General features: G+C 69.8%; 53 protein-coding genes (2 of these 53 only partly in view). 23 read left to right on the forward strand and 30 right to left on the reverse strand.

The window, feature by feature from the left end; translation table 11 throughout:
* A protein-coding gene (locus ACGFNK_RS01800; protein ID WP_393410923.1) for a glycine--tRNA ligase crosses the window boundary here: on the reverse strand, positions 1-1,327 show its 5' portion. 56 nt of this gene lie to the left of the window's left edge; the window shows 1,327 of its 1,383 coding nt (coding positions 1-1,327); its start codon is at positions 1,325-1,327; its stop codon lies off the left edge, out of view.
* 305 nt (positions 1,328-1,632) lie between these two features.
* On the opposite strand from ACGFNK_RS01800, the gene ACGFNK_RS01805 reads away from it, so the two are divergent.
* The 4 genes from ACGFNK_RS01805 to ACGFNK_RS01820 are packed head-to-tail and all read left to right on the forward strand — an operon-like array spanning position 1,633 to position 4,842.
* A complete protein-coding gene (locus ACGFNK_RS01805; RefSeq protein WP_393410925.1) occupies positions 1,633-2,619 on the forward strand; it encodes a metal ABC transporter solute-binding protein, Zn/Mn family in 987 nt (328 codons plus the stop codon).
* A gap of 48 nt (positions 2,620-2,667) precedes the next feature.
* Positions 2,668-3,450: a metal ABC transporter ATP-binding protein gene (locus ACGFNK_RS01810; protein WP_393410927.1), complete on the forward strand. Its 783-nt coding sequence runs from the start codon at positions 2,668-2,670 to the stop codon at positions 3,448-3,450.
* Between the two features lie 19 nt (positions 3,451-3,469).
* The gene (locus ACGFNK_RS01815; RefSeq protein WP_393410929.1) at positions 3,470-4,366 is read left to right on the forward strand and encodes a metal ABC transporter permease; all 897 of its coding nucleotides are present in this window, start codon (positions 3,470-3,472) and stop codon (positions 4,364-4,366) included.
* A gap of 59 nt (positions 4,367-4,425) precedes the next feature.
* On the forward strand, positions 4,426-4,842 hold the full coding sequence (locus ACGFNK_RS01820; protein ID WP_393410931.1) for a Fur family transcriptional regulator: 417 nt from the start codon (positions 4,426-4,428) through the stop codon (positions 4,840-4,842).
* 28 nt (positions 4,843-4,870) lie between these two features.
* Here ACGFNK_RS01820 and ACGFNK_RS01825 read toward each other — a convergent pair whose 3' ends face one another.
* Together ACGFNK_RS01825 and ACGFNK_RS01830 are read right to left on the reverse strand one after the other, a co-directional pair.
* A complete protein-coding gene (locus ACGFNK_RS01825; protein WP_393410933.1) occupies positions 4,871-5,068 on the reverse strand; it encodes a DUF397 domain-containing protein in 198 nt (65 codons plus the stop codon).
* Positions 5,050-5,880, reverse strand: a complete 831-nt coding sequence (locus ACGFNK_RS01830) for a helix-turn-helix transcriptional regulator (protein ID WP_393410935.1) — start codon at positions 5,878-5,880, stop codon at positions 5,050-5,052. The genes ACGFNK_RS01825 and ACGFNK_RS01830 overlap by 19 nt, the downstream gene beginning before the upstream one ends.
* Before the next feature lie 118 nt (positions 5,881-5,998).
* Here ACGFNK_RS01830 and ACGFNK_RS01835 point away from each other — a divergent pair, with 118 nt between their 5' ends.
* The 4 genes from ACGFNK_RS01835 to ACGFNK_RS01850 all read left to right on the forward strand — a co-directional run bounded on the left by ACGFNK_RS01835 (position 5,999) and on the right by ACGFNK_RS01850 (position 8,978).
* On the forward strand, positions 5,999-6,223 hold the full coding sequence (locus tag ACGFNK_RS01835; RefSeq protein ID WP_393410937.1) for a hypothetical protein: 225 nt from the start codon (positions 5,999-6,001) through the stop codon (positions 6,221-6,223).
* A gap of 265 nt (positions 6,224-6,488) precedes the next feature.
* Positions 6,489-7,115, forward strand: a complete 627-nt coding sequence (locus tag ACGFNK_RS01840) for a DUF1266 domain-containing protein (protein ID WP_393410939.1) — start codon at positions 6,489-6,491, stop codon at positions 7,113-7,115.
* 219 nt (positions 7,116-7,334) lie between these two features.
* Positions 7,335-8,111, forward strand: coding sequence for a DNA repair protein RecO (recO, locus tag ACGFNK_RS01845; RefSeq protein WP_393410941.1), 777 nt, complete (start codon positions 7,335-7,337; stop codon positions 8,109-8,111).
* Between the two features lie 15 nt (positions 8,112-8,126).
* On the forward strand, positions 8,127-8,978 hold the full coding sequence (locus tag ACGFNK_RS01850; protein ID WP_386353400.1) for an isoprenyl transferase: 852 nt from the start codon (positions 8,127-8,129) through the stop codon (positions 8,976-8,978).
* 180 nt (positions 8,979-9,158) lie between these two features.
* Here ACGFNK_RS01850 and ACGFNK_RS01855 read toward each other — a convergent pair whose 3' ends face one another.
* Complete coding sequence (locus tag ACGFNK_RS01855) at positions 9,159-9,482, reverse strand: helix-turn-helix domain-containing protein (RefSeq protein ID WP_393410943.1); 324 nt, start codon at positions 9,480-9,482, stop codon at positions 9,159-9,161.
* 232 nt (positions 9,483-9,714) lie between these two features.
* On the reverse strand, positions 9,715-10,470 hold the full coding sequence (locus ACGFNK_RS01860) for a helix-turn-helix domain-containing protein (protein WP_033320858.1): 756 nt from the start codon (positions 10,468-10,470) through the stop codon (positions 9,715-9,717).
* Positions 10,471-10,525: 55 nt separating this feature from the next.
* On the opposite strand from ACGFNK_RS01860, the gene ACGFNK_RS01865 reads away from it, so the two are divergent.
* Entirely contained in the window at positions 10,526-11,098 is a 573-nt protein-coding gene (locus ACGFNK_RS01865; protein WP_393410945.1) for a class I SAM-dependent methyltransferase, read from the forward strand.
* A 15-nt stretch (positions 11,099-11,113) separates the two neighbouring features.
* Here the strand turns inward: ACGFNK_RS01865 and ACGFNK_RS01870 are convergent, their stop codons facing one another.
* The gene (locus ACGFNK_RS01870) at positions 11,114-12,262 is read right to left on the reverse strand and encodes an abortive phage infection protein (protein ID WP_393412124.1); all 1,149 of its coding nucleotides are present in this window, start codon (positions 12,260-12,262) and stop codon (positions 11,114-11,116) included.
* A 286-nt stretch (positions 12,263-12,548) separates the two neighbouring features.
* On the opposite strand from ACGFNK_RS01870, the gene ACGFNK_RS01875 reads away from it, so the two are divergent.
* The 3 genes from ACGFNK_RS01875 (at position 12,549) to ACGFNK_RS01885 (ending at position 14,182) form a co-directional block, all read left to right on the forward strand.
* Positions 12,549-13,001 (forward strand): SRPBCC domain-containing protein, encoded by a 453-nt coding sequence (locus ACGFNK_RS01875; RefSeq protein ID WP_393410947.1) that lies wholly within the window; start codon positions 12,549-12,551, stop codon positions 12,999-13,001.
* Positions 13,002-13,266: 265 nt separating this feature from the next.
* The gene (locus ACGFNK_RS01880; RefSeq protein ID WP_393412126.1) at positions 13,267-13,662 is read left to right on the forward strand and encodes an NUDIX hydrolase; all 396 of its coding nucleotides are present in this window, start codon (positions 13,267-13,269) and stop codon (positions 13,660-13,662) included.
* Between the two features lie 73 nt (positions 13,663-13,735).
* The gene (locus tag ACGFNK_RS01885) at positions 13,736-14,182 is read left to right on the forward strand and encodes a GNAT family N-acetyltransferase (protein WP_393410949.1); all 447 of its coding nucleotides are present in this window, start codon (positions 13,736-13,738) and stop codon (positions 14,180-14,182) included.
* Here the strand turns inward: ACGFNK_RS01885 and ACGFNK_RS01890 are convergent.
* Both ACGFNK_RS01890 and ACGFNK_RS01895 read right to left on the reverse strand, forming a co-directional pair.
* Positions 14,163-14,651, reverse strand: coding sequence for a protein phosphatase (locus ACGFNK_RS01890; RefSeq protein WP_393410951.1), 489 nt, complete (start codon positions 14,649-14,651; stop codon positions 14,163-14,165). The genes ACGFNK_RS01885 and ACGFNK_RS01890 overlap by 20 nt on opposite strands.
* Entirely contained in the window at positions 14,648-15,316 is a 669-nt protein-coding gene (locus ACGFNK_RS01895) for a FadR/GntR family transcriptional regulator (protein WP_393412128.1), read from the reverse strand. The genes ACGFNK_RS01890 and ACGFNK_RS01895 overlap by 4 nt, the downstream gene beginning before the upstream one ends.
* Positions 15,317-15,691: 375 nt before the next feature.
* Between ACGFNK_RS01895 and ACGFNK_RS01900 the strand changes: the two genes are divergently transcribed.
* The 5 genes from ACGFNK_RS01900 to ACGFNK_RS01920 are packed head-to-tail and all read left to right on the forward strand — an operon-like array spanning position 15,692 to position 22,387.
* Entirely contained in the window at positions 15,692-17,320 is a 1,629-nt protein-coding gene (locus tag ACGFNK_RS01900) for an ABC transporter substrate-binding protein (RefSeq protein WP_393410953.1), read from the forward strand.
* Positions 17,321-17,344: 24 nt separating this feature from the next.
* Positions 17,345-18,307, forward strand: coding sequence for an ABC transporter permease (locus tag ACGFNK_RS01905; protein WP_386353372.1), 963 nt, complete (start codon positions 17,345-17,347; stop codon positions 18,305-18,307).
* 20 nt (positions 18,308-18,327) lie between these two features.
* Positions 18,328-20,328 carry a dipeptide/oligopeptide/nickel ABC transporter permease/ATP-binding protein gene (locus ACGFNK_RS01910; RefSeq protein WP_393410955.1) on the forward strand — a complete coding sequence of 667 codons (2,001 nt, stop codon included), beginning with the start codon at positions 18,328-18,330 and terminating at the stop codon, positions 20,326-20,328.
* Positions 20,329-20,384: 56 nt separating this feature from the next.
* A complete protein-coding gene (locus ACGFNK_RS01915; RefSeq protein WP_393412130.1) occupies positions 20,385-21,428 on the forward strand; it encodes an oligopeptide/dipeptide ABC transporter ATP-binding protein in 1,044 nt (347 codons plus the stop codon).
* Between the two features lie 23 nt (positions 21,429-21,451).
* Positions 21,452-22,387 (forward strand): dihydrodipicolinate synthase family protein, encoded by a 936-nt coding sequence (locus tag ACGFNK_RS01920; RefSeq protein WP_393410957.1) that lies wholly within the window; start codon positions 21,452-21,454, stop codon positions 22,385-22,387.
* 191 nt (positions 22,388-22,578) lie between these two features.
* Here the strand turns inward: ACGFNK_RS01920 and ACGFNK_RS01925 are convergent, their stop codons facing one another.
* From ACGFNK_RS01925 to leuA, 6 genes are all read right to left on the reverse strand, one after another.
* Positions 22,579-23,778 carry an exo-alpha-sialidase gene (locus tag ACGFNK_RS01925; RefSeq protein WP_393410959.1) on the reverse strand — a complete coding sequence of 400 codons (1,200 nt, stop codon included), beginning with the start codon at positions 23,776-23,778 and terminating at the stop codon, positions 22,579-22,581.
* A 127-nt stretch (positions 23,779-23,905) separates the two neighbouring features.
* Positions 23,906-24,577: a response regulator gene (locus ACGFNK_RS01930; protein WP_393410961.1), complete on the reverse strand. Its 672-nt coding sequence runs from the start codon at positions 24,575-24,577 to the stop codon at positions 23,906-23,908.
* Positions 24,574-25,845: a sensor histidine kinase gene (locus ACGFNK_RS01935; protein ID WP_393410963.1), complete on the reverse strand. Its 1,272-nt coding sequence runs from the start codon at positions 25,843-25,845 to the stop codon at positions 24,574-24,576. Before ACGFNK_RS01935 ends, ACGFNK_RS01930 begins: the two co-directional genes overlap by 4 nt.
* A gap of 58 nt (positions 25,846-25,903) precedes the next feature.
* Positions 25,904-28,000, reverse strand: coding sequence for an MMPL family transporter (locus tag ACGFNK_RS01940; RefSeq protein WP_393410965.1), 2,097 nt, complete (start codon positions 27,998-28,000; stop codon positions 25,904-25,906).
* Between the two features lie 205 nt (positions 28,001-28,205).
* The gene (locus ACGFNK_RS01945) at positions 28,206-28,916 is read right to left on the reverse strand and encodes a TerB family tellurite resistance protein (protein WP_393410967.1); all 711 of its coding nucleotides are present in this window, start codon (positions 28,914-28,916) and stop codon (positions 28,206-28,208) included.
* A 173-nt stretch (positions 28,917-29,089) separates the two neighbouring features.
* The gene (gene leuA / locus ACGFNK_RS01950; protein ID WP_393410969.1) at positions 29,090-30,829 is read right to left on the reverse strand and encodes a 2-isopropylmalate synthase; all 1,740 of its coding nucleotides are present in this window, start codon (positions 30,827-30,829) and stop codon (positions 29,090-29,092) included.
* Positions 30,830-31,248: 419 nt separating this feature from the next.
* On the opposite strand from leuA, the gene ACGFNK_RS01955 reads away from it, so the two are divergent.
* The 4 genes from ACGFNK_RS01955 to ACGFNK_RS01970 all read left to right on the forward strand — a co-directional run bounded on the left by ACGFNK_RS01955 (position 31,249) and on the right by ACGFNK_RS01970 (position 34,890).
* Positions 31,249-32,316 (forward strand): M4 family metallopeptidase, encoded by a 1,068-nt coding sequence (locus tag ACGFNK_RS01955; RefSeq protein WP_393410971.1) that lies wholly within the window; start codon positions 31,249-31,251, stop codon positions 32,314-32,316.
* 64 nt (positions 32,317-32,380) lie between these two features.
* Positions 32,381-32,647 (forward strand): protealysin inhibitor emfourin, encoded by a 267-nt coding sequence (locus ACGFNK_RS01960; RefSeq protein WP_388671865.1) that lies wholly within the window; start codon positions 32,381-32,383, stop codon positions 32,645-32,647.
* A gap of 191 nt (positions 32,648-32,838) precedes the next feature.
* Positions 32,839-34,185 carry a GH1 family beta-glucosidase gene (locus tag ACGFNK_RS01965; protein WP_393410974.1) on the forward strand — a complete coding sequence of 449 codons (1,347 nt, stop codon included), beginning with the start codon at positions 32,839-32,841 and terminating at the stop codon, positions 34,183-34,185.
* Positions 34,186-34,413: 228 nt separating this feature from the next.
* Entirely contained in the window at positions 34,414-34,890 is a 477-nt protein-coding gene (locus ACGFNK_RS01970; RefSeq protein WP_393410976.1) for a hypothetical protein, read from the forward strand.
* 143 nt (positions 34,891-35,033) lie between these two features.
* Here the strand turns inward: ACGFNK_RS01970 and ACGFNK_RS01975 are convergent, their stop codons facing one another.
* Positions 35,034-35,372 (reverse strand): P-II family nitrogen regulator, encoded by a 339-nt coding sequence (locus tag ACGFNK_RS01975; RefSeq protein ID WP_393410978.1) that lies wholly within the window; start codon positions 35,370-35,372, stop codon positions 35,034-35,036.
* A 116-nt stretch (positions 35,373-35,488) separates the two neighbouring features.
* On the opposite strand from ACGFNK_RS01975, the gene era reads away from it, so the two are divergent.
* Positions 35,489-36,457, forward strand: coding sequence for a GTPase Era (gene era / locus ACGFNK_RS01980; protein WP_386353346.1), 969 nt, complete (start codon positions 35,489-35,491; stop codon positions 36,455-36,457).
* An 81-nt stretch (positions 36,458-36,538) separates the two neighbouring features.
* Here era and ACGFNK_RS01985 read toward each other — a convergent pair whose 3' ends face one another.
* The 11 genes from ACGFNK_RS01985 to ACGFNK_RS02035 form a co-directional block, all read right to left on the reverse strand.
* On the reverse strand, positions 36,539-36,886 hold the full coding sequence (locus tag ACGFNK_RS01985) for a cytidine deaminase (protein ID WP_393410980.1): 348 nt from the start codon (positions 36,884-36,886) through the stop codon (positions 36,539-36,541).
* A gap of 33 nt (positions 36,887-36,919) precedes the next feature.
* Entirely contained in the window at positions 36,920-41,365 is a 4,446-nt protein-coding gene (locus ACGFNK_RS01990; protein ID WP_393410982.1) for an HAD-IC family P-type ATPase, read from the reverse strand.
* 173 nt (positions 41,366-41,538) lie between these two features.
* Positions 41,539-41,898 (reverse strand): MmcQ/YjbR family DNA-binding protein, encoded by a 360-nt coding sequence (locus ACGFNK_RS01995; RefSeq protein WP_393410984.1) that lies wholly within the window; start codon positions 41,896-41,898, stop codon positions 41,539-41,541.
* Positions 41,895-43,202: a hemolysin family protein gene (locus ACGFNK_RS02000; RefSeq protein ID WP_393410986.1), complete on the reverse strand. Its 1,308-nt coding sequence runs from the start codon at positions 43,200-43,202 to the stop codon at positions 41,895-41,897. The genes ACGFNK_RS01995 and ACGFNK_RS02000 overlap by 4 nt, the downstream gene beginning before the upstream one ends.
* A complete protein-coding gene (ybeY, locus tag ACGFNK_RS02005) occupies positions 43,199-43,696 on the reverse strand; it encodes an rRNA maturation RNase YbeY (RefSeq protein WP_393410988.1) in 498 nt (165 codons plus the stop codon). The genes ACGFNK_RS02000 and ybeY overlap by 4 nt, the downstream gene beginning before the upstream one ends.
* Before the next feature lie 13 nt (positions 43,697-43,709).
* Entirely contained in the window at positions 43,710-44,762 is a 1,053-nt protein-coding gene (locus ACGFNK_RS02010; RefSeq protein ID WP_393410990.1) for a PhoH family protein, read from the reverse strand.
* A 168-nt stretch (positions 44,763-44,930) separates the two neighbouring features.
* Entirely contained in the window at positions 44,931-46,043 is a 1,113-nt protein-coding gene (locus ACGFNK_RS02015; protein WP_393410992.1) for a carbohydrate kinase family protein, read from the reverse strand.
* A gap of 152 nt (positions 46,044-46,195) precedes the next feature.
* Complete coding sequence (locus ACGFNK_RS02020; protein WP_393410994.1) at positions 46,196-47,101, reverse strand: ribonuclease Z; 906 nt, start codon at positions 47,099-47,101, stop codon at positions 46,196-46,198.
* 6 nt (positions 47,102-47,107) lie between these two features.
* Positions 47,108-47,461, reverse strand: coding sequence for an HIT domain-containing protein (locus ACGFNK_RS02025; RefSeq protein ID WP_393410996.1), 354 nt, complete (start codon positions 47,459-47,461; stop codon positions 47,108-47,110).
* 290 nt (positions 47,462-47,751) lie between these two features.
* Positions 47,752-50,910: a S41 family peptidase gene (locus ACGFNK_RS02030; RefSeq protein WP_393410998.1), complete on the reverse strand. Its 3,159-nt coding sequence runs from the start codon at positions 50,908-50,910 to the stop codon at positions 47,752-47,754.
* A 135-nt stretch (positions 50,911-51,045) separates the two neighbouring features.
* On the reverse strand, positions 51,046-51,654 hold the full coding sequence (locus ACGFNK_RS02035; protein ID WP_393411000.1) for a hypothetical protein: 609 nt from the start codon (positions 51,652-51,654) through the stop codon (positions 51,046-51,048).
* 219 nt (positions 51,655-51,873) lie between these two features.
* On the opposite strand from ACGFNK_RS02035, the gene ACGFNK_RS02040 reads away from it, so the two are divergent.
* Positions 51,874-53,505, forward strand: coding sequence for an IS200/IS605 family accessory protein TnpB-related protein (locus tag ACGFNK_RS02040; RefSeq protein ID WP_393412132.1), 1,632 nt, complete (start codon positions 51,874-51,876; stop codon positions 53,503-53,505).
* A 63-nt stretch (positions 53,506-53,568) separates the two neighbouring features.
* Here ACGFNK_RS02040 and ACGFNK_RS02045 read toward each other — a convergent pair whose 3' ends face one another.
* The 4 genes from ACGFNK_RS02045 to ACGFNK_RS02060 all read right to left on the reverse strand — a co-directional run.
* Positions 53,569-54,480, reverse strand: coding sequence for a GlxA family transcriptional regulator (locus ACGFNK_RS02045; protein ID WP_393411002.1), 912 nt, complete (start codon positions 54,478-54,480; stop codon positions 53,569-53,571).
* A 10-nt stretch (positions 54,481-54,490) separates the two neighbouring features.
* Complete coding sequence (locus tag ACGFNK_RS02050; RefSeq protein ID WP_393411004.1) at positions 54,491-55,090, reverse strand: cysteine hydrolase family protein; 600 nt, start codon at positions 55,088-55,090, stop codon at positions 54,491-54,493.
* A gap of 518 nt (positions 55,091-55,608) precedes the next feature.
* Positions 55,609-56,271: an alpha-ketoglutarate-dependent dioxygenase AlkB family protein gene (locus ACGFNK_RS02055; RefSeq protein WP_393411006.1), complete on the reverse strand. Its 663-nt coding sequence runs from the start codon at positions 56,269-56,271 to the stop codon at positions 55,609-55,611.
* On the reverse strand, positions 56,268-56,399 hold the 3' end of the coding sequence (locus tag ACGFNK_RS02060; protein WP_393411008.1) for a hypothetical protein. 432 nt of this gene lie beyond the right edge of the window; only the last 132 of its 564 coding nucleotides appear in the window; its start codon lies off the right edge, out of view; it ends in the stop codon at positions 56,268-56,270. Before ACGFNK_RS02060 ends, ACGFNK_RS02055 begins: the two co-directional genes overlap by 4 nt.

Below are 56,399 nucleotides of genomic sequence, written 5' to 3' on the forward strand. Positions count from 1 at the left end.
GTTCCTGCTTCATCGAGTCCCGCTCACGCACGGTGACCGCATCATCGTCGAGCGTGTCGAAGTCGACGGTCACACAGAACGGCGTACCGATCTCGTCCTGCCGCCGATAACGCCGCCCAATGGCCCCCGCGTCGTCGAACTCGATGTTCCAGTGCTGCCGCAGCGCAGAAGCCAGCCCCTTGGCCTTGGGGGAAAGCTCCGGGTTCCGCGAAAGCGGCAGCACCGCAACCTTGACCGGCGCAAGCCGAGGGTCAAGCCGCAGCACGGTCCGCTTCTCCATCTTCCCCTTGGCGTTGGGCGCCTCGTCCTCGACATACGCGTCCAGGAGGAACGCGAGCATCGCCCGCCCGACACCGGCCGCGGGCTCGATGACGTACGGAGTCCAGCGCTCGCCCGCCTCCTGGTCGAAGTAGGAGAGGTCCTGGCCGGAGGCCTTCGAGTGGGCACCGAGGTCGTAGTCGGTGCGGTTCGCGACGCCCTCCAGCTCACCCCACTCGTTGCCGCCGAACTGGAAGCGGTACTCGATGTCGGCCGTGCGCTTCGAGTAGTGGGAGAGCTTCTCCTGCGGGTGCTCGTACCACCGCATGTTCTCCTCGCGCAGGCCCAGGCCCGTGTACCAGTTCCAGCGCTGCTCCATCCAGTACTCCTGCCACTTCTCGTCCTCGCCCGGCTTGACGAAGAACTCCATCTCCATCTGCTCGAACTCGCGCGTACGGAAGATGAAGTTGCCCGGAGTGATCTCGTTCCGGAAGGACTTGCCCATCTGCGCGATGCCGAACGGCGGCTTGCGGCGCGAGGTCTGCTGGACCTGGGCGAAGTTGGTGAAGATGCCCTGCGCGGTCTCGGGCCGCAGGTAGGCGACGGAGCCGCTGTCCTGGGTGGGGCCGAGGTGCGTGGAGAGCAGGCCGGAGAACTGCTTGGGCTCGGTGAACTGGCCCTTGTTGCCGCAGTGCGGGCAGTTGACGTCAGCGAGGCCGTTCTCGGGCGGACGGCCGTGCTTGGCCTCGTACGCCTCCTCCAGGTGGTCCGCGCGGAACCGCTTGTGACAGGAGGTGCACTCGGTGAGCGGGTCGGTGAAGGTGGCGACGTGACCGGAGGCCACCCAGACCTCGGTCGCCAGGATCACCGAGGAGTCGATACCGACGACGTCCTCGCGCGACGTCACCATGTAGCGCCACCACTGGCGCTTGAGGTTCTCCTTGAGCTCGACACCCAGCGGCCCGTAGTCCCAGGCGGCGCGCTGGCCGCCGTAGATCTCACTGCACGGGTAGACGAAGCCACGGCGCTTGCTCAGGCTGACGATGGTGTCGATCTTGTCGGCGGCCACGGTGCTCTCTTCATTACGACGACGGCGAAAATTTGACTGGTGCGGTGCGATGGGGGTGCCCCCAGGCGTTTAGCTCTGGGGGAGCCTCGGTGAGGGGTGGTGGTCGGGTGACGGGCGGGCGGTTGCTGCAGGAGCGATCGCTTCAGGTGCGAATGCTTCAGATTACCGGCGGGCCCGCCCCCCGGATCAAATCGGTTCGGGGTCGCGGACCGACGGAGGGCCCAAGCGGGACTTACCCGGGCTTACCCGCCTCTTACTGGGACGCTTGTTGACAATCGTTTCCAGTTTTGTTGAAAATGGGTGTCATGAACGTACGACGACGCCTCGCTGCCTCTCGAATAAACACCGCCGGGACCGCGGCACTGGCGGCCACCGCCCTCGCGATCGGCACTCTCTCCGCCTGCTCCTCCGACTCCAACGCCGCGGAGGGCGAGGGTGGCGGGAAGCTCGACGTCGTGGCGTCGTTCTATCCGATGCAGTTCCTCGCGGAGCAGATCGGTGGGGACCACGTCAGCGTGACCTCCCTGACGGAGCCCGGCCAGGAGCCGCACGACCTGGAGATCAGCGCCCAGCAGACCGCGAAGCTCCAGGAAGCGGACGCGATTCTCTATCTGAAGGGCCTGCAGCCCTCCGTCGACGAGGCGGTGGGGCAGTCCGAGGTCAAGACGAAGGTCGACGCGGCCACGCTGACCAAGCTCGAGGACCTCGGCACCGAGGACGGCCACGAGCACGGCGAGGGGGAAGAGGAGCCCGCCGGCGAGGAGGAGTCGGCCCTCGATCCGCACGTCTGGCTGGACCCGGTGAAGTACGCCGAGATCGCCGAGGGCGTGGGCAAGGCCCTCGAGAAGCAGGACCCGGACAACGCGGCGGACTACAAGAAGAACACCGCGGATCTCGTGAAGAAGCTGGACGACCTCGACACGGCGTACGAGGACGGCCTCAAGAACACCAAGACGAAGGTCTTCTTCACCAACCACGCGGCCTTCGGCTATCTCGCCCAGCGCTACGGCCTGACCATGGAGGCCATCGCGGGCCTGGAGCCGGACAGCGAGCCGAGCGCGGCGCGGGTCAAGGAGCTCCAGGAGGAGGCGAAGGCGGACGGCGTCACCACCGTCTTCTACGAGACACTGGTCTCCGACCAGACCGCCAAGACCCTGGCCGCGGACGCCGGTCTCAAGACTGATGTACTCGACCCACTCGAGGGCATCACCGACAAGTCCAAGGGCGACGACTACTTCCAGGTCATGCAGGCGAATCTGACGGCTCTGGAGAAGGCTCTCGGCACGAAGTGACCGCGTTCAGTACACGCGAGACGAAGCAGCGAACGGAAGGCGCGAGCCATGAAGGCTGACCAGCCCGGGGATCCTGTCATCGCCCTGCGCGGTGTGACGGCCGAACTCGGCTCACGCCCCGTCCTGCGCGGCATCGACCTCACCGTGCACCAAGGTGAGGTCGTCGCGCTGCTCGGCGCGAACGGCTCCGGCAAGTCCACGGCCGTCCGCACGGTCATCGGTCAAGTCCCGGTCACCCGCGGCGAGATCGAGCTGTTCGGCACACCGCGGCGCCGTTTCCGCGACTGGGCGCGCGTGGGGTACGTACCGCAGCGCACGACGGCCGCGGGCGGGGTGCCCGCGACGGTGACCGAGGTGGTGTCGTCGGGGCGGCTGTCCCGGGCCCGCTTCGGAATCCTGCGCAAGGCGGACCGCGAGGCCGTCCACCAGGCCCTCGAACTGGTCGGCATGGCGGACCACGCCAAGCACTCCGTCAACGCGCTGTCGGGCGGCCAGCATCAGCGCGTGCTCATCGCCCGTGCCCTCGCCGCCCAGCCGGACCTGCTGATCATGGACGAGCCGATGGCGGGCGTCGATCTGGCCAGCCAGGAGGTGCTCGCCGAGACCCTGCGTGAGCAGGTCGGCCAGGGGGCGTCCGTGCTCCTGGTGCTGCACGAGATGGGCCCGCTGGAGCCGTTGATCAACCGCGCGGTCGTCCTGCGTGACGGCTGCGTGGCCCACGACGGCCCGCCTCCGCCCGCAGTCGGCCAGCATGCGCTGCCCGGCCACGACCACGTACACCCGCACGCGTCGCACCACGCCGAACCGGTCCGCACGGGCCTGCTGAGCTGAGGAAACTGAAGGACCGGCCATGGACATCCTCGATTACGCCTTCATGCAGCGGGCCCTGCTCGCCGCCGTGCTCGTCGGCATCACCGCACCCGCCGTCGGCATCTACCTCGTGCAGCGCCGCCAGGCCCTGATGGGCGACGGAATCGGCCATGTCGCGATGACAGGCGTGGGCCTCGGCTTCCTGCTGTCCTGGTCCCCGGTCTGGATGGCGACGCTCGTGTCGGTGGTGGGCGCGGTACTGATGGAGCTGATCCGCTGGTACGGCAGGACACGCGGCGACATCGCCCTCGCCATGCTCTTCTACGGCGGTATGGCAGGCGGCGTGATGTTCATCAACCTCGCGCCGGGCGGCTCCAACGCCAACCTCACCTCGTATCTCTTCGGCTCGCTGTCGACGGTGAGCGAGAGCGACGTGACGGCGATCTGCCTGCTGGCGGCTTTCGTGGTACTCGTCACTCTGGGCCTGCGCCGGCAGCTGTTCGCGGTGAGCCAGGACGAGGAGTTCGCACGGGTGACCGGGCTCCCGGTCCGCGCCCTGAACCTCCTGACGGCGGTCACGGCGGCCGTCACGGTGACGGTCGCGATGCGGGTCGTCGGCCTGCTCCTGGTCTCCGCCCTGATGGTGGTGCCGGTCGCGGCCGCGCAGCAGCTGAGCCGCAGTTTCGCGGCCACCTTCGCGATCGCCGTGGCCATCGGTGTGAGCGTGACGATCGGGGGCACGGTCACCTCGTACTACCAGGACGTGCCGCCCGGCGCGACCATCGTCCTGCTGACCATCGGGGCGTTCATCGCCCTGACCGCACTGGCCACGCCGCTGAACCGGCGCCGGGCGCGGGCCATGGCGCAGGCCGCCGGGGACCCGGCGGAGTGCGCGATTCCGGCCACCCGTGACGCCTCGGGGAAGGTCGGCGTCTGACTGCCCTCAGATCGGGCTGGCACAATGGCCCGGCGAGCCGCAGACAGAAGGAGGCAACGGTGACGACCGCTGGACCGCCCGTACGGGGCCGTTCGACCCGGCAGCGCGCTGCCGTGGCCGCGGCGCTGGACGAGGTCGACGAGTTCCGGAGCGCGCAGGAACTCCACGACATGCTCAAGCACAAGGGCGACTCCGTAGGCCTCACCACGGTGTACCGCACGCTCCAGTCCCTGGCCGACGCGGGCGAGGTCGACGTCCTGCGCACGTCCGACGGCGAGTCGGTGTACCGCCGCTGCTCGACGGGGGAACACCATCACCACCTGGTCTGCCGCGTATGCGGCAAGGCGGTGGAGGTCGAGGGCCCCGCAGTCGAGAAGTGGGCGGAAGCGATCGCCACGGAGCACGGCTATGTGAACGTGGCCCACACGGTAGAGATCTTCGGTACTTGCGCGGAGTGCGCGGCGGCGCGGGGGTAGTGGGCGGTTCCGTGAGCGCCCTTCACGGTTACTCCGCTACGGCGGCGATGAACTCCGTCCAGGCCGCCGCACCGATCACCAGGACGGGCCCGTCCATGACCTTGCTGTCCCGGACGGGGACGATGCCGGGGACTCCGTCGGCCACCTCGACGCACGACTCGCCGTCCTCGCCGCCGCTATAGCTGCTCTTGCGCCAGCGGGCGTTGCTCAGGTCGTACTCGCGCATCGTCTGTAGTCCTCCGCCACCGATTCGATCAGGGCCAGGGACGCCTCCGGCGACAGAGCAGCGCCCCTGAGGAGATCGTAATACCCCTGGATGCGCTTCACGACAGCTGGATCGTCCAGCAGGTTCCCCGAAAGCACGCCCTCTGTATAGGCAGTCGGCGGGGCGTCCTCGAACTCCATGAGCGTCATCATCTTGCCCATGGTCGGGTGCGCTCCGGCCGAGAACGGCAGCACCTGTACCAGCACCATGCGCTCGCGGATCATCGCCGCGATGTGCTCCAACTGGGCAGCCATGACGGCAGGCCCGCCGACCGGGACGCGGAGTGCAGTTTCGTGTAGGACCGCCCAATACACGGGGCGTGTAGCGTCCTGGAGGATCGGAGCCCGGTCCATCCGGGCCCTGACCATCTCCTCGATGTACGCCTCCGAGGCGAGCGGCTTGCTGGCCAGGTAGAGCGCGCGGGCGTACTCAGGGGTTTGCAGGAGTCCTGGGACCACCGTAGGCGCAAAGTCACAGATGCTCGTTGCCAGCCGCTCCAACTCCACCACGTGTGCGAAGTACGTATACGGCTGCTCCTTGATGAGCTTTCGCCAAAGCCTCTCGAAAAAACCCTCGGTTTGTAGGACGCCGTCGATCCGCTGCGCCACATCCAACTGCGGCTTCCGAATAGCCTGTTCGAATTGCCCAATGTAGCCGCCCGACACAAAAACGCGAGAACCCAAGTCGGACTGAGTGAATCCGGCTTCCTCCCGCCGCCGTTTCAGCTCCGTGCCGAAGAACTCCCAGGCCGCCTGACGCGAACCATTGGCCATGGCCAACCCCCTTGTACTGCACCATCGTTGCTGAGCGTAGAGGTCTTCCAAAGTCTAAGCGGCCGGCGTCACCGTGGAGATGAAAAGCGTGAAACCCAAAAGCTAGGGGACCACCACGATGGCTGACTATGAAGGTCGCGGCGTACGGCACTCGACGCGATGCGTCGAGGAGGCGGAGGAAACGGTGAAAGAGTTGCGCGAAGCACTCGCGAACGCAGGAATTAAGTTGCCGACGCTCCGGATCGACCCGGCAAGTTTGGCGCGGGAGACGCCTTGCCCGCTCATCGAATTGGGGCGGTGTTCCGTCGAGACGGCGGCACGGCTCGCGGCGGTGATCCGGTGACGCTGCCGATCGGGGCGTATGCCTTCGATACGAAGACGGGGAAGGTGGGCGTGGTGATGGGGCACGAGGGACCGTACGTACAGCTCAGACCGATCGGCGGCGGCCGCGAGTGGGACTGCGAACCGGGCTCGGTCCGCACAGCCACCCAAGCGGAACGCCTCCGCGCGGCTACGGCGTACGCGAACGCACGCAGCCGCGGGGAGGTCCCTTGAAGCGTGACAGGTGGTAGCCGTGGGGAGATCGGTGTGACATAGGGTGCGGGCGCATGGCGATATGGAACCCGATACGGAACCTTCGCAGGCCGAGAACGGCTCGCAAGTACCCCGTTCCGCTCACCATGCACCAGTTGTGGATGGTGTCGCTGAGCGCTCCCGTGCACCGCGACCGGGACGCCTCGCGGACGACGCTGTACCCCTTCACCCGCATCGACGACGAGAAGGCCCGGCGGTGGCTGGCCGACCAGTGGGAGATCACTTCGCGTGAGGCGCTGGCCGGCCGGCTCGACGGTCTCGCGCGGAGCGGCTACCGCGCGCGGGCGCGGCTGCGGCTCGGCGTCGAACCGCTGGCGTGGGACGCCGGGCTGTACGTGGACATCTCCCGGCGCGGCTTCGCCTGCGGGATGCTGAGCGAGGCCGAGGCGTGGACCGCGCTCAAGAACATCGTGCCGGCGGTGGTGCGCTCGTACGGCTCCTGGAAGGAGTACGCCGAGCACTATCTGCTGGGGCGGATGGTGTGGCTCGAGGGCCTCCAGGGCACCCCGGACACGGACTCCCCGGCCCCGCAGGAAGTGTCCGACGCCCACCTCCAAGCCCTGCTGGACCCGATGAACAAGGCCAGCCCCTGGAACATGGCGCCCTGGGAAGCGATCAGCCACCCCGACCACGCACGCTGACTCCATACGCGAGAATGGATCCATGGGTATGGGCTGCGGAGGCACGCGATGAGTCTCTTCCGGGACGACTGTGTACCCACGGGGGTGCGCGATGAGTCTTTTTCGGGATGACGGCGTCGTCCTGCGGACGCAGAAGCTCGGCGAGGCGGACCGCATCATGCTGCTGTCTCGCGGCGGGCGACCCCCGCACCCCCAGCAGGAAACCCGCAGGGGTGCGCGATGAGTCTCTTCCGGGACGACGGGGTCGTGCTGCGGACGCAGAAGCTCGGCGAAGCCGACCGCATCATCACGTTGCTCACTCGTGGGCATGGGCGCGTGCGGGCCGTGGCCCGTGGAGTGCGGCGTACGAAGTCGAAGTTCGGGGCGCGGCTCGAACCGTTCTCGCATGTGGACGTGCAGTTCTTCGCGCGCGGGAGCGAGCTGGTGGGGCGTGGGCTGCCGCTGTGCACGCAGAGCGAGACGATCGCTCCGTACGGTGGCGGGATCGTCGCCGACTACGCCCGCTACACCGCCGGGACGGCCATGCTGGAGACAGCCGAGCGGTTCACGGACCACGAGGGCGAGCCGGCCGTGCAGCAGTATCTGCTACTCGTCGGCGGGCTGCGGACGCTGGCCCGCGGGGAGCACGAACCGCATCTCGTTCTCGATGCCTTTCTGCTGCGCTCCCTTGCCGTGAACGGGTACGCGCCCAGTTTCAGCGCCTGCGCGAAGTGCGGGATGGCGGGACCGAACCGGTTCTTCTCGGTCTCCGCAGGAGGTTCCGTCTGCGTGGACTGCCGGGTGCCCGGCAGCGTCGTACCCTCGGCGAAGGCCCTCGAACTGCTCGGTGCGCTGCTGACGGGGGACTGGGCCACGGCCGACGCGTGCGAGTCGCGGTACGTCCGGGAGGGCAGCGGGCTGGTGTCGGCCTATCTGCACTGGCATCTGGAGCGCGGGTTGCGCTCACTGCGCTACGTAGAGAAACAGCCGTACAAAACAGCGGCAACAGAGACCTAGGGAGACGAGAAGCACATGGTGGTACGCGGGATCCTGGGGCGCCAGCGCCGCGAGTACAAGACGCCGGAGCCGCATCCGTCCGGCGCCCGCGCGCCGAAGCTTCCCGGTGAGCTGATCCCGAACCATGTGGCGGTCGTCATGGACGGGAACGGGCGGTGGGCCAAGGAGCGGGGGCTGCCGCGGACCGAGGGGCACCGGGTCGGTGAGGGCGTCGTTCTGGACGTGCTCAAGGGCTGTATCGAGATGGGGGTCAAGAACCTCTCCCTGTACGCCTTCTCGACGGAGAACTGGAAGCGGTCGCCCGATGAGGTTCGCTTCCTGATGAACTTCAACCGGGATGTCATCCGGCGTCGGCGTGACGAGATGGACGAGCTGGGAATCCGGATCCGCTGGGTCGGCCGTATGCCCAAGCTGTGGAAGTCCGTCGTGCAGGAGCTTCAGGTCGCGCAGGAGCAGACGAAGCAGAACGATGCGATGACGTTGTACTTCTGCGTCAACTATGGCGGGCGGGCGGAACTCGCTGACGCGGCCAAGGCGTTGGCCGCGGACGTTGCCTCCGGCAAGCTTGATCCGGAGAAGGTCACCGAGAAGACCGTTCAGAAGTATCTGTACTACCCGGACATGCCGGATGTAGATCTCTTCCTTCGGCCCAGTGGTGAGCAGCGTACGTCCAACTACCTGATCTGGCAGTCGAGTTACGCCGAGATGGTCTTTCAGGATGTGTTGTGGCCGGACTTCGATCGTCGTGATCTGTGGCGGGCTTGTGTGGAGTATGCCCAGCGGGATCGGCGCTTCGGTGGGGCGGTTCCGAACGAGGAGCTGCTGGCGATGGAGGCCGCGATGAAGGGGCGCCCCGAGGGCGGTTGATCGCCCCCCGCCGCCCCTACCCTCCCGCCACTCTCGGCTTCGCTCGAGCGGGGGGGAACCATCGCTCCACCCTTGACTCGGTCCGCTCCAGCATGTGTGAGAAGCGGACGGCCCATATGCCCACGTCACAAAACTCCGACCCACGCCCCACCGAGCCGCGAGTGCCTCCCCCACCCCCGGTCAACCAACCTTGCGCAACTCCCCGTCACCGAAGACCGCGACCATAACCAGACTGCCGCCGAGTGCCTCGACGTACCGGGCCACGACATCCGTACCGGAGACCTGACCGCTCTCGATCTGCGAGATCCGCCCTTTGCTCACGCCCATGCGCTCGGCCACCTGCGCCTGGGTGAACCCGCGTTCCTGACGCATGTCGACCAGCCGCCAGGCCCGGGCCTCGGTGAGCATGCGCTGGGCGCCCTCTAGAAACGCAATACGGTCACCCGCCAACTCCTCGGCCCGCTCACGGTGCCCACTGGCCGACCACCTGACGTATCCGCTCACTTCCCGGACTCCTTCATCCGATCAGCCACGTACTCCGCGTACCGAAGCTCGGCCAACGGGATCGCCTGGTCGTACCAGGCTGTCCAGTTCCCCCTTCGCGGGTTTAGCAGTTACTAAACCCACTGGCAGATGGGACCGCCACCCCGAACCCGGAGCTTTCACTCGGCGATCCCTCCACATGACGGCGCAGTGGCTCAGAGTCCGGCTCCGGCTCCGGCGCACAAGAGATCCCTCAGTCGCGCACCGGGAAGTACTGGCGAGGCGTGACGCCCACCACCCGCCGAAACGCCGCGACGAACGAGCTGGCGGAGCCGTAACCGACCCTCCGGGCCACCGCCTCCACCGTCATGCCTTCGGCTAGCAACGGCATCGCGGACTGCATACGCAGCTGCTCGCGCCACTGGCCGAAGGCCAGCCCGGTTTCGGCGACGAACAGCCGGGCCAACGTCCGTGCGCTGGCGCCGACTTCCGTACCCCAAGCCTCCAACGGCCGTCCGTCCGCAGGGTCTTGGACGAGCGCGCGCGCCACCGTCCGCGCCCGCGGATCGCGTGGCTCGGTCACCGACACGCTCGTCACCGGCACGGGGTGCAGCACATCGAGGAGTACGGCCTCCGCACGCGACCGTGCGTCCGGTGCGAGGCCGGTCCGTCCCAGGTGGTCGATGAGCGCCTGGAGCAGCGGGCCCGCGGCGACCACCGTCGGCTCGGGCCACCGGATCTCCGGGGACGCGGCGGGGTCGACGTACGCGCTGCGCATGACCGTGTCGCCCGCGGACTCGGTCGTATGGGGCACCCAGGCCGGGATCCACAGGGCCAGCGAGGGCGGCAGCAGCCAGGCCCCGCGTTCGCTGCTCACGCGCAGCAACCCCTTTGCGGCCCAGGCGAGTTGATGGAAGGAGTGCCAGTGCCGGCCGTACGTCGTCCCCCTCGGCATGGTGAAGTGGCCGATGAAGATCGCGGTGGCGGCCGGGTGTCCGTCTGGCGACATGGGACGGCAGCTTAGCCCGTGTCGGACACGGCGGCTCCGCTCATACCGTCGCCGTATGCCGATGAATCTCATGCACCGCAGACTGTGCAGCTCCGAAAAGTGGGCTCAGACCACCAAGGACCACATCCTCCCGTGGACCCTCGACGGCGTGGACCTGGGAGACGACGTACTGGAGATCGGTCCGGGTTACGGCGCCAATCTCCGCGTACTCATCGAACAGGCGCCCCGTGTCACGGCCGCGGAGATCGACGAGTCCACCGCGGCCCTGCTGGAGCAGAAGTGGGGAGACAGGGCACGCATCCTGCACGCGGACGGAGCGGCGGTCCCCGTGCCGGACGAGAGCTTCTCCTCGGTTGTCTGCTTCGTCATGCTGCACCATGTGCCGACGGCCGCCCACCAGGACCGGATCTTCGCGGAGGCGTACCGCGTGCTGCGTCCCGGCGGTGTCTTCGCCGGCTGCGACAGCCAGCCGAGTTTCCGGTTCCGGCTGCTCCACTTCCGCGACACGATGAACACGCTGGAGCCGACCGGCCTCCCGGACCGCCTGACGAAGGCCGGCTTCACCGACGTATCGGTGCAGCGGCACCCGGAGTCGGGCGCCCTCCGCTTCCGGGCCCGGCGTCCCTGAACTGGGCGTTTGCTTTCAGCAGCGTGCCCGGCCGTAGTGGCGGGCGACGGCGTGGAAGGCCTGCTTGGGTTCCCAGTGCCAGTCGGAGGCGGGGTCGTCGGGGCGGTCCTTGATCGGCTTGACGATGGCGTAGGACGCCATGTCGAGGTCGTAGCGCGGTTTGTCGGGGCGGTGTGGGGCGTCGGCGGTGACGAACTCGAAGGTCATCGCCGCGTGCAGGTTCATCGACTCGAAGACGTCGAGCAGATCGGTGAGATACGCGGCCTGGGTGCGTTCGCTGCGGACGTGGTTGCCTTTGATCTCCGGCGGGTTCTTGGTGTAGTCGACGATGTTCCAGCCCATGCCGCCCGACTGAGGGGCACCTTTGAAGGTGCAGGTGCCGAACTCGGTGATGGCCAGGGGCTTGCCCCAGCGCAGGAACGTACGCAACTCCCGTACATAGTCGGCTCGTTGGCGGAAGTACGAGTAGTAGTCGATGCCTACGATGTCGAACAGCCCCCAGTCGACGTTCTCGAACGTCTCGTCCTGCATGGCGGCGTAGCTGAGTTTGCCGCGGAAGACGGACCGGCCCACGGCCGCCGCCTTCGCGGTGAACCTGGCCAGCCGGTTCTGCACCTTCGCGAGATCGAAGTTCCCCTTCTCCAGGTTGTCGATCCGCTCGAAGACGTCGGCACCCGGCACGATGCCCGGCACGAACAGCCAGAACTCACACCCGACGGCGAGCGTGACCTGCGCGCCCTGCCGCCGCAGCCGCTCCCCGTGCCGCCCGCTCTCGGCGAGGTGATCGAGGATCTCCTTCTCCGGAACGTCGCCCAGCGTCGGCTGCAACCACACGTGCAGTCCGCGCTCGGCCACCTCACTCGCCGTGGCGTTGAGCCTCTCGACGCCGTCCCCGGTGACCTCGACGGAGTCGGCATGCAGTTCGTCCGCGATCACGCCGACGTCCTCGCGCATCCTTCGCTCACTCCAGGCGGTACCGGGCGTCTCCCCTTTCCCCACGGTGTAGACGACGCCCCTGTGCGTCAGCCCGCGCCGAGCTTCCACTGCCGTTGACGCTGCCGCCACTGCCGTTGCCCCTGACGCAGCCGCTCGGGTCGACGCCGACGCGGGGGCCGCGAGCCCCCCGGCCGCCACCGCACCCCCGACAACAGCCGCTCCCGCCATGAAGTGCGCGCGACTGATCCCCGCGTTCTCCGTGTTCCCTTTGCTGCCCGAGTTCCCCTGGTTCCCCTGATTCCCCTGATTCCGCTTGGCCTTCTCCATGCAGTAAGTCTCTTGGCCCAAAGGGAAGTTGGCTGTCCGCCGATGGTCGATGAGAGGGCAACCAAGGTATGAACTCCGGACTCGCAGACGCAGATCGAGGAAGCCCCCGACGGGCCGATGAGTTTCCGCGCCCTCGGGCGTCTACTTCTGCGACAGCCCGACCAAGGGCGAGACAAGGAGACGAAACATGAGCACCGAGCAGACGTCTGCAGCCAACAGCTTCTCCTACACGCTGACCCGAACGCTGGACGCCCCGGCGGCGACGGTGTGGCAGGCATGGACCACCGCCGATCAGTACGCCCAGTGGGCCTACGCCGCTGCCGGCTCCGTCGAGATGGACGTACGGCCCGGCGGAGCGTGGAAGGCCACGATGCTCACCCCCGACGGCGGGCAGTTCCCGCTGACCGGCAGCTATGTCGAGGTCGCCGAAAACCGCCGTCTGGTGATCGGCATGGACGTCCCCGGCAAGCCCGAGCCCACAGTCATGTCCCTGGAACTCGACGGGCAGGACGACCACCACACCCGGATCGTGCTCAGCCAGACTTGCGACACCGCCGAGGAACGCGACATGTCCGAGCAGGGCAGCACCATGCTTCTCGACAGCCTGAGCGCTTTCCTGGCCGAAAAGGCGAAGGGCTGAGCCCTCTCAGAACGCACCAGCGGGCCGTGGAACACAGGGCGGCCGGGCAGCACGCATCAGCCTGCCGCCCGGCCGCCGTCGGTGCCGGGCATCACCGAGTGCGGCGCGAACACGCGTCGCCGACGGGGTACCGTCCGTAGGGGCGAACGCCTCGCCCGACCGCCACCCGTTCGCGGGGAGCGACAACCCCGTACCCCCTCGGAGGCCCCGTGAGGCGACTCCTTCCCGCCTTTGGCGCGCCCTGCGCCCGGTGCAAAGCCGTGTGATGTGGTGCCTGAACGCGAAGTTCGTGGTCGGCGTGACCGGTGTCGTGCGCGACGACGAAGGCCGGGTGCTGCTGTTACGGCACCGGATGTGGCCGCCAGGACGCCAGTGGGGCCTGCCGAGTGGCTTCGCGCACAAGGGCGAGGACTTCCGGCGGACCGTGGTCCGCGAGATCAAGGAGGAGACCAACCTCGATGTGGAGGCGGGCCGCCTCGTCCTGCTGAACAGCGGCTTCCGCACCCGTCTCGAAGTGGCCTATGAAGCGCGACTGCTGGGCGGCGAACTGCGCATCGACCCCTTCGAGATCCTGGAGGCCCGCTGGTGCCGCCCGGACGAACTCCCCGGCGACCTCCAGCCGGTGTGCCATCCGCTCGTACGGGGCGAGACCGCCCCCTGAGCGGAGACCCCTGTTCAGCCGGGGAGCCGGAAACTCATTTGACGGTCCCCCACCCGCACGATTGGCTCCCCCAGTGACCAAGCTTCGTGTTGAGCAAGCGGATGTGGACAGTGGTGCCGCGCTTCAGGACTGGCAGCACGTGCACAACGTGATCGTTCCTCCGGCCGCGATGTCGATCGAGGAGGCTCGGGAGCGGGCCGAGCTGTATCACCTGGAGGTCGCCTATCTCGGGGACGTACTCGTGGGGTGCTCGACCGTGCGTCCGCCCGCCGACGACGCGCCGGAGGTCACCGTCATCGCCCGGGTGCTGCCCGCCCACCGGAGGCAGGGTTTCGGCGAGGAGCTCTACGCGCGAGGGCTGGAGCGGGCGCGGGAGTTCGGCGCCGGCGTGATCGAGACCGTCGTTCTCGCGTCCAACGAGGACGGGTTGCGGTTCGCGCAGAAGCACGGGTTCGTCGAGGTCGAGCGGTATGTGCTGCCGGGCGACACCGTGCCCTGGGTCACCCTGCGCCTCGCCTGACCCGGGACGGCTCCGCGAAACCCCGTACATACCTCCGCTGCCACGGCGTCTCCACCGCATGCCGGTCGTAGTTCCGGCGTACGAAGTCCACCGCCTCGTCGGCCGGTACGCCGTCCAGGACCGCCAGGCAGGCAAGCGCCGTACCCGTACGTCCGCGACCACCTCCGCAGGCGATCTCGACCCGCTCGGCCGGGACCGCCGCCCGGTTCCACGCCTCCGTCAGCACCTCGCGGGCGTACGCGCGGTCACGGGGCAGCCAGAAGTCCGGCCAGCGGATCCAGCGGGTTTCCCAGGGGACTTGGGGTGGTTCCTTGCCCAGCAGGCAGACGGCGTACGTGGGTGTCGGCGCCGACGGCGCGAGCGGGCGCCGCAGCCCCCGGCCCCGTACCAGCCGGCCTGACGGCAGCCGCAGCACACCGGCCGCCTCAGCCTCCCAGTCCCCGTTGCCAACGTCCCCGATCCCGCTCACCCAACGCCCCTCGACTCCTGAGCCGCCCGTGCCTCGATCCCCCGGAAATGTACCGCCATCGCCCGCTGCGCACCCTCGACATCCCGTGCCCTGAGGGCGACGACTATGTCCCGGTGCCGCCGCACCGTGACGTCGGGCGTCGGATCGTCCGTCCAGCCCTGTACTCCGGCGATCCGCCGGTACACGGTCCAGAAGGCGCCGAGGAGTTGGGGAACCAGCGCGTTGCCGAGGGATGCGTACATCAACTCGTGGAATTCGCGGTCGAGTTCGGGGAACGGCAGTCCCGCCCGCCCCGCTTCCTCCATCCGCGTCACCACGCCCTCCAGCCGGTCCAGCTCCGCGTCCGACAGCACGCCCACGACCCGTCGTATCAGCCCCTCCTCCAGCACCTCGCGGACCTGGAGTATGTCCCCGAGCGCCAAGGCGCCGCCGTCGTCGCCCTGCTGGGCCAGCGTGCGGAAGGTCAGGCCGTCGACGAGTGGAGTCAGTGACGCCTGGCCGACATACGTCCCGTAGCCGTGTCTGATCTCCACGATGTCGAGGGCCTGGAGCGCTTTGAGGGCCTCGCGGACGGAGTTGCGGCTGACGCCGAGGGCGCCCATGAGTTCGGCCTCGGTGGGCAGGGGCGCGCCGGCGCGGAGCCTGCGGTCGAGGATCAGTTGCATGACCTCGCGCTGAATCTGGCTGCTGACCCGGCGCGTACCGGTGGACTGCCCCCGGGGGAGGGAGTGCAAGGAGGAGTTTGTGGACTCGTGAGGGGCGGGCTCCTGAGGCACGGACTCCTGCGACATCGGCTCCTGAGACATGCGCCGCATCGTACGCGTGGCGGACATCCCACGTCCCACCTCCTGACTAAACTCCTCTCCACGACCCGTCAGAATCAGGGCCCAACTGCCGTGCCCTGGTACCGACATTGGTCGCACCTCTGGAAGAAACGGCATTCGTGCGCGAGCCCTTGACCGCCCCCACGCCCCCTCTTATGGTCACGCTGCACCTATGACGTAGGACGTCGTATCTCCCCACTGCTTGCTGGAGGAACCGTGCGCGACGCGACCCACGCACCGGCGCTGCACCGCCGGTCGTTCCTGAAGTACTCCGGCGCGCTGGGCGCGGCGGCAGCGATCAGCTCGACGCTGTCCGCCTGCTCGTCGGGGCCTCAGTCCACGAACGAGACGGGCGGCGGGGGCGAGGGCGCCGACCGGACGCTCACGGCGGTGATCGGCTACGGCAACGACCAGAGCTGGGACCCGTTGATCACGGCGTCGGCGTTCTCGATGGCCGCCAACCACCACATCTACGAAGGGCTGCTGGACACCGATCCGATCAGCCGTGAGCCGTACGCGGCCCTCGCGACCGAGATCCCGGCCGATCTCCAGGCGACCACCTGGAGGTTCACGCTGCGGGAGGGCGCGAAGTGGCACGACGGGCAGCCCGTCACCGCCGACGACGTGATCTTCACCTTCGACCGCGTCCTGGATCCCAAGACGACGACGCTCGCCAAGAACTTCTTCGGCTCCTGGCTGAAGGAGGTACGGAAGGTCGACGAGAAGTCGGTGGAGCTGGTGCTCAAGTTCCCGTTCCCGGACGGGGTCCAGCGGATGACACTCGCGAAGATCATGCCGAAGCACGTCTTCTCCAAGGCGGGCGCGCTGGACGAGGCGACGGCGGGGAAGGCGGTCGGTTCGGGGCCGTACCGGCAGACCGCACACAATCCGAAGTCCAACACGTCGTTCGAGGCCTTCGCCGACTACAACGGGCCACGGAAAGCCACGTTCAAGAAGATGAACTGGCTGTCGATCGTGGACGCAGCGCCGCGCGTCGCCAAGATCTCCGGTTCGAGCGCGGGCGCACAGATCTCCGACAACATTCCGTACGCCAATATCTCCCAGCTGGAGAAGGGCGGCATGAAGGTCGAGGGCGGGGCGGGAATGAATCACCTGTTCCTGCTCTTCAACACCGCTCACAAGCCGTTCGACGACGTGCGGGTGCGGCAGGCGCTGCATTACGCGATCGACACGGAGAAGATGATCCAGGCCGCGCTGCGCGGCCACGGGAAGCCGGCGAGCTCGTTCCTCAACGAGGGCAATCCGAGCTATCGGAAGGCCAAGACGGTCTACACGTACGACCGGGACAAGGCCCGGGAACTCCTGCGGGAGGCCGGAGTCAGCGGGCTGACGGTCAACCTCATGGCGGTCAACGTGAGTTGGATCGTGGACTGTCTGCCGACCATCAAGGCCTCGTGGGACGCCATCGGTGTCAAGACGACCCTCCAGCCGCAGGAAACCGCCGCGCTGTTCACCAAGCTCGACCAGAAGAAGGATTTCCAGGTGGTCGCCGCCGCGTCGAATCCGAACCAGTTCGGTCTCGACGCGGATCTGATCATGCATTACAACTACGGGCCCGAGAACACCTGGATGCGGTACGCCCGCTGGACGGACAACTCCGCGGCCAAGGACCTCTTCAAGCGCATGGACGAGGCCACGCGGGAACCCGACGCCGAGACGAAGAAGCAGATGACGCAGGAGTACATCGACATCGTCGCGGAGAACGCCGTGATCTATCCGGTCGTCCACAACGAGTTGATGACCGCCTGGAACGCGGAGGAATTGACGGGTATTCGGCCACAACCGTACCCGGGGATAAACCTGCTCCAGGCCAAGTGGGCGTAGCCGCGATAGCAAGGAGAGCCGTACGTGGTCGCGATCGTCAGGATTCTGGCCCGCCGTATTGCCCTGCTCGTCCCGCTCGTACTCGGCATCGTCCTGTTCGTGTTTCTCGTGATGCGGTTCTCGGACAGCGATCCGGCGTCCGCGTATTTCCAGGGCGCCAACCCCACCGAGGAGCAACTGCACGACTTCCGGGAGCGCAACGGGCTGCTCGACCCGCTCCCGGTGCGTTACGTGGGCTTTGTCGCGGACCTGGCTCGGGGAGACATGGGCGTCAGCGCGCTGACCAGGGCTCCGGTCGTCGACCAGGTCACCACCGCGCTGCCGCTCACCATGCAGCTGACGTTCCTGGGGCTCGGCATCGCGGTGGTGCTGGCGCTGCTCGGCGGGGTCACAGCCGCGATCTACCGGGACCGGCTGCCCGACCAGCTGATCCGGGTCGTCTCGCTGACCGGTGTCGCGGCGCCCGGCTTCTGGCTGGCGCTGCTGATGATCCAGTACCTGGCGGTGGATCTGGGCTGGTTCCCGACCAGCGGATACGTCAACCCGGCCGACTCGTTCAGCGGCTGGCTGAAGACGATGACGCTGCCGGCGTTCGCTCTGTCGCTGCCGGTCGCCGCGAAGCTCACCCGGATCGTACGGACCGCCGTGGTCGAGGAGCTGGACAAGGACTACGTACGAACGGCCGTCGGCAGCGGTCTGCCACCGGTGGTCGTGGTCGGCCGGAACGTACTGCGCAACGCGCTGATCAACCCGATGACCGTGCTCGGACTCCAGGTCGGCTATCTGCTCGGCGGTGCCGTCGTCATCGAGACGATCTTCTCGCTGCCGGGGATGGGGAAGTTGATGATCGACGCCGTGAAGAACGGTGACCCGGCCGTCGTGCAGGGTGTCGTCCTGACGACCGCATTCGGGTTCGTGATCGTGAACCTCGTCATCGACATCCTCTATCTGCTGGTCAACCCGCGTCTGAGGGGTGCCGAAGCATGATGCCGCCGTCTCGAAAGCGGATGACCGAGGCCCTCTCCCGGCCCGGCATCCGGCTGCGGGGATTCAGCCGCCTCCCTGTGATGTCGCGGGTCGCGGTCGTCGTCATCGGGATCGTCGTCCTGACGGCCCTGCTCGCACCGCTGATCGCCCCGCACGACCCGCTCGACCAGGCGACCATGATCGACAACGGTCACGGCGAGGGCGCGCCCTCCGGTGAGCACTGGATGGGCCAGGACAGCCTGGGCCGCGACATCCTCAGCAGGCTGATGTACGGGGCCCGTTGGTCGCTGGCGATCGGTCTCGGCGCGACCGGGCTCGCGCTCGTCGTGGGCGCGGTCCTCGGCGCGATCGCGGCGACCTCGCGCAAGGCGGTCGACGAGACGGTGATGCGCTGCCTGGACGTCGTCATGGCGTTCCCGGGCATCGCGCTCGCGGCCGTGCTCATCGCGGTGTTCGGCGGCAGCATCCCCGTCCTCATCGGCGCGATCGCGTTCCTCTACACACCGCCCATCGCACGGGTCGTACGGGCCAATGTGATGGACCAGTACGGCGAGGACTACGTGACCGCGGAACGCGTCATAGGAGCACGTACCTCGCACATCGTGCTGAAGCATGTCGCCATCAACTGCGCTGCCCCGGTGCTGGTGTTCTGCACCGTGCAGGTCGCCGAGGCCATCGTCTTCGAGGCCTCGCTGTCGTTCATCGGCGCGGGCGTACGGCCCCCGGACCCGTCCTGGGGCAGTGTCATCGCGGACGGCAAGAACATGGTGCTGACCGGCGGCTGGTGGGCGACCGTGTTCCCCGGGCTGCTGATGCTGATCACGGTGCTGTCGCTGAACATCCTCTCCGAGGGCGTGTCGGACGCATGGGCAGCGCCCACCGCGCGGGACGTCGAGGCGGCGCGTACGTCCGTGGAGAAGGACCGTCTGGAGACCGCCGAGCCGGGCAGCGGCAAGGTCCTCGAACTGCCGGGGCTTACGGAGGCGGCCCAGCGGCTGCGTTCCCGGGCCCGGCCGCTGCGCGAGGGGCAGCCGGTGCTCGCCGTCGAGAACCTGGCCATCGGCTTCGATGCCCGCCACGGGGGTGTGGACATCGTCGACGGCATCAGTTTCGACGTACAGCCCGGTGAAGTGCTCGGCCTGGTCGGCGAGTCGGGCTGCGGCAAGTCGCTGACCGCACTCGCGGTGATGGGCCTTGAGCCGAAGGGAGCCCGGGTACGCGGCCATGTGCGGTTCAACCAACGGCAGTTGGTGGGCGAGCCGATGCGCGTACGGCGCAAGCTCCTCGGCCACGACATGGCGATGATCTACCAGGACGCCCTGTCGTCCCTGAACCCGGCGATGACGATCCGCGCCCAGCTGGGGCAGGTGATACGGCGCGGCGGCAAGCGCACGGGCGCCGAACTCCTGGAACTGGTCGGCCTCGACCCGGAACGCACTCTGCGCAGCTACCCGCACGAACTGTCCGGCGGCCAGCGCCAGCGCGTACTGATCGCCATGGCTCTCTCCCGCCAGCCGAAGCTGATCGTCGCCGACGAGCCGACCACGGCGCTGGACGTCACGGTCCAGGCGCAGATCATCGAACTGCTGCTGCGGCTGCGCGAAGAGCTGGACTTCGCGTTGATCCTCGTCTCCCACGACCTCGCGCTCATCGCGGACGTCACCGACCGGGTCGTGGTGATGTACGGCGGCCAGATCGTGGAGTCCGGCGTCACCGCGGAACTCGTGGAGTCCCCGTCACACCACTACACGCGCGGGCTGCTGGGCAGCGTCCTCTCCCTGGAGGGCGCGGCGGAACGGATGACGCAGATCAAGGGCGTCGTCCCCTCCCCCGCCGACTTCCCGGCGGGCTGCCGGTTCGCCGACCGCTGCCCGATGGCCACCGAAGTCTGCCGTACGACCGCACCCCGGCTGACCGGCCCGCACCGACACCACGAGGTCGCCTGCCACCACCCGGCGCTCGCCCTGCCCACGACCACTGGGGCGACGACCGAGCCGACGGAAAGCGAGGCCGTGAATTGAGCGAGGCCGTGAAGCGGGACGGTGAGGCGACGCAGGACCCTGAAGCGGGCCCCGTCATCACCCTGTCCGACACCCACGTCGTCCACAAGGCGCGCACCGGCGGCCTCTTCTCGCGCGATCGCGTGTACGCCCTCACCGGCGCCGACCTCGCCATCGCGCCCGGCGAGACGGTGGGCGTCGTCGGCGAGTCCGGCTGCGGCAAGTCGACGCTCGCCAAGGTCCTGGTGGGCGTGCAGAAGCCGACGTCCGGGACGGTGTCCTTCCGTGGCCGTGACCTGTGGACGATGAAGCCGGCCGAGCGGCGGGCCACGGTCGGCGCCCACACCGGCATGATCTTCCAGGACCCGTCGACCGCCCTGAACCGCCGCCTGACGGTACGGCAGATCCTGCGCGACCCGCTCGATGTGCACAGGCGGGGCACGGGCGGGCAACGGGAGGAACGGGTACGGGAGCTGATGTCCCTGGTCGGACTCCCGCGCGTACTGGCCGAAGGACTCCCCGGACAGCTCTCCGGCGGCCAGCGTCAACGCGTGGCGATCGCACGGGCGTTGGCGCTCGAACCGGACCTGGTCGTGGCGGACGAACCGACCAGCGCGCTGGACGTGTCGGTCCGCGCCCAGATCCTCAACCTGCTCCTGGACCTGAAGGAACGCCTCGGACTCGCCCTCGTCTTCGTCTCGCACGACATCCAGACCGTGCGGCGGATGAGCGACCGCGTCATCACGATGTATCTGGGGCGGATCGTCGAGGAGTCCCCCGCCGACGAGGTGACGGACCGGGCCCGGCACCCGTACACCCGCGCGCTGTTCTCCGCGACCCCCGGTCTGCTGGACCCGATCGACCCGATACCGCTGGTGGGCCCCGTCCCGTCGGCGACCCGTCCCCCCAGCGGCTGCCCCTTCCGTACGCGCTGCTGGAAGGCCGACTCCCGGTGCGCCGAGGTCATGCCCGGCTTCGCGGACGCGTCGCGTCCCGGGCATCGCTTCCGCTGCCATCATCCTGTGGAGGAGGAGCAGTCGACACGTGAGCTGGTGGCGCAGGCCGTCACCGCGGTTCCGGAGGCCACCGCCATGGCCGATGTCCCCGTCGAGAAGTCGTAGAGCAGCAGTACAGGGAGCCCTTGATGACCCTTTCCGCCCCGCTGACCGGTGTCGTTCCGCCCGTCTGCACGCCCCTGACACCGGACCGCGAGGTGGACGTACCCTCGCTCCTCAAGCTTGTCGATCATCTGGTGGAGGGCGGGGTGCACGGGCTCTTCGTCCTCGGCTCTTCGTCCGAAGCCGCGTACCTGACCGACCGTCATCGTCGTCTTGTCGTCCAGACGGTCGTCGCCCACGTGGGTGGTCAACTGCCCATTCTCGCGGGCGCCATCGACATGACGACTCCTCGGGTTCTCGATCATGTCCGGTACGTCACGGAGGCGGGTGCCGATGCGGTGGTCGTCACGGCGCCGTTCTACACGCGGACACATCCGGCGGAGATCTCCCGCCACTACCGCCTCATCGCATCGCGGTCTTCGGTGCCGGTCTTCGCGTACGACCTTCCGGTGTCCGTCCACACCAAGCTGAGTGCGGAGTTGGTGCTGGAGCTGGCCGCTGACGGGGTGTTGGCCGGTTTGAAGGACTCCAGCGGGGACGAGGGTGGGTTTCGGGCCGTTGTGATGGGCGCGCGTATGGATCCCGCTGTGGCCGGGTTCAGTGTGCTGACCGGGTCGGAGCTGGTGGTCGACACGGCTTTGGCGATGGGAGCGGATGGGGCCGTTCCTGGGCTGGGGAATGTGGATCCGCACGGGTACGTACGGCTCTATCGGCTCTGTCGGGAGGGCGACTGGGAGCGGGCCCGGGCCGAACAGGAGCGGTTGTGCGCGTTGTTCGGAATGGTGCGGGTGGGGGACTCTGCGCGGATGGGGGGTTCGGCGGCGGGGCTCGGCGCCTTTAAGGCGGCGCTCTGTCTGCGGGGGGTTATTGCGTGTCCGGTCACGGCGGAGCCGCAGGTTGGGTTGTCGGCGGGGGAGGTTGAGCGGGTGGGGAAGTTTTTGGCCGCGGCGGGGTTGCTGTAGGGGGTTTTTCTTCCCCAAGCCCACCCCTTCCCGAAGCCATGAGGCTCCGCCCCTGGACCCCCGGCTGGGGTCCGCCCACCAGCCCCCTGGAGAGGTTGCCTACCTGGCTGCGGGGCCGTCGTGACTGGTCGCGCGCCCCGCGGCGGAGCCGCATATGTCACAGCCCCGCGCCCCTGACGGGGCGCGCACCATTAGCCGGGGAAAGCAAACCGCCTGAACTCGATCGCCTCGTACGGCCCCGCCACCCCCCTCTCGTACAAAACCCCCACCTTGTCCCCACCCAGCTGAACCAGGTCCGAATACGCCGCCGGTTGCGTGGAAAGCGTCAGCGCTTTCGTGAACGTGCGCCCCGCGTCCGCGCTGCGCCAGATCGCCATCGATTGGCGGGCGGTCGGGACGGAAGGGCCTGAGAAGAGGAGAGCCCCACCCGCGCCCTGTAGTTGGAGCACGCTGCACTGGACCACGGGGACGTCGTTGAGGGTGGGCTGGACCGTGTATGGGCGGTCCAGCGTGACGCCGCCGTCGGAGGAGTAGGAGTCGAGACGGTTGCCGGCACTCGTGCCGTGCTGATCGCGGGAGCTGAAATACAGTCGCCCGTCCGGCAGTTGGGCGGCGATGCTCTCGTTGGAGTTGTCGAGGCCGTCGTACGAGTCGTCGATGAAGCCCAGCCGCCAGGTGACGCCGCCGTCGTCGCTGTAGAGGGCGTGGGCGCCGTAGTACTTGGTCTCCTGGCCGGTGTCGGTGGAACCGGCGGGCGGGGCGGCGGAGTGGTTGGCGGGCATGACGAGGCGTCCGGCGTGCGGGCCACGGGTGAGGGCTACCGCGTGGCCCGGTCCGGTGGCATACCACCGCCAACTCGGCAGCTTCACCGAGTCCGTGATGTCACGTGGTGCGCTGAAGCGCCGGCCGTCGTCCCGGCTCGTCTGGACGAAGACACGCCGGCTCTGTTCGGGCGTCACCTCACCGCGCATGATCTGCGCCTCGGTCACGGCACCGTCGTTGTAGGACGTGAGGAGGACGACCTTCCCGGTGGCGGGATCGACGACCGGCGCTGGGTTGCCGCGCGTGTCGCCCTGCCCGGCCGTGATGACGGAGAGGCGCCCCCATGTGCAGCCGCCGTCGCCGGACCGTCTGAGGACGACGTCGATGTTGCCGGTGTCCCCGGCGCCGTTGCGTCTCCCCTCGGCGAAGGCGAGCACGGCGCCGGTTCGGGTCCTGATGGTGGCAGGGATCCGATACGTGTCGTAGCCGTTCTGACCTGCCGTGAACGGGACGGAGGAGGTGCACCCCCTCGATGGCTGCCCCGCGGCGAACGCGGTACCGGTGGACGCGAGGCCGGCGGTGAGCCCGGCGACGGCGGCGAGGGCGATCAGGCGGCTCGGGACGGTCACAGATCCTCCGGGGGGGGAGCTGGGCAGGAGTGAGCACGGACATGGGACGTGGGATGTCGCGGGTGAACCTAATGCGCACCAAGAGACACGGCAATACCCGTGCAGTGACCAGGAGTTGAGGGGTCTCTTACGCGTCGCCCGGTATCACAAGCCCCGACTCGTACGCCACCATCACCAGCTGCGCCCGATCCCGCGCCCCCAGCTTCCCCATGATCCGGCTGACATGTGTCTTCGCCGTGAGCGGACTGAGCCCCAACGCCTCAGCGATCTCCGTGTTGTTGAGCCCGCGCGCGACAAGGGTCAGCACCTGCCGCTCCCGCTCGGAGAGTTCCTCGGGACCGCCCGCCGCGGGAGCCATGGCGTGCGGCGCGCGCAGGAAACGAGCGATCAGGCGCGAGGTCGGCCCGGGCGACAGAAGCGACTCGCCCGCGGCCACCGTACGGATCGCGTCGAGGAGTTCGGCAGGCTTGGTGTCCTTCACCAGAAAGCCGGACGCTCCGGCCCGCAGCGCCTCGACGATGTGCTCGTCGGTGTCGTACGTCGTCAGGACGAGGACCTTGACTCCGGCAAGATCTTCGTCGGCGGCGATGAGCCGGGTCGCCTCGATCCCGTCGAGGTCGGGCATGCGGATGTCCATCACCACGAGGTCCGCCCGCTCCGACCGGGCCAGCTCCACAGCCTCCCGCCCGGTACCCGCCTGCCCCACGACTTCCATGTCCCCGGCCGACTCGACGAGCATCGCGAAGGCGGACCGTACGAGGGTCTGATCGTCGGCGAGCAGAACACGGATCAGGGTCATCGGGCCTCTTCTGGACGCATGGATGGCGGGGGCGGTGCGGGTGAGGAGGGCGGCGCGGGTGACGAGGGCGGCGCGGACAGTACAGGCAGCTCAGGCAGTACGGCACTCACCTCGAACCCCCCGGCGGCCCCCGGCCCGGCGTCCAGTGTGCCGCCCACACTCCGCGCCCGCTCCCGCATCCCGACGAGACCGAACCCGGGGGTGTCCGTGGAGCACGGCCCCGTACCGTCGTCGGCGACCGAGACGTGCAGGGCGCCGTCCTTCTCGTACACGTGCACCTGGATCGAAAGCCCCGGTCCCCCGTGCCGTACCGAGTTGGTCAGCGCCTCCTGCACGATGCGGTACGCGGCGGCGCCCACGGCGGGCGGCGCGTGGCCGGCCCGAACGGTCAACTCGACCCGTGCCCCGGCGGTGCGGGCGGTCTCCGCCAGGTGGGCGATGCCGTCGAGGCCGGGCAGCGGTCCACGGCCGTCGCCGTGCTCGGCGGCGCGCAGCACCTCGAGGGTGGTGCGGAGTTCGCCGCGGGCGGTGCGGCAGGTGTCGGCGATGTCGTCGAACGACTTCGCGACGGCCTCGCGGTCGAGGCGGTCCGGGTCGGCGGCCAGTACGTGGGCGGCGACAGAGGTCTGCACGCCGATGAGCGTGATGCTGTGGGCGAGCAGATCGTGCAGGTCGCGGGCGATGCGCAGCCGCTCCTCGGCGACCCGGCGGCGGGCCTCCTCCTCGCGGGTGCGTTCGGCGCGTTCGGCACGTTCCAGGGCGGAGGCGAGGTACTGGCGGTGGACGCGGATGTAGCCGCCGAGGAGCAGTACGGAGATGAGCCAGCCGGTGATGCGGATGATCTCGGCGAGTCCGTCCGGATTGGTGACCGCGTTGACGGTGAGGGTCGTGCCGATGAGGACGGTCCCGATGAGCAGGGTGCGGCGGGCGCTGCCGGCGACGGCGACGGTGTAGAGCGCGAGCAGGGTCGCCGGGACGGGGGCGCTGTGGGTGTAGTCGAGCGCGTGGTACGGGACGACGCAGGCCACCATGGCCAGCATCACGGTCATGGGGTGGCGCCGGCGCCAGATCAGCGGGACGTTCGCGCCCAGCAGCAGCAGCCACGCGAGGAGGTCGGGCTGGCGCCCGTCCTTGATGAAGAGGGCCATGACCGTGGTGAGGGCGGCCACCGCGGCGGCGAGGTGCGCGTCGTTGCGCAGGGAGGGGACCGCCGGAGGGTGGTTGACGGCGGTCAGGGCCCGCTCGATGAGGGATTGGGGACGCGGCACTGCTCCATCTTCCGTCAGGCGGGCGTCCCTCCGGCAGTGGGAGGGACGCCCGCGGTGTCTACGGAACTGCGACAGGCTCCTGCTGTCGCGGCGGCTCCTGTGCGTCAGGATCCGGCTCCGGTTCGCGGGACAGGCGGCCCGGCCACCACATCTTCCGCCGCAGGGCGACGCTTGCGCTGGTCACCAGGTACGTCCGTACGAGGAAGGTGTCCAGCAGCACTCCGACCGAGATCACGAAGCCCAGCTCGACCAGCTGCAGCAGGCCCATGTTCAGCAGCACGGCGAAGGTCGCGGCGAGGACGAGGCCCGCGGAGGCGATGACGCCCCCCGTCGTCCGCAGCGCGGTGAGCGCGGCGGCCACGGGTTCCTTGCCGGACAGGGATTCCTCGCGCATCCGGTGCATGAGGAAGATGCCGTAGTCGACGCCGAGGGCGACCAGGAACACGAAGGAGAGCAGTCCGAGTCCGGGATCGGTTCCCTCGAAGCCGAAGACCGGGCCGAAGACCAGTCCGCCGATGCCGAGCGCCGCACCCCACACGGCGACCACGGCCGCCACCAGCAGCAGCGGGGCGACCAGGCTGCGCAGCAACGCGATCAGGATCAGCAGCACGGAGCCGAGGACGAGCGGCACGACGACTTTGGTGTCGCTGGCGCTGGTGTCCTTGAGGTCGATCTGTTCGGCGCTCGGACCGCCGAGGTAGGACCCGTCGAGCTCCGAGCGCAGGGACTCGATCGTCGCGGTCTCGCCCGCCGACTGGGGCGGGTCCTTGGCGATCACGGAGATCTCCGTCCAGCCGTCCCCGCTGCGTCCCCGCTCGGCGCTTGCGACGCCGTCATGCTCACGCACCTTGGCGAGGGTGTCGTCGACCTGGCCGCTGGGCGTGATCACATTGATCGGCTGGCTGCTCCGCTCGGGGTAGGCGGCGGCGAGCGTCTCCATCGCGACGACCGCTTCCGGCTTGTCGACGAAGGAGTCCTCCTGCTTGACCGCTCCGGGCAGGTTCAGCATGCCCGTCGCGAGCGCGCCGAGCAGGACCACACCGCCCGCGAGCACGGCCAGCGGCCGACGCCCCGCGGAGCTGCCCATGGCGGTGAACAGCGACCTGCGCTCCTTCGGCCGGCTCCCGAACGCGGGCACCAGCGGCCAGAACACCCGGCGGCCCAGCAGCACGAGGAGCGCGGGCAGCAGCGTCAGCATGGCGAGGAGCGCGCACAGGACGCCGACGGTTCCCAGCGGCCCCATACCGCGGCTGCTGTTGAGGTCGGCGGCGAGCAGGCACAGCAGTCCGGCGGCGACCGTGCCGGACGAGGCGAGAACGGCAGGGCCGCAGCCGCGCAGAGCGGCCCGCATGGCGTCGTACGGCCGCTCGATGCGCCGCAGTTCCTCCCGGTAGCGGGCGATCAGCAACAGCGCGTAGTCCGTGCCCGCGCCGAACACGAGGATCGTCATGATGCCCGCGCTCTGGCCGGAGATGGTCGTGCCGAACGCCGAGTTGAGGCCGTACGCGACGCCCATCGAGAGGTAGTTGGCGACGCCCGCGACGGCGAGCGGAACGAGCCACAGCAGCGGGCTGCGGTAGATGAGGATCAGCAGGATCGCGACCACGCCGACGGTGGTGTAGAGCAGCGGCCCGTCGAGCGAGTCATACACCTCGCCCGCGTCGGTGGCCAGCGCCCCCGGGCCGCCCACCTCGACGCTCAGCCCGCCATCCCCCTGGGCGACATCGCGTACGTCGTTGACGAACTCGTCCCGGAGTTTCTCGTCGATGCCCGGCTCGTTGCTGGCGACGGGGTACATCAAGGTGGTCCCGTCCTCGGACGGCACCCCCTTGGGCGTCGCGGTCAGCCGGCCCGCGCCCGCGATCTCCTCGACCTGCTGGGCCGCCGTCTCGCGGTCGGTGGTGGTCAGCCCGCCGTCCCGGTGGTAGACGAGCACCAGCTCGGTGGTCTCGCCGCCGGGCAACTGCTCCTGGATCTTGGCGACTTGGGTGGAGTCCGCGCTCGCCGGCAGATAGTCGACGGCTCGGTCCTGCTGCACATCGGACAGCTTGGACGCGAACGGCGAGGTCAAGGCGAGCACGGCCACCCAGAGCCCGAGCAGCACCCAGGGCACGGCTCGTCGCCGCATACGCGTGGTTGTCTTTCCGGGCCCCATGGCGGGGTCCCCCTCCCTTGGACGGGTGTCTGGACATCCACCAGACTCCCGGCGGGAAGGGCCGGAATCGTCGCGCGTCAGGGCGACTTCGTGGGTACTGCCGGGGGTGACTGAGGGGGCGGATTACTCCCCGGGGAGTAGCGCCGTCGGCGTACGAGGGCGTCCGTGCCGCCTGCCTTGCGCCCGCCCCGCACGGTCTTGCCCCTTACGACGGCGTACGCGCCGCAGCCAGCAGCCTCGTCACATCGTCCGAGCAGATCGTCAGCGCCCCGCCCACGGTCGCGAGAGCATCACGCTCGGCGGGGGTGTACGGGCCGTCGGCGAGGGCGATGCGGGCGCCCTGGAGGAGGATCGACTCGCGGCCGGCGGGGGCAAGGTGCGGGGCCAGCGGGTCCAGCGCCTCGTGGAGCTCTATGGCCAGGCCCGGTCCGCAGGGCTCGCCGTGGACGCGGCCGGTGTCGGCGGCGAGGGCTTCGACGAGCGCGGCGAGCTGGTCCTCGGTGCAGTCCTCGAAGCCGGCCGCGCGTACGGCGTCGGCGGCTGTCTCCAGGGACGTACGGGAGCAGGTGCCGCCCGCGGCCAGGATCGCGAGCGCGACGGTGTGGACGGCGTCGCGCAGCATGGCGGAGAAGCGGGTGGTGGTGGGGTGGTCGAGGACGTCCGCGCCGAAGTGGTGGCGGCAGGCGGCGCACTCCACGACGGGTCCGGTGGCGCCGCGCGGCAGGACCGGCATGCCGAGCAGGGTGAAGCGGCGGCGGCCTGCGAGGCGCTGGTAGTTGCGGTCGCCTCCGCAGCCGGGGCAGAAGAACTCGCCGTCACCGACCGTGGTCCACGCGGTACGGGTCCCCAGGACGCGGGAAACGCCGAGCGCGCGAGCGCGGACAAACCGGCCGTTTCGTCCCCATCCTGGCAGCACGTCGCACCTCCCTGACCCCGCGGCACCATCGCCGCGCTGGCGTGATGTTAGCCACATCGTCGACGTGGAGTCAGTACCCCGTACGAGGTCACTCGGCGACATGGCCGGTTATCGCGCCGCGACCCCGCCCGCCGAGGTGGCGGACGGGGCCGGAGAAAAGCAGGTGAACGGGCTTATCGCGTCGCGCGGTTGACCGCGGAGACGACCGCCTTCAGCGAGGCGCGTGTCGTATTCGCGTCGATGCCGATCCCCCACAGCACCTTGTCGCCGATCGCGACCTCGATGTACGAGGCGGCCTGCGCGGAGGCACCCTCGCTCATCGTGTGTTCTTGGTAGTCCAGCAGCCGGGCGTCGACGCCGATGCCCTGCAGCGCGTGGAAGAACGCGGAGATCGGGCCGTTGCCCGTACCCACCAGGGTGGTCTCGGTGCCGTCCACCTCGGCCTCGACGGTCAGCGTGTCCACACCGTCCTTGTCGGTGGTGGACTGGCCGTTCTTCAGCTGGATGCGGCCCCAGGCGTTCTGGGGGTTCGGCAGGTACTCGTCCTGGAAGGTCGCCCAGATGTCCTTCGGGGTGACCTCGCCGCCCTCGGCGTCCGTCTTCGCCTGGATGATCTTCGAGAACTCGATCTGCATCCGGCGCGGCAGGTCCAGCTTGTGGTCGTTCTTCAGGACGTACGCGATTCCGCCCTTGCCGGACTGCGAGTTGACGCGGATGACCGCCTCGTACGAGCGGCCGACGTCCTTGGGGTCGATGGGCAGGTACGGAACCGCCCACTCGATGTCGTCGACCGTCTTGCCCTGCTCCTTCGCGGACGCCTCCATGGCGTCGAAGCCCTTCTTGATGGCGTCCTGGTGGGAGCCGGAGAAGGAGGTGTAGACGAGGTCGCCGACGTACGGGTGGCGGGCGTGGACCTCCATCTGGTTGCAGTACTCGGCGGTGCGGCGGACCTCGTCGATGTTCGAGAAGTCGATCTGCGGGTCGACGCCCTGCGAGAACAGGTTCATGCCCAGGGTGACCAGGTCGACGTTGCCGGTGCGCTCGCCCTGCCCGAACAGGCAGCCCTCGATGCGGTCGGCGCCGGCCATCAGTGCCAGTTCGGCCGCCGCGACCGCCGTACCGCGGTCGTTGTGCGGGTGGACGGACAGACAGACGTACTCGCGGCGCGACAGGTTGCGCGACATCCACTCGAAGCGGTCCGCGTGCGTGGAGGGGGTCGAACGCTCCACGGTGGCGGGCAGGTTGAGGATGATCTCACGATCCGGGCCGGGCTGCCAGACGTCCATGACGGCCTCGCAGACTTCCAGGGCGAAGTCCAGCTCGGTGTCAGTGAAGATCTCGGGGCTGTACTGGTAGCCGAAGGTCGTCCGCTCGTCCAGCAGCTTCTCGGCGTACTCCATGACCAGCCGCGTACCGTCGACCGCGATCTGCTTGATCTGGTCCTTCGAGCCGCGGAAGACGACCCGGCGGAACACGGGCGCCGTGGCGTTGTACAGGTGCACGGTGGCGCGCTTGGCGCCGACCAGCGACTCGACGGTCCGCTCGATCAGGTCTTCGCGGGCCTGGGTCAGTACGGAGATCGTGACGTCATCGGGGATCGCGCCCTCTTCCTCGATGATCGACCGCACGAAGTCGAAGTCGGTCTGCCCGGAGGCGGGGAACCCGACCTCGATCTCCTTGTAGCCCATCTTCACCAGCAGATCGAACATCTCGCGCTTGCGGGCGGGCGACATGGGGTCGATCAGGGCCTGGTTGCCGTCGCGCAGGTCCGTGGAGAGCCAGCGGGGGGCGACGGTGATCCGGTTGTCCGGCCATGTGCGGTCGGAGATGTCGACCTGGTCGTACGGCCGGTACTTGTGGATCGGCATGGAGGTGGGCTGCTGGCGGTTCGGGCGGTTCTGGCTGTTCGCCATAATGCGTGGGCTCCTGGAAGGTGTCCGGAAGGACGGCCGACGGCGCAACGCCAGACTCCGCGGGGAGGGGGTCGGCCTCGACTACAGGCCCTCGCCGCGGCAGCTAAGGAGAAGCAGCCCGAAACGCATGATGTTCGGCATGCTAGCGGAGCTTGGCTTCGAGCGAGGGTTCGTATCAGTATGCGGGACCATGGAGGATTCCGGCATAAAAGGTGCACAAGGTCACAAGGGGCCACTGAAACCGCCGCTTCAGGGGTGCGGGGCTGTGACATATGCGGCTCCGCCGCGTGGGCGCGCAAGCCACGACGGACCCGCAGCCATAACACAGCAGGTAATCCCCACGGCGCCCCAATCCCCACATTTCACCAATCATGGTTGCGCCTGGTGACAGACAAATAACCCAGTGCGAAGGTGCGGTCATGACCGCGAACCCCGGCTTCGAGCCCACCTTCTGCACCATCGTGCCGCCCCACGTCCTGGACACCCTGGCCCGGTCCGAGGACCCCGCCCTCGCGGGCCCCGCACGCCGCACTCTGGAGCGCGACGCCCTGGAGCGCACCCACCGCCGCCTGACCACGGTCCTCGGCGCTCCGGCCGTCGCCGCCCCCAAGGGCGCTGCCGGCCGGCCGGACCGCACCATCTACGACGCCAAACACAAGCAGGACCTCCCCGGCAAAAAGGTCCGCGGCGAGGGCGACAAGCCCGGCAAGGACGCCACGGTCAACCGCGCGTACGCCGGCCTGGGCGCGACCTTCGACCTGTTCCTGAAGGCGTACGAGCGGAACTCGATCAACGGCGAGGGCCTGCCGCTGAGCGCAACCGTGCACTTCGGCGAGGAGTACAACAACGCCTTCTGGAACGGCGAGCAGATGGTCTTCGGCGACGGTGACGGCGAGATCTTCCTCGACTTCACGATCCCCGTCGACGTCATCGGCCATGAACTCGCCCACGGCGTCACGCAGTACACCGCGAACCTCACATACTTCGGCCAGCCAGGCGCCCTGAACGAATCGATGTCGGACGTCTTCGGCTCGCTGATCAAGCAGTACACCCTCGGCCAGACCGCCGCCGAGGCCGACTGGCTGATCGGCGCGGGCCTGCTCGCTCCGCGCGTCACCGGCAAGGCGCTGCGCTCCATGAAGGAGCCGGGCACGGCGTACGACGACGACGTCCTCGGCAAGGACCCGCAGCCCGCGACGATGGACGACTACGTGCAGACGGGCCGCGACAACGGCGGCGTCCACATCAACTCCGGCATCCCCAACCACGCCTTCTACCTCGCCGCGACCACCCTCGGCGGCAACGCCTGGGAGCGTGCGGGACAGATCTGGTACGACGTGCTGACCGGCGGCGAGCTCGACTCGAAGGCGAACTTCTCCGACTTCGCGACCCTGACCATCGCACAGGCCCGCACCGCGTACGGCGAGGGCGAGGAACTCCAGGCCGTCACGAAGGCGTGGGAGCGGGTCGGGGTGCCCACGGCCTGAGCGCGGGGCGTGAGGCCGCGGCCCAGGAGTGGCCCGGCGGACGCTTTCGTACTAGACAGGAACCATGCGTATCCAGGTGAAGCGCACGGGTGGATTCGCGGGCATCGACCGTCACGCCTCGGTGGAGACGGCGGGACGGGCCGATGCCCAGGAGTGGCACGACCTGGCCAAGCAGGCCGTCGCCGCCGCTCGCCAGACACCCCCGATCGGCGTCCCGGACGGCTTCAGCTACCAGCTCACCGTCGACGGAAAGACGGTGTACTGCTCGGATCCCCGACTGACGGAGGAGCAACGAAAGCTGATTTCAAGGGTGCTGAAAGAGGGAGCGTAGAAAGCAAGGGTTCAGGGGAGCGCCCCGGAAGGGGCGCGGGGCTGTGACATATGCGGCTCCGCCGCGTGGGCGCGACCAGCCACAACGAACCCGCAGGCGCCCATGCACGGACCCACCCCTCCCCTGAGGTGCCCCCCGAAGCCGAACGCCAGTTCACGCCGGGCCGTTGACATCTGTTACCGGCGGTAAGGATGATCCGGTGCATGGCAACTGACGCGCGCGGCGGGACGAACCCGATACCTCAGTTCCCGAGCGACTTCCTCTGGGGCGTATCCACCTCGGCCCACCAGATCGAGGGCGCAGCGGACGAACGCGAGCCCTCCGTCTGGGACGCCTTCACCGCCGAACCGGGCCGGGTGAAGGACGGCTCGACGGCCGCGGTGGCCTGCGACCACTACCACCGCTACCCCGAGGACGTGGCCCTCCTGCGCGACCTTGGCGTGGGAGCGTACCGCTTCTCGATCTCCTGGCCACGCGTACAGTCCCCCGGCGGCCTCGACTTCTACGACCGCCTGGTGGACGAGCTGGCGGCAGCGGGCGTACGTCCCGTTCCGACCCTCTTCCACTGGGACCTGCCGCTCTCCGTGGAAACGGAGGGCGGCTGGCTGCGACGCGAGACCGCCGAGCGTTTCGCCGAGTACGCGGCCGTCGTCGCCGAACGCCTCGGTGACCGCATCGGCAAGTGGATCACCCTCAACGAGCCCGCCGAGCACACCCTGTTCGGCCACGCCCTCGGCACCCACGCACCCGGCAAGCAACTGATGTTCGACGCACTCCCCGCCGCTCACCACCAGCTGTTGGCCCACGGTCTGGCCGTACGAGCCCTGCGCGCGGCCGGAGTCACGGACATCGGGATCGCCAATTCGCACGGACCGACCTGGCCCGCGTCCGACGAGGCGGCCGATGTGGAGGCGGCCGGTTTCTACGACGTACTGCTGAACCGGCTCTTCGCGGACCCGCTACTGCGGGGCCAATACCCGGAAGGGCTGGGCGAGTTGATGCCCGGGGACGTCGACGCCGACCTGAAGGTGATCACCGAGCCGCTGGACTGGTACGGGATCAACTACTACGCCCCGACAAGGGTGGGCGCGCCTCAGGACACCGACATCGAGTTCGGCGGCTTCACGCTTCCGGCCGAACTCCCCTTCTCTGTAAGGGAGATCGAGGGGTATCCGGTCACCGACTTCGGCTGGCCCGTGATCCCGGAGGGGCTGACGGAGCTGCTGACGAGCTTCCGTGACCGCTACGGCGACCGCCTCCCGCCGATCGTCATCACCGAGAACGGCTGCTCGTACGAGGGGATCGACGACCAGGAGCGGATCGCGTTCCTGGACGGCCATCTCCGGGCGCTGCACCGGGCGCTGGAGGCGGGCGTCGACGTACGCGGGTACTTCGTGTGGTCGCTGCTGGACAACTTCGAGTGGGCGGAGGGCTACGCACGCCGGTTCGGGCTGGTCCACGTCGACTACGACACGCTGGAGCGGACACCGAAGGCGTCGTACGGGTGGCTGCGGGACGCACTGCGCACACAACCCTGAGACAGAGCCGTTTTCGGGCCACCATCAACCGCCTTCGGCCACTTCCTCCAACCATCAGAAGAATCACTTCCGCTTCTCTTGCCAACACACGCCACCCAGGCCTCAATAGACCTCGACTCTTTCCGACGGACCGTCAGATCTGACTCGCGGAGCATTTCCGCGCCCCCACCCGTGGGCGGTCCGTCAACCGTTCCCACATGGCAACTCCCCACCGAGGAAAGGGAATTCATGAGACGCAAGCGGATCGGAATCGGCGCGGCCGTCGCGGCCGGCACCCTCGCCATGACGGGCTTCGTCCTGGCCCCCAGCGCCGCCGCGGTGGTCCCGCAGTCGGCGACCATCAACGCGAACTGCAGCCTCCTCGGCGGCGGCGAGGCCACCCTCACCGCCACCCAGAGCGGCACCTCCGCCACCATCACCGTCAGCTCCACCGACATCACCGCGCCGATCGCCCTCGGCGAGGACTCCATCCAGGCCTCGCTCACCATGGTGAAGGCGAGCGGCGGCACCACCGCGTTCACCGGCACCGAGAACCCCGCGATAGCCGCCGGTGAGGGGGTCACGGTCGGGCCCCTGACCGGCACCGTCGCCGCCGGGGACAGCCTTGAGGCGAACGGCGGCTCCCTGGACCTGGTGGTCCTCGGGATCAGCGTCACGTGCACCGCCCAGGGACCGCAGTCGCCGGGCCCGTTCGTGTTCGAGTAAGCCCAAAGCGCCACAGCAAGCTCCGTACGCCCCGCACAACTCCGTACGTGGTGATCGGTGCCGTCCGCGCGCAGACGGCACCGATCAGCCGGCGCCGGTCAGCCGGCATCGATCATCCGGCGACGGGATGCCGACGCGACGCTTCAGAGCGCATCCGGGCCGCGCTCCCCCGTCCGTACCCGCACCACCGTCTCCACCGGCAGCGCCCACACCTTGCCGTCGCCGATCTTCCCCGTCCGCGCCGCCTTGACGATCGTGTCAGTGACGGCGTCCGCGTTCGCATCGTCGACGACGACCTCGATACGGATCTTGGGGACGAGGTCGACCTGGTACTCGGCCCCGCGGTACACCTCGGTGTGCCCGCGCTGACGCCCGTAGCCGCTGGCCTCCGTGACGGTCAGCCCGTGGACGCCCATTTCCTGGAGCGCGTTCTTGACCTCGTCGAGGCGGTACGGCTTGATGATCGCGGTGATGAGCTTCATGAACCCGTGATCGTAAGTGGTCGCGGCGTGCACCGTAAGGTCCGTGAGGGTCCCGACGTGAAGGTCCGGGCATGCGAACGTGAGCACGTGCTGCGGGACTCCGATGATCAGGGACAATGGGCGCCATGAGCGTTCGTACCCAGTCCTCCGAGCCGCCGGAATCCTCGGGGGCCATCCATCGCGCCGGCTTCGCCTGCTTCGTGGGCCGCCCGAACGCGGGCAAGTCCACCCTCACGAACGCTCTGGTCGGCCAGAAGGTGGCGATCACCGCGAACCAGCCGCAGACCACGCGGCACACGGTACGGGGCATCGTGCACCGGCCGGACGCGCAGCTGATCCTGGTCGACACCCCCGGTCTGCACAAGCCGCGCACGCTGCTCGGCGAGCGGCTCAACGACGTCGTACGGACCACCTGGGCCGAGGTCGACGTGATCGGCTTCTGTCTGCCGGCGAACGAGAAACTGGGGCCCGGCGACCGTTTCATCGCCAAGGAACTGGCGTCCATCAAGAAGACGCCGAAGATCGCGATCGTGACGAAGACCGACCTGGTGGAGGGCAAGGCCCTCGCCGAGCAGCTCATCGCCATCGACCAGCTCGGCAAGGAGCTCGGCTTCGAGTGGGCGGAGATCGTCCCGGTGTCGGCGGTCGCCGACAAGCAGGTCGACCTGCTGGCCAACCTCCTCGTCCCGCTCCTGCCGGAAGGTCCCGCCCTCTACCCCGAGGGCGACCTCACGGACGAGCCCGAACAGGTCATGGTGGCCGAACTGATCCGCGAGGCCGCCCTGGAGGGCGTACGCGACGAGCTGCCCCACTCCATCGCGGTCGTGGTCGAGGAGATGCTCCCCCGCGAGGACCGCCCCGCCGACCGCCCCCTCCTCGACATCCACGCCTTCGTCTACATCGAGCGCCCCAGCCAGAAGGGCATCATCATCGGCCCGAAGGGCAAGCGCCTGAAGGAAGTCGGCATCAAGTCCCGCAAGCAGATCGAGGCGCTTCTGGGCACACCGGTCTTCCTCGACCTCCACGTGAAGGTCGCGAAGGACTGGCAGCGGGATCCTCGGCAGCTGCGGAAGCTGGGATTCTGAGGGCGGGGGCTCCGCGCCCGGCGGGGTCCAGGGGCGAAGGCCCTGGCTTCGGGACGGGGCGGGCTCGGGGAAAGAAACCCCTCACCCAGCCGTCGCAGACACCCGCACCGCCCCGTCCACCCCCGCCAGGAACACCGGCGTAGTGGCCCCGCCAAGGTCCCGCACAGCCGCCAGGTCGCCGTCCGCCAAGGATTCGGCCTCGCTCACCACCGCGGCCGCCTCCAACGACTTCGCCCCCGACGCCACGGCCATCGCCACCGCGGTCTGCAGAGCGGTGAGCCGCAGGGAGGCCAGGTCGACGGTTCCGGCGACGTACGTACGGCCGGTCTCGTCTCGTACGGCCGCCCCTTCGGGCACACCGTTGCGGGCCCGAGCGGAACGAGCCAGGGTGACGATCTTGCGGTCCTCGGGATCAAGCGTCTCGGTCATGCCCTGAGCATACGAAGCCCGAGCCCGACCGCATCAACCACGGTGTCCCTGGCCTTGGACGGCAGCGGGGACAGCCCTTGTCACCCTTGCCCACGTCCTCCACGCCTCGCCGGACGGCCCGTACTGGAGGACCGCCTTTTCGAGCCGCGGCACGGCCCGTTGCCCCAGCACTGCGAGTGCTATCGACACGACGACGCCGCCCCAGGCGACCGGGCCCAGCGGCGTGCAGCCGAAGAAATGGCTGGCGCCGGGCGTCTGGATCAGGGCCACGAGGGCGGCAGCCGAGCCGAGGGACGTGATGCGGACCAGAGGACTGTCGCGGCGGTCGGTGAGGGTCTGGGCGAGCTGGGTGCCGACCACGCTGCACAGGGCCATGGTCGTGGAGCGGCGCGCCGTACCCGGGGTGAAGCGGCCGATGAGCCAGGCCGTGGTCGCGCCCAGGCACGTGGTCAGGGCGCGGTGGCGGATCTGGCGGATCAGTGGCGCGCCGAGGAGCGACGTACCGAGAGGCTCGGTGCCCGGATCGGCGCCGGCCTCCCCCTCCCCCGGTGCCGTGCCGTCCTCCTCCGCTCCAGCGGCCTTCTTCTGCGGGGTCACCGCCACCGCCATCGCCGGGAACAGGTCCGTGAACAGGTTCACCAGCAGCATCTGGCGGGTGGAGAGAGGAGCGGAGCCCGACAGGACGGAGCCGAGGATGCCGAAACCGACCTCCCCCGCGTTGCCGCCGATCAGGATGGCGATGGCGTCGGCGACGCTGTGCCACAGGGCACGGCCTTCGGTGACGGCCTCGACGAGGACCGTCAGGTCGTCGTCGGTGAGGACGATGTCGGCCGCGTTGCGGGCGGCAGCCGAGCCACGGGCGCTGATGCCCACGCCGATGTCGGCGGCGCGGATGGCCGCGGCGTCGTTGGCGCCGTCGCCGACCATCCCGACGACCCGGCCCGCGTCCCGCAACGCCTCGATGACCTGGAGCTTCTGCTCCGGCGCGACGCGGGCCACCACGCTCGCGTCGCGCAGCATCCGGGCCCGTGCCGATCGGTCCGCGGCCGCCAGCTCGTCGCCCGTGACGACGGTCATGTCGTCCGGCCAACCCAGGTCGGCGGCGATCGCGCGAGCGGTCTGCGGGTGGTCGCCGGTCAGCATGACCGGTCGTACGCCCGCGTTGCGCAGACCGTGCACGAGGGCCGTGGACGTGTCGCGCGGTACGTCCGCCAGCGCGAGCAGGCCGGTGAACTCCAGCTCGCTGAGGGGCTCTTCGAGTACGTCCGTCGCCTCCTCGCCCTCCTCCAGTCGGCGCCCGGCCACCGCCAGCACACGCAGTCCGTCGCGGGCCAGCGACTGGGCCGCGTCGGACGCGTGGTCCGGGAGGTCGCGGCACGCGGGCAGGAGGGTCTCCGGGGCGCCCTTGACCACGAGCACCGGTGTGCCGTCCGCGCTCCGGCCGACGGAGGCGGCGTAGCCGCGGGCGGCCTCGAACGGGCGGCCCTCGGTCTGTGTCCAGTCCGGGTCCGGACCGGCCGCGTCCAGGACCGCCTCATCGGTGGCGTGCGCCGGCCGGGCGGAGTCGCCGTTCAGACGGGGGCAGGCACGCGCGGCGTCGCGCAGCGTACGCCCGGACTCCGCCTCGCCCACGTTGTGGACCGTGCCGTCGGCGTCGGTCACCCGCACCAGCCGTAGCCGGTTCTCGGTGAGGGTGCCCGTCTTGTCGAAGCAGATCGTGTCCATGCGGCCCAGCGCCTCCAGCGTGCGCGGGGTGCGGACGAGGACGCCGCGGCGGCTCAGCCGCCGGGCGGCGGCCAGCTGCGCGACCGTGGCCACCAACGGCAGGCCTTCGGGTACGGCGGCCACGGCCACCGCCACACCGCCGCTCACCGCCTGGCGTATCGGCGTGCCGCGCAACAGCGACAGACCCGTCACCGCGGCGCCGCCCGCCAGCGTCAACGGCAGCGCCTTGCGGGTGAGTTCCTGAAGCCTGGCCTGCACGCCGCCGGCCGGCGGCGTCCGGGCGGCGAGGGAGACAGCCCGGGCGGCCTCGGTGCGGTCACCGGTGTCCACCACGACGGCCTGGGCATGTCCGGCCACCACGGTCGTGCCCTCGAACACCATGCAGCAGCGGTCGGGCACAGGAGCTCGCGGGGTCGCGTCCGTCCGCTTGTCCGACGGCAGGGACTCGCCGGTCAGCGCGGACTCGTCCACCTCCAGTCCGTCCTCCCACAGGAGGCGGGCGTCGGCGGGCACGACATCGTCCGACTGGAGCTCGATCACGTCGCCGGGGGCGAGTTTGGCGGCGTCGACGATGTGCGCTTCGGCGGGGGTGACGTGTGCTTCTGCGGACGGGCCGCCCGCCGCCCCGTCCGTCACACGCGCCTTCTGTTTCTGACCCGCGAGCAGCCCGGACAGCGCCTGCTCGGCTCGCAGCCGCTGTATACCTCCGACCAGCGCGTTCAGGTCGAGCGCGCCCACGACCAGCAGGGCGTCCACGACGGAGCCGAGGATGGCCGAGGCGGCCGAGCCGACCGCCAGGACCGGGGTGAGCGGATCGTCCAGTTCGCCGCGCACGGCCCGGGCCAGCCGAAGCGACCACCGCGCCGGGGCCAGAACGGGATGGCGGCCGACGGTTTCGGCCGCCTTGCGTACCCGGGTGGTCGTCTGCTGGACGGCACTCTCGTCGGGGTGCGGCTCGCTCTCCAGCCGGGAGAGGACGTCCGCCGGTTCCAGCGCATGCCAGGCCACCCGCGGACGTGGATGCGGGGCCCGGGTCGCCGCAACGCCCAGGGCAGCTCGCGCCCCGGACAGCAGGGCCACCGCCGCGGCGGCGTCGACCGGTGCGTGCCGCACGCCGGGCAACAAAGGCGAGCGGCGTCCCCGCCCGGGCTCGCCGACGGCCACGAGCAAGCCCGACAGCGCGGCGCCGGACCGGGCCAGGGTCTGCGACCTGTGGCCGGTCACGCGGGCGGCCCGCACGGCGGTCAGCAGCCGCCAGACGTCGGCCAGACCGTGCAGGGCCACGACGTCCGCGCCCCATACGACCGCGCCCTCCTGGTCCGCGAGGGCGACGGCCATGTCACCACTGAGCAGCCCGGACAGTACGTCGCTGTCGTCGGCCGACAGCAGCCGGGCGACCGTGACGACGGTCCCGTCCCCGTCGCGCAGTCCGTTCACCACCTCGCTCAACGGGCGGTCATCGGGAACGACTTGGTCGGCAAGGCTCGTGAACTCGCTCAGCGCGGGATCCGCGGGATCGTCCACCACCACGACACGCAGCCCTGCGCGCCGAGCCGCGTCCAGTACGGTCTCGACCCACGGATCCGGCCCCGCGCCCGGAGTGCGCAGCGCGCTCGGATGCAGGACGACCGTGTCCGCCATCTCCAGCTGCCGCAGCCGCTCCGTGTCGCGCACCAACACGCCCGTGCGGGACAGCGCGCCGCTCAGCACGGCGTGGAAGGCGGCAGGCCCGTACCGCGCGGCCTTGGGTGAGCCCGCGAGGACCGCTTCCGCCGCCTCCGCACCGTCGTGCTTGACCAGCAGCGTCGCCGCCGCGCCCAGCACGCTGCCGGTGGAGGCGTGGGCGGCGTACTCCTGGGCCGGGGAGCTGCGCAGCGGTGGGCGTGGAATGTGGTCGGCCGCCGCGCTGATCCGGTCCGGTGTGCACACCTGGTCGTGGACCGTGTCGAAGGCGGCCAGGCGCGCCACCGTCTCCGCCAGCTGGCAGGCGCGCAGGGCCCCGTCGAGCAGCAGAGAGGTCGGCGTCTGGCCCGCGCCGTGGGCGGCCGCGTTCGCCGCGGCCAGCACCATGTCCATGCGGGAGCGGCCGAGCCGGGCGCGCAGCAGGCCACGGAATCGCGGGTTCTCGCGCAGCAGCGTCACCGCCGCGGTCACCAGCCGGGGTGAGGGCGGCAGGCGCAGGGCGTTCGCGATCAGCGCGGCTCCGGCGCCCACGGCGTCGACGGCGACCGCCGCCGCGGCGGCTCGTACTCCGGACGGGTCGCCCGGATGCGTGAACTCCTCCACCGACTCGTCCGACGAAGCGAGTCCGTGCCGGGCCGCGAGATCGGTCGCCTTCTCCACCACCCGGTCGGTGAGCGCCTCCTCGGTGGCGACCACCACCAACCGCGCCAGTCCGCCGTCCCAGTACGCGACCGCCACGTCCGGCCGTTCCGCCAGTGCGGCGGCCACCCGTCGTGCCCTGTGCTCCGTCCCGTCTTCCCCTCGCACCCGTTCCGCCGCGGACGGCCGCAGCGCGAGGTGCGCCCGCGTCCCCGACCGCCAGTGGGGCGTGCCGCCGGGCAGCGCGTTGCGGGCGACGCGCGCGACCCGCACCGCGGAGTCCGCGCTCCGCACGCCGGCCCGCGCCGTCCCCGCCACGGCTGCGGCGACCGCGCCCACCGCGGGTGCGGCACCCCGCGCGAGCAGCCGGGGCCCCGCCCACACGAGACCGCCGGCCGAACGAGGCGTCGTCAACATCAGTCCCAGAACCATCGCGCGCCCTCAGCAGGGACCGGTGGCCGTCGAGCTGCCGCGCCCTGTGGCCGCCTCGCTCCGGCCGGAGGATTCATGGACGGACTTCTGGGCCATGGCTTCCCACCTCTCGTGACAGCGCCTTTCGCACCGTCCGAGTGCCCGCAAAGCGGCAGGTCATCCAGGCGAGATGTTCAGGGGCGATCCAGCCGGAGCCGCTCGGCGCGGGGCAGGCCGGCCACCACCAAGTCGTACGAGTCCTCGATCAGCTCCCGTACGAGCCGGTCCGGAAGCTCCCCGTCCACCGTGACCGTGTTCCAGTGCCGCTTATTCATGTGATAGCCCGGCACGATCAGCCCCGGATACTCGCTCCGAAGCCGAATCGCGTCCTCCGGATCGCACTTGAGGTTCACCGTGAGAGGGACGCCGTCCAGCTGAGTCAGCGCGAACAGCTTGCCCAGAACCTTGAAGACGGACGTCTCCGGATTGAACGGGAAGTCCTCCACCACCGCGTTGAAGGACAGGCAGAAGGTGCGCAGTTCCTCAGATGTCACTCCGGCTTCTTCTCCTCCTCCGGCGGCTCCGCCGGGCCCATCGGCTCCACCAGCACGGTCACGATCTTGTTCCGGCGGCCCGCCGCGGCCTCCGCGGTGAGCCGCAGCTCGCGCTCGTCCGGCAACGACACCACGGACGAAGCGCCCGCGATCGGCACCCGCCCCAGCGCCTTGGCGAGCAGCCCGCCCACCGTCTCGACGTCCTCGTCGTCATACGCCTCGAAGCCGTACAGCTCGCCGAGGTCGCCGATGTCCAGGCGGGCCGTCACGCGGTAGCGGTCGTCGCCGAGCTTCTCGACCGGCGGCAGTTCACGGTCGTACTCGTCCGTGATCTCGCCGACGATCTCCTCCAGGATGTCCTCGATGGTGACGATGCCGGCCGTGCCGCCGTACTCGTCGATGACGACCGCGACGTGATTGCGGTGCTGCTGCATCTCGCGCAGCAGATCGCCCGCGTTCTTCGTGTCGGGCACGAAGGCCGCCGGCCGCATCGCCGTCGAGACGAGCTCGCTCTCCGCGTCCCGGCTGATGTGCGTCTTACGGGCCAGGTCCTTCAGATACACGATCCCCACGATGTCGTCCTCGCTGTCCCCGGTGACGGGGATCCGCGAGAAACCCGACCGCAGGGCCAGCGTCAGCGCCTGCCGGATCGTCTTGTAGCGCTCGATGACCACGAGGTCCGTACGCGGCACCATCACCTCGCGTACGAGCGTGTCGCCCAGCTCGAAGACGGAGTGCACCATCCGGCGCTCGTCGTCCTCGATGAGGGACTCCGCCTCGGCGAGGTCCACCATCGCACGCAACTCGGCCTCTGAGGCGAAGGGGCCGCGGCGGAACCCCTTGCCGGGGGTCAGTGCGTTGCCGATGAGGATCAGCAGGGGCGGGATCGGGCCCATGACACGCGCCAGGGGCAGCAGGACGTACGCAGCTGCCGTCGCCGTGTTCAGCGGATGCTGGCGGCCGATCGTGCGCGGGGAGACACCGACCGCGACGTACGAGACGAGGACCATCACGCCGATGGCGATCGACAGGGCCTCCCATGTCTCGTCGAACTCCATCAGGCAGGCGTACGTGACGAGCGCGGCCGAGGCCATCTCGCAGGCGACGCGCACGAGCAGCGCGACGTTCAGATAGCGGGTCGGGTCCGCTGCGACCTGGGCCAGCTTGGCGCTGCCGCGGCGACCGGAGCGTACGGCCTCTTCCGCGCGGAAGCTGGAGACGCGCGCCAGGCCCGCCTCCGCGCAGGCGGCGAGCCAGGCGACGACGACCAGCGTGATCGCGCCGAGAACGATCTGGGGGTTCATGACACGGTCGGGGCCGGGGAGGGGCCGGTCAGACCCTTCTCCGCACGCCAGCCGTCCACGATGGCGGCCTGCAGGCCGAACATCTCGGCCTTCTCGTTCGGCTGCTCATGGTCGTAACCGAGCAGATGCAGCACTCCATGAACCGTGAGGAGCTGAAGCTCCTCGTCCATGGAGTGCTGCGTCGCCGCCTCCTTGCCCTGCCGTTCGGCGACCTCGGGGCAGAGCACGATGTCACCGAGCAGCCCCTGCGGCGGCTCGTCGTCGTCCTTCGACGGCGGACGCAGCTCGTCCATCGGGAAGGACATCACGTCCGTCGGTCCCGGCAGCTCCATCCACTGGATATGGAGCTGCTCCATGGCGTCGGCGTCCACGACGATCACCGAGAGCTCGGAGAGCGGGTGGATACGCATCCGCGCGAGCGCGTAGCGGGCGATGTCGAGGATCGCCTGTTCGTCGACCTCGGTTCCGGACTCGTTGTTGACGTCGATCGACATGATCGGGCTTGGTCTACTTCCGTTTGTCACGGCCCTTGTGGGAGCCGTTCTGCGTGCCGTTCTCGCTGTCGTACTTCTCGTACGCGTCGACGATACGGCCGACCAGCTTGTGCCGTACGACATCGTGGGACGTGAGCCGCGAGAAGTGGACGTCCTGGACACCGTCCAGGATGTCCTGGACCTGACGCAGCCCGGACTTGGTGCCCTCCGGGAGGTCGACCTGCGTGACGTCACCGGTGACCACGATCTTCGAGTCGAAGCCGAGCCGGGTGAGGAACATCTTCATCTGCTCGGCGCTCGTGTTCTGAGCCTCGTCCAGGATGATGAAGGCGTCGTTCAAGGTACGACCACGCATGTATGCGAGGGGCGCGACCTCTATCGTCCCCGCTGCCATGAGCCGCGGGATCGAGTCCGGGTCGAGCATGTCGTGCAGCGCGTCGTACAGAGGCCGCAGATACGGGTCGATCTTCTCGTACAGCGTGCCGGGCAGGAAGCCGAGCCGCTCGCCCGCCTCGACCGCGGGGCGGGTCAGGATGATGCGGTTGACCTGCTTGGACTGGAGAGCCTGGACCGCCTTGGCCATGGCGAGGTAGGTCTTGCCGGTGCCAGCCGGGCCGATGCCGAAGACGACGGTGTGCTTGTCGATGGCGTCGACGTACCGCTTCTGGTTGAGGGTCTTGGGGCGGATCGTGCGGCCGCGCGAGGACAGGATGTTCTGGGTGAGCACCTCGGCCGGGGTCTCCTCGGGGCCGTTCCCGTCTTCACTTGCCCTCAGCATGGCGATCGAGCGTTCCACCGCGTCCTCCGTCATCGGCTGTCCGGTGCGGAGCACCAGCATCATCTCGTCAAAAACGCGCTGGACGAGGGCCACCTCGCGGGCGTCGCCGACCGCGCTGATCTCATTGCCCCGGACGTGGATGTCGGCCGCCGGGAAGGCCTTCTCGATCACGCGCAGGAGGGCGTCTCCTGAGCCCAGCACGGTCACCATGGGGTGCTTGGGCGGGACGGTGAACTGCGCTCTCGCTTGTCCCTCGACGGGGCTGTGCGCTGTGGGTGTGTCAGTCATGGGCCGGCTCGTAGGCCTTGCTCGTCCTCCTCGACAGGGTCCGCAGCCAGTCGACTGCCTTTGCACTGCCCAGGGTACGTCGGAGCACTGACAACGCCGTAGGCGTTTTCGGGGGCCGTTACCGGAGGGGTATGGGCGGGGTCCATGAAGGTACGGGGATCCGCGCGCTCACGCCGACGTCCGGAACCCGATCGTCGGCACCGCCCGCCGCAGCGGCCAGGGCCTGGCGTCCTCCGGGAGAAGCGCCTCCAGGAAGGCGTACCGCCTGAGTGCGGACGGGTCCTGGTCGTCGTACGTCTGGACGCGGCGCCACCAGGCGGCGATCTCGGCCCAGCCGGGGGCGGAGAGGGAGCCGCCGAACTCCTGGACGGAGAGGGCTGCCGTGAGGCCGGCGAAGGCGAGGCGGTCGGCCAGGGGCCAGCCGGCCAGGGTGCCGGTGACGAAGCCGGCCACGAAGACGTCGCCGGCGCCGGTGGGGTCGAGGGCCTCGACGGCGATGGCGGGGACGTCGGCGGTCTCTCCCGTGCGTCCGTCGACGGCGTACGCACCTTCCGCGCCGAGGGTGACGACGGCGAGCGGTACGCGGTCGGTGAGGGCGCGGGCGGCCTCGCGGGGGCAGGGGGTGCGGGTGTAGCGCATGGCCTCCTCGGCGTTCGGGAGGAAGGCCTCGCAATGCTCCAGGTCGGGGAGTGCGGCGAGGTCCCAGCGGCCGGTGTCGTCCCAGCCGACGTCGGCGAAGATCCGGGCTCCCTTGCGTGCGGCCTGCGCGATCCAGGGCGCGCGTGTGCCCGGCGTCAGCGAGGCGATGGCGGCACGCGCGCGGGGCGGGCAGTCGGGAGCCGGCTCCTCCGGGGGCGGTTCGTGGCCGTGGCTGACCATGGTCCGCTCGCCCTCGTACGCCATGGAGACGGTGACCGGGGAGTGCCAGTGGGGCACCGTGCGCGACGCGGACAGGTCGATGTGCTCGCCGTGTTCCAGGGCGTCCCAGCAGTACTCCCCGTAGTGGTCGTCCCCGAAGGCCGCCGCCAGGGAGGTCTTCAGACCGAGGCGGGCCAGCGCGGTCGCCATGTTGGCGACGCCTCCCGGGCTCGAGCCCATGCCGCGCGCCCAGGACTCGGTGCCGCGTACGGGGGCGGAGTCGAGGCCGGTGAAGATGATGTCGAGGAAGACGGTGCCGGTGAGGTAGACGTCCCAGGGCGGGTCGCCGGGTGTGCGCAGCCCGGCGAGCGGATCGACGTGGGCGTGGCGGCGGTACGGGCCCTCTCCGTGGGGCGTGGTCACGGTGCGCTCCCCTGAGGTGTTGCGATTTCCAGCCAGTGTGCACCACACCACTGACAGCCGCCCTGCGGCAGCGGGCGCGCGCCGCTCTTCTGCGTTCCCGTAAGCCTCCACCTCGGCCAGGTGCCGCCCGCGCCGCTCCTCGTCGGGCCGGGTCACCGGCGTTTCGGAAGCGGTACCCGCAGCAGATCGTGCGCCACCGTCAGCTCCCCCTCGAACCCGGCGGCCCGCGCCTGCCGCTCGAAGTCATCGGGTTCGGAGTACCGCTGACTGAAGTGCGTCAGCACGAGATGCCGTACGCCCGCGTCCCGGGCGACCCCGCCGGCCTGACCGGCAGTCAAATGGCCGTACTCGACGGCGAGTTCGATGTCCGCATCAAGGAAGGTCGACTCGATGACGAGCATGTCGGCCCCCTCCGCGAGCGCGTACACGCCGTCGCACAGCCGGGTGTCCATGACGAACGCGAACCGCTGCCCGCGCCGCACCTCGCTCACGTCCTCCAGCGCGACGTCGCCCAGCACTCCCTCCCGCTGGATCCGCCCCACGTCCGGCCCCTTGATCCCGTACGAGGCGAGCCGTTCGGGCAGCATGCGCCGTCCGTCGGGTTCGACGAGCCGGTAGCCGTACGACTCGACGGGGTGGGCGAGCTTGCGGGCCTCGAGGGCGTACGCCTTCGAGGCCGCGAGTACGCCGTCCGCGGCGACCGGTGCTTCGGTGAGCGAGACGGTCTCGCGGTAGGCGGTGGCGTACCGCAGCCGTTCGAAGAACCGCCGGCCGGACCGCGGATAGTGGGCGGTGATCTCGTGCGGAACCCGGTCGAGGTTGATGCGCTGGATCACTCCGGCGAGGCCCAGCGAGTGGTCGCCGTGGAAGTGCGTGACGCAGATCCGGTGCAGGTCATGGGCCGCGACCCCGGCACGCAGCATCTGCCGCTGCGTGCCCTCGCCGGGGTCGAAGAGCAGGCCCTCCCCGTCCCAGCGCAGCAGGTAGCCGTTGTGGTTGCGGTGCCGGGTGGGGACCTGGCTGGCGGTGCCGAGGACCACCAATTCGCGTACGGACACGGTGACTTACCCCGGCGGCCACTGCATACCGCGGCCACCCAGGACGTGCGCGTGCACGTGCCAGACGGTCTGGCCCGCACCGCTTCCGGTGTTGAAGACGATGCGGTAACTCTCCAGCTTCTCGTCGGCCGCGACCTCACCGGCCTCGCGCACCAGGTCGGCGAGGGCCGCGGGGTCGGCGGCGGCGAGCGTGGCGGCGTCCCGGTGGTGGGCCTTCGGGATCACCAGGACGTGCGTGGGCGCCTGCGGGTTGATGTCACGAAAGGCAACGGTCGTCTCCGTCTCCCGCACAACGGTCGCCGGCACCCTCCCTCCGACGATCTTGCAGAACAGACAGTCGTCCTGCGGTTCCCCTGCCATGCGCGGCCTCCTCACGCTGGATGATCGTTACGTCGGCATCGTATCGACCGGCGGGGGCGGGGAGGGGGGCTACGGCTCCGCCGTAAGCCCCTCGTCACGCATCCCCCGCCCTCCAGGACTCCGTCACCAGACCCCGGTCCTCAGTCGCCGGACGGACTTGATCTCAGCCCGTCCGGCGACTGAGGACGAGGCCGTTGAGGCCGATCAGCGGGGGTCTGGGGCGGAGCCCCCAAGGATGGGACCGGCAGGGGCGGGCGGCGTGGGCGAAACAAAGTCCCCGGCACCCCCCGTCACTCAACCCCCGGCAACAGCGGAGCCGTCTTCGCCGGGTTCTCCGAGAGCGCGGCCAGTGCGATACGGATCGCCTCGTCCAGCTGGGTGTCGCGTCCCGTCGCGTAGTCCTGTGGGGCCTGGACGACCTCGACGTCCGGATCGACGCCGTGGTTTTCGACGCCCCATTCGTAACCCTCCAGCCAGAACGCGTACTTGGGCTGGGTGACGAGCGTGCCGTCGACGAGGCGGTAGCGGCTGTCGATGCCTACGACGCCGCCCCAGGTGCGCGTACCGACCACCGGTCCGATGCCGAGGGCCTTGATCGCCGCGTTGACGATGTCGCCGTCCGAGCCGGAGAACTCATTGGCGACGGCGACGACCGGGCCACGCGGCGCGTCCTCGGGGTAGCTGTACGGGCGCAGTCCGCGCGGCAGGTCCCAGCCGACGATGCGCCGGGCGAGCTTCTCGACGACGAGCTGGGACGTATGGCCGCCACGGTTCTCGCGGAGGTCGACGACCAGGCCCTCCTTGGCGACCTCGATGCGCAGGTCGCGGTGGAGCTGCGCCCAGCCGGAGCCGACCATGTCGGGCACGTGGAGGTAGCCGAGCCGGCCCTCGGACTTCTCGTGGACGTACGCGCGCCGGTCTGCGACCCAGGCGTGGTAGCGCAGCGGCTCCTCGTCGGAGATGGGGACGACCACGGCGTGGCGTGGATCGCCGCCGCCGGACGGGGAGATGGTCAGCTCGACCGGCTTTCCGGCCGTACCGACGAGCAGCGGTCCGGGCCCGGTCACCGGGTCGACCGGCTGGCCGGAGACGGCGACGATCGCGTCGCCGGCGCGGACCGCGACGCCGGGCGCGGCGAGCGGTGCCTGTGCGTCCGGGTCGGAGGTCTCCGACGGCAGGATCCGGTCGATACGCCAACTACCGTCCTCATGGCGGGAGATGTCCGCGCCGAGCAGCCCCTGCCGCTCCCCGCCGCCGAAGCCGCCGCGCGGAGTGACGTACGCATGCGACGTGCCGAGCTCGCCCTGCACCTCCCACAACAGGTCGACCAGGTCGTCGTGCGTGGCGAGCCGGTCGAGCACCGGCCGGTAGCGGTCGAGTACGCCGTCCCAGTCGACCCCGCCGAGGTCGGGCCGCCAAAAGTTGTCGCGCATGAGGCGGCCGGCCTCGTCGTACATCTGCCGCCACTCTGCGGCCGGGTCGACGCTCTGGCGGACCCGCGACAGGTCGACGGTGATGTTGGTGTCGCTCTCGTCGTCGTTCGAGGCGCGCCGGTCGCTCGGTACGACCTTGAGCTTGCCGTCGGTCCACAGCAGGATCCGCTTGCCGTCGCCGGTGACCGCGAAGTGGTCGGCGTCCGAGGCGAGATGCTCGATGCGCTGCTGGACGAGGTCGTAGCGCTCGAGGTCCGTCTTCGGGTGCGGGTCGTCGGGCGTTGCGCGAGAGGCGCCGAGTACGCCGCGCACCGGGTGGCGCAGCCACAGCACGCCGTCCTTGGCGGCGCGCAGTTGCGAGTAGCGGGCGGCCTCGACGGGGAACGGCACGATGCGGTCGGCGAGTCCGTCCAGGTCGATACGGGTCGTGGGGGCGCCCTCGCTGTCGGGCGTCTCCTCCTTGTCGGGGGCGTCGAAGGGACGGCCGTGGCGCTGCGGCCCGAAGGGGGAGGGGGTGGTGGCGGCGAGCGTGATGAGATGCGGCCGTGAGCCGCCGACGAACGCCAGGTCGAAGACGTGCTCGTCGTAGACCGGGTCGAAGGAACGGGCCGACAGGAACGCCAGGTGCTTGCCGTCCAGCGTGAACGCGGGCGCGTAGTCCCGGAAACGGAGCGGGGTCGCCTCGGTCACCGACAGGTCGGCGGTGTTGGCGAGCTTGAGGTGGCGCAGCGGGCGCGGGCCGGGATGCGACCAGGCCAGCCAGGCCGAGTCGGGCGAGAACACCAGCCCGGAGACGTCGCCGTCCTCGCTGCGGTCGACCTCCCGTACCTCTCCCGTCTCCCGCTCGACGAGCAGCACCCGCCCGTCGTGCGAGGCCACGGCGGCGCGGCTGCCGTCGGGCGCCACCGCGAGCCCGAGCACCCTGCCGAGCTGCCCGGCGGCGAGCCGGCGCGGTGTCGCGCCGGGTGCGGCCCCGGTGGCGGGCGCGAACTCCAGCGCGTCCTCGCCCTCCGCGTCCGTCACCCACACCACATGCTCCTCGCCGTCCACGCGGAACGTCCTGGGCAGCCGGGCCCGTACGCCCTGCGCGGCGGCCAGCGCCCGGGCGGGCCCGGAACGGTGGGTGACCCAGTGGACAGCACCGCGCACGGCGATGGCACTGCCGCGTCCGGTGTGGTCGGGAGCGCCGGCCCCGAACCAGCGGGACGCGTTCACGGGATGCGGCTGGAGGTCGACGCGCTGCCCGCCGAGCCGGATGTCGAGCCGCCGCGGCTCGGCCCCGTCCAGGTCGTCGAGGATCCACAGCTCACCGGCGGACGCGTACACGACGCGCGTACCGTCGGTCGCCGCATGACGGGCATAAAAACCGTCGACTGCCGTGTGCCGCCGCAGATCCGACCCGTCGGCGAGGGAGGAGTACACGGCCCCCACACCCTCGTGGTCGGAGAGGAAGACGACCCGGTCCCCCACCCATGACGGGTACTCGATGTTCCCGTCCAGGTCGGCGTGCAGCCGTACGAACTCGCCCTCCCCCTCGCGATCGATCCACAGCTTGCCGGCCGTGCCGCCCCGGTATCGCTTCCACCAGGCGGCCTCGCGGCCCATGGGCGCGGACAGCAGGACGACGCCGCCGCCGGGGCCGTGGGCGACGCCGCCAACAGGCCCGTACGGAAGGGTGGTTGCGGGACCGCCGTCGAGCGGTACGGCCCGCGCCCAGCTGCGCCGCAGGCTGGCCTCGCCGTAGGTGCTGAGTGCGAGCACCTGGCCGTCCGGGGTCCAGCCGCGTACCTGGGTCCGCCAACTGCCCCAGTGCGTAAGGCGCTTGGCGGAGCCGCCGTCGATGGGGGCGATGTGCACCTCGGGGGCGCCGTCGCGGGTGGACGTCCAGGCGAGGGCCGTACCGTCCGGGGAGATCCGCGGATGGTTCACAGGAACGTTGTCCGCGCTGACCCGCCAGGCGCGACCTCCGTCGAGGGGCGCGACCCAGACGTCGTCCTCGGCGGTGAAGGTGATCAACTCACCATGGAGATGCGGATACCGGAAATACGCCGAGGATGCTGCGGACGCAGCGGAAGCATGGGATGCAGCGGATGCGGTCTGTGTCACCCGATCACCCTATGCAGCGGTCCCTCCTCCGGCCAGAGCTTTGGATCACTTCCCCGGTTGGCAGGAGCAGCTGGGACTCGGCCGCTCGGTGACGGTTTTGGTCACGGTGACCGTGACGGTGGGCCGGGGCTGCTCGTGGGGCGGGGTGGTGTGGTGGTCGACGGGCGGGGTGGAGCCCTGGTCGTCGTCGGGTGGCGTCGAGGTGGGGACGGTGGTGGTCGGGTCGGCCGCATCGCAGTTGCCGAGCACATCCGCCCTGAACCACTCCTTGCCGCCGACCCTGGCGGTCAGATCCCCCCGCACACACTTCCCGTCGACCTCCTGCGTCACCTTCCCCTTGATCGTGATGTCCCGTCCGTCCTTGTCCTCGCCCACACAGTCGACGGTCGCCACACTCCGCGCACTGGGCGAACTGCCGGCGGTCGTGCTGTCCCCGTACGAGGCCGTGCAGCTGATCCACCGCACATCGACGCCCTGCCGCTCGAGTTCCCGTGTCCCGGCCTGATCGGTGGTGATCGCCACGGCGGCGGAACTCAGCCCGTCGCCGGGCTCGCAGGCGGCCATCCCGATGACGGCGACCACCGCGAACCCGGCCACGACCGGGCCCCGCTGCCGCCCCTGTAAACCGTGCCGTATGCGCCTCAATGCCCCCATGGGCGGCAGCGTGCCACTACGGCCGGGGGTTCGTACTGCTGCTGGCTAACCGAGCACAAGCGCGTATTGGCGAGTGTGTGTGAGTGCCAGTGTCGGCGACGAGGTGCATGGAGGGCTTCACTGTTGAGTGAACGGGAGTTTGTATGTCGAATGCGTGACCTTCGAGGGTGAGGCTCGTTGGGTGCGGTGACGGTCTTCGATACCGCTTGGGGGTGTGGGGTGGGCGGGCTGCGGGAGGTGGCGGCGCCGTTTGTGGTGCCCGGCCCCTCGGGGGTGGCGATCCGGGCCCGGCTGCGGGTCTCTCAGACGGACGCGGTCGTGTTGGCCGAGGTCGGTGCGTTCCTCGGCGCGCTGGCGTCGCGGGATCTCGCGGTGCGTTCCCGGCAGGGTCTGTCCCATGATGCTGGTGCGTGGGCTGCTCGGAAGCGGGAGTTGACCGGGTGTTCGTCGGCGCGGTGGGCGGGCAGTATCACCAAGGCCACGCATGACCAGTGGGCGCTGGCCCGGCGCGGCCAGGTGGCGGAGATGGCGTGGCTGCGCGGGCAGATCGCTGCGATCGAGGCCCGGCTGGCCCGCCCGGTGGGCGCCAAGGCGAACAAGCGCGAGGGGCTGGTGCGCGGGTACGGCTCGCGGGCGGAATGGCACGCCAAGTCCCGCCGTATGCACGCCCTGCGGGACCGGCTGGCAGGGCTGGAGGCGGACTGGGCGGCGGGCCGGGTGCACGTGGTGCGCGGCGGCAAACAACTCGCCCGTCTGCGCCACCACCTGGAGGATGCCGGGCTGGACGAGCAGGCGTGGCGTCAGCGGTGGCAGGCGGCGCGGATGTTCCTGGCCGCCGACGGGGAGTCCGGCAAGCGATCGGGGAACGAGACCATCCGCATCGCCGATACCGGGCAGGTCTCGATCAGGCTCCCGGCCGCGCTCGCGCATCTGGCCAACGCCCCGCACGGCCGCTACGTCCTGGACGCGACCGTTGCGTTCAGACACCGGGGCGAGCAGTGGCTGGACCGGATCATGGCGAACCGGGCGGTGGCCTACCGCATCCACCACGACCCGGTGCGCGGCCGCTGGTACGTCACCGCCTCCTGGCAGCGTGCCGCCGGGCCCGTGCTGCCGCTGGAAGCGGCCCTCGCCCGGGGAGTGGTGGCGGTGGACATGAACGACGACCACCTCGCCGCCTGGCACCTCGACATCCACGGCAACCCGGTCGGCGAGCCCCGGCGCTTCTTCTACGACCTGTCCGGCAGCACGCAGCACCGCGACGCCCAGGTCCGGCACGTGCTCACCCGGCTGCTGCACTACGCCCGGCGGTGCGGGGCTGCGATCGCAATCGAGGACCTCGACTTCACCGACGGCACGTCCCGGGAGAAGCACGGCCGCAACAAACGCTTCCGCCGTCTGATCTCCCGCTTCCCCACCGCACGGCTCAAAGCCCGGCTGGTATCAATGGCTGCCGAGCAGGACATCGCGATCGTCGCGGTGGATCCGGCCTACACCTCGAAGTGGGGCGCCCAGCACTGGCAGCAGCCCCTCACCACCCCCACCCGTAAGACCACTCGCCACGACGCGGCAGCCGTGGCGATCGGACGGCGCGCCCTCGGGCACCCGATCCGGCGACGGACGGCACCGCCCCGTACCCACCAGTGCGATGGATACGGGCATCGGACCGCCCAGGCCGGACCGGAAACCTGGCGGCGTGAGGAAACCCGCCCCCGCATTCCCGGACCACGCACCAGATGCGTGCCGCCCGGACGCGGAGCGAAAGCGGGCGACCAGCGTGCCCAACACCGTTCGGGGCACGCGGCTGAGCATGCGTCCTGGCAGCAGGACTCACTCCCGCTCAGTCACTAGGAACGGTGCGGTAGACCGCATGCGGCCACGCTGGGCCGGGCGTGCGCAGAGGACCTGACGCCGTCAGGCGGTGCGGGCGCGGAGGCGGCGCAGCATGCGTGGGTCCTCGAAACCGACTGAGCGGGCGGCGGCGTCGATCGTCGCGCCGTGGCTGATGAGGTGCTGGGCGCGTTCGAGGCGGAGGGTCTGCTGGTACCGCAGTGGGGTGAGCCCGGTGGCTCGGGTGAAGAGGCGGGTGAGTGTGCGTTCGCTGACGCCGACCGCCGAGGCCAGGGCGGACAGCGGGAGTTGTTGGTCGAAGCGGGCGTCGATGAGGTCCTGGGCGCGGTGCACGGTGTCGTCGAGGTGGGACCGATGCCGGAGCATCGCGCTGGACTGCGGCTCGTGGCCGTTGCGGCGGGCGTAGACGACCATGTTCCGGGCCACCTGGGCGGCGACGGCCGGGCCGTGCCGGTTCGCGACCATGTGCAGGGCCAGATCGATGCCGCTGGCGATGCCGGCCGAGGTGATCACCCGGTCGTCGGCGGTGAACAGGACATCGCGGACGACCACCGCCTTGGGGTGGCGCAGGGCCAGCTCGTCCTGCACGTCGTGGTGGGTGGTGCAGTGGCGGCCGTCGAGCAGGCCGGCCCGGCCGAGCGCCTTGGCTCCGGCGCAGACGCTGGCCACCGTTCCGCCCCCGGCGTGGTGGTCCCGGAGGACCTGCAGGGAGGCGGCGCCGATGGCGGGGTCGCCGTCCGCCAGGGTGACGGTCCGCCAGCCGGGCACCACGATCAGATCCTCGGGCCCGAGGTCGGGCCAGTCCAGCCCGGCCACCAGCGGCAGCCCCTGGGCGGTGGAGACCTGTGGCTGCTCGGCGACGTAGGTGAGCGTGTAGGGGTGCCCGAAGCCGGCGGCCGTGGAGAAGACCTGCGCGGGGCCGGCCAGGTCCAGCAAGTGGACTCCGGGCACCAGGAAGAAGACGACGTGGCTCACGATTCGGTCATCATGCCTGACGTCCGGCCGCGGCCTCCAGCTGGTCGACCGTCGCGATGGTGGCGAAGCGTCCGGCAAGGGCGTACTCGGTGCGCCGGATGACCTCTTCGGCAGACAGCGTGCGCGGGTCGGCCAGCAGCTCGGCGACGCTCTGGCCGGCGGGAGCGTCGCGGTGCGCGAGGGGGTTGGTCGCGGTCGCGTCGGTGACGAAGGTGACCTGGTAGCCGAGATCGGAGGCGAGGCGGGTGGTGGTCTCCACGCACTGCTCGGTGCGGATGCCGCAGACGGTGAGTTCGCGGATGCCGCGCTCGGTGAGGAGTTGCTGCAGGTTGGTGGTGGTGAAGGCGTTGTGCGAGGTCTTGTGGAGCAGTGGCTCCCCATCGGCTCGCTCCAGTTCCTCCATCAGCCGGACATGGCCGAGGGCCGGGTCGAAGACATCCCCGGTGCCGGGCGCGGTGTGCAGCACCCACACCACCAGGTCCCCGGCCTGCCGGGCGAGCCGCACCAGGCGGTTCACCTGGTCGGCGATCTTCGGGTCGGAGATGGCCGCCCACAGCGGACGGGAACGGAAGGACTCCTGGACATCGATGACGATCAGTGCTCGGGTCATGTCCCCAAGCCTGAGCCCCGCGGGCATGGCGGGACAGGCCGCATCGGGTCCGGCAGCGGACCGATCCGGTCATCGGCAGGTCAGGCAGGCGCCTCCGCCACCTCCATCGCAAGGACCGCTCCGGAAGTTGACCCCGGCAGATATCCGTAACACTCGCCGCTGCACCAACCTGCCTCCCCCCGCCGGGAGTTGGGCAGGGTGGACGTGTCCGACGCATTGCCCCATGGCAGGCTCCGCGCTTTCATCGCGTGAGCCCTCTGCCCAGGGCCGGGGGCACGAGGGGCGGCTCTACCGGACGGCTCCCGGCGCCGCTGCGGCGTGTGGTGGTGCCGGGCGAGACGACGAGGCGTGAATCCGTGCGAGCGCAGGGCCTTGGCCAGGGCCTCCGATTCCGGGCTGCTGGTGGGAACGTCGGCATGCGCCACTGGAGTGGGTGTCACGGCTGGTCGGTGGGCCAGGATGAGCCGACGGGCAACGGGCCAGGCCGTCGTCACAGGATGCGGCGGTCACCGTCCCGCCTACCGATCGGTGAGGCCGGTGACCCGCATGGTGATGTTCAGCCGCCCGGAGGCCAGGCCGGTCACGGGATCCGCGGTGCCCTCGTAAACCTTGGGGACCCCGTGGTAGATGTAGCGGGAAGGGCCGCCGAAGACGAACAGGTCGCCGGAGGCGAGCTCGATGTCGGTGTACAGCTTGGTGCGGGTTTCGGTGTTGCCGACGCGGAAGACGCAGGTGTCGCCGATGGACAGGGATACGACCGGGGCGGTGGACCTCTCGTCCTTGTCCTGGTGCATGCCGAGTCTGGCCTGCCCGTCGTAGAAGTTGATCAGCGCCGTGTCCGGGGTGTAACGGGTCGAGGTGCTCTCGTCGCCGTACGCCTTCAGCAGGGCGCGGCGGCCCAACTCGACCATCCAGCGGGGGAATTCGGCGACCCGCTGTCCGTTCACGTCACCGGCGGTGCGGGTGTACTTGTAGGGCTGCCAGTGCCAGCCGATGCACACCGTCTGCACCGACATCACACCGCCGTGCGGCAGCCTGGTGTGCCGGATCGGCACCGGTCCGGTGGCCCAGGCGCGGCACGCGGCGACGAGTTCGCGCTGTTGCCGAGGGGTGAGCCAGCCCGGCACGTGGACCGCGCCCGGGGCGAGTTCCATGGCCGGCCGGGGAATCAGTGCCGTCATGTGGTCACCTCGGAGGGCGGATACGAGGTGACCCAGCGGTGGCGGACGTCCCAGGTGCCGCCGTCGGCGGAGGCGCCGCGCAGGCCGTGCAGGGTGTCCGGACCGGCGAGCGCCGGGAGGCAGGAGTC

This window comes from Streptomyces sp. NPDC048825, from assembly GCF_043198355.1.
GTDB lineage: Bacteria > Actinomycetota > Actinomycetes > Streptomycetales > Streptomycetaceae > Streptomyces > Streptomyces xiangluensis.

Excerpts from the sequence above, each read along its gene's own strand:
- ACGFNK_RS01825 (WP_393410933.1), bottom strand. The coding sequence starts at position 5,068 with ATGCGCGAGTACGACCTGAGCAACGCCCGCTGGCGCAAGAGCAGCTAT.
- ACGFNK_RS01860 (WP_033320858.1), bottom strand. The coding sequence starts at position 10,470 with ATGTCGCCAGACGGACACCCGGCCGCCACCGCGATCTTCATCGGCCAC.
- ACGFNK_RS01895 (WP_393412128.1), bottom strand. The coding sequence starts at position 15,316 with ATGCAACTGATCCTCGACCGCAGGCTCCGCGCCGGCGCGCCCCTGCCC.
- ACGFNK_RS01815 (WP_393410929.1), top strand. The coding sequence starts at position 3,470 with ATGGACATCCTCGATTACGCCTTCATGCAGCGGGCCCTGCTCGCCGCC.
- ACGFNK_RS01970 (WP_393410976.1), top strand. The coding sequence starts at position 34,414 with ATGAGACGCAAGCGGATCGGAATCGGCGCGGCCGTCGCGGCCGGCACC.
- ACGFNK_RS02025 (WP_393410996.1), bottom strand. The coding sequence starts at position 47,461 with ATGGCAGGGGAACCGCAGGACGACTGTCTGTTCTGCAAGATCGTCGGA.
- ACGFNK_RS01840 (WP_393410939.1), top strand. The coding sequence starts at position 6,489 with ATGGCGATATGGAACCCGATACGGAACCTTCGCAGGCCGAGAACGGCT.
- ACGFNK_RS01920 (WP_393410957.1), top strand. The coding sequence starts at position 21,452 with ATGACCCTTTCCGCCCCGCTGACCGGTGTCGTTCCGCCCGTCTGCACG.
- ACGFNK_RS01810 (WP_393410927.1), top strand. The coding sequence starts at position 2,668 with ATGAAGGCTGACCAGCCCGGGGATCCTGTCATCGCCCTGCGCGGTGTG.
- ACGFNK_RS01875 (WP_393410947.1), top strand. The coding sequence starts at position 12,549 with ATGAGCACCGAGCAGACGTCTGCAGCCAACAGCTTCTCCTACACGCTG.
- ACGFNK_RS01930 (WP_393410961.1), bottom strand. The coding sequence starts at position 24,577 with ATGACCCTGATCCGTGTTCTGCTCGCCGACGATCAGACCCTCGTACGG.
- ACGFNK_RS02050 (WP_393411004.1), bottom strand. The coding sequence starts at position 55,090 with ATGACCCGAGCACTGATCGTCATCGATGTCCAGGAGTCCTTCCGTTCC.
- ACGFNK_RS01960 (WP_388671865.1), top strand. The coding sequence starts at position 32,381 with ATGCGTATCCAGGTGAAGCGCACGGGTGGATTCGCGGGCATCGACCGT.
- ACGFNK_RS01835 (WP_393410937.1), top strand. The coding sequence starts at position 5,999 with ATGGCTGACTATGAAGGTCGCGGCGTACGGCACTCGACGCGATGCGTC.
- ACGFNK_RS02000 (WP_393410986.1), bottom strand. The coding sequence starts at position 43,202 with ATGAACCCCCAGATCGTTCTCGGCGCGATCACGCTGGTCGTCGTCGCC.
- ACGFNK_RS01850 (WP_386353400.1), top strand. The coding sequence starts at position 8,127 with ATGGTGGTACGCGGGATCCTGGGGCGCCAGCGCCGCGAGTACAAGACG.
- ACGFNK_RS01990 (WP_393410982.1), bottom strand. The coding sequence starts at position 41,365 with ATGGTTCTGGGACTGATGTTGACGACGCCTCGTTCGGCCGGCGGTCTC.
- ACGFNK_RS01975 (WP_393410978.1), bottom strand. The coding sequence starts at position 35,372 with ATGAAGCTCATCACCGCGATCATCAAGCCGTACCGCCTCGACGAGGTC.
- ACGFNK_RS01910 (WP_393410955.1), top strand. The coding sequence starts at position 18,328 with ATGACCGAGGCCCTCTCCCGGCCCGGCATCCGGCTGCGGGGATTCAGC.
- ACGFNK_RS01805 (WP_393410925.1), top strand. The coding sequence starts at position 1,633 with ATGAACGTACGACGACGCCTCGCTGCCTCTCGAATAAACACCGCCGGG.
- ACGFNK_RS01865 (WP_393410945.1), top strand. The coding sequence starts at position 10,526 with ATGCCGATGAATCTCATGCACCGCAGACTGTGCAGCTCCGAAAAGTGG.
- ACGFNK_RS01955 (WP_393410971.1), top strand. The coding sequence starts at position 31,249 with ATGACCGCGAACCCCGGCTTCGAGCCCACCTTCTGCACCATCGTGCCG.
- recO (WP_393410941.1), top strand. The coding sequence starts at position 7,335 with ATGAGTCTCTTCCGGGACGACGGGGTCGTGCTGCGGACGCAGAAGCTC.
- ACGFNK_RS01965 (WP_393410974.1), top strand. The coding sequence starts at position 32,839 with ATGATCCGGTGCATGGCAACTGACGCGCGCGGCGGGACGAACCCGATA.
- ybeY (WP_393410988.1), bottom strand. The coding sequence starts at position 43,696 with ATGTCGATCGACGTCAACAACGAGTCCGGAACCGAGGTCGACGAACAG.
- ACGFNK_RS01940 (WP_393410965.1), bottom strand. The coding sequence starts at position 28,000 with ATGGGGCCCGGAAAGACAACCACGCGTATGCGGCGACGAGCCGTGCCC.
- leuA (WP_393410969.1), bottom strand. The coding sequence starts at position 30,829 with ATGGCGAACAGCCAGAACCGCCCGAACCGCCAGCAGCCCACCTCCATG.
- ACGFNK_RS02010 (WP_393410990.1), bottom strand. The coding sequence starts at position 44,762 with ATGACTGACACACCCACAGCGCACAGCCCCGTCGAGGGACAAGCGAGA.
- ACGFNK_RS02055 (WP_393411006.1), bottom strand. The coding sequence starts at position 56,271 with ATGACGGCACTGATTCCCCGGCCGGCCATGGAACTCGCCCCGGGCGCG.
- ACGFNK_RS01830 (WP_393410935.1), bottom strand. The coding sequence starts at position 5,880 with ATGGCCAATGGTTCGCGTCAGGCGGCCTGGGAGTTCTTCGGCACGGAG.
- ACGFNK_RS01880 (WP_393412126.1), top strand. The coding sequence starts at position 13,267 with ATGTGGTGCCTGAACGCGAAGTTCGTGGTCGGCGTGACCGGTGTCGTG.
- ACGFNK_RS01870 (WP_393412124.1), bottom strand. The coding sequence starts at position 12,262 with ATGGCGGGAGCGGCTGTTGTCGGGGGTGCGGTGGCGGCCGGGGGGCTC.
- ACGFNK_RS02035 (WP_393411000.1), bottom strand. The coding sequence starts at position 51,654 with ATGGGGGCATTGAGGCGCATACGGCACGGTTTACAGGGGCGGCAGCGG.
- era (WP_386353346.1), top strand. The coding sequence starts at position 35,489 with ATGGGCGCCATGAGCGTTCGTACCCAGTCCTCCGAGCCGCCGGAATCC.
- ACGFNK_RS01985 (WP_393410980.1), bottom strand. The coding sequence starts at position 36,886 with ATGACCGAGACGCTTGATCCCGAGGACCGCAAGATCGTCACCCTGGCT.